The 57,671-nt window shown below is 54.9% G+C and carries 49 protein-coding genes, 1 pseudogene and 1 riboswitch (1 of these 51 running past the window's edge); of the genes and pseudogenes, 21 read left to right on the top strand and 29 right to left on the bottom strand.

What is annotated here, in order from left to right; all coding sequences use genetic code 11:
- The 3 genes from EKN38_RS10725 to EKN38_RS10715 form a co-directional block, all read right to left on the bottom strand.
- Positions 1-215, bottom strand: the 5' portion of a protein-coding gene (locus tag EKN38_RS10725; RefSeq protein WP_014831686.1) for an efflux RND transporter periplasmic adaptor subunit. The gene continues 934 nt to the left of window position 1, outside the view; the window shows 215 of its 1,149 coding nt (coding positions 1-215); it begins with the start codon at positions 213-215; its stop codon lies off the left edge, out of view.
- A gap of 78 nt (positions 216-293) precedes the next feature.
- Complete coding sequence (locus EKN38_RS10720) at positions 294-1,490, bottom strand: sensor histidine kinase (protein ID WP_014831687.1); 1,197 nt, start codon at positions 1,488-1,490, stop codon at positions 294-296.
- Entirely contained in the window at positions 1,487-2,182 is a 696-nt protein-coding gene (locus EKN38_RS10715; RefSeq protein ID WP_014831688.1) for a response regulator, read from the bottom strand. Before EKN38_RS10715 ends, EKN38_RS10720 begins: the two co-directional genes overlap by 4 nt.
- Before the next feature lie 90 nt (positions 2,183-2,272).
- Between EKN38_RS10715 and EKN38_RS10710 the strand changes: the two genes are divergently transcribed.
- A complete protein-coding gene (locus EKN38_RS10710) occupies positions 2,273-3,061 on the top strand; it encodes a MipA/OmpV family protein (protein WP_126522062.1) in 789 nt (262 codons plus the stop codon).
- Positions 3,062-3,207: 146 nt separating this feature from the next.
- Here the strand turns inward: EKN38_RS10710 and yajD are convergent, their stop codons facing one another.
- The gene (yajD, locus tag EKN38_RS10705; protein ID WP_014169845.1) at positions 3,208-3,555 is read right to left on the bottom strand and encodes an HNH nuclease YajD; all 348 of its coding nucleotides are present in this window, start codon (positions 3,553-3,555) and stop codon (positions 3,208-3,210) included.
- Between the two features lie 178 nt (positions 3,556-3,733).
- Here yajD and EKN38_RS10700 point away from each other — a divergent pair, with 178 nt between their 5' ends.
- Positions 3,734-4,759: an LLM class flavin-dependent oxidoreductase gene (locus tag EKN38_RS10700; protein WP_014831690.1), complete on the top strand. Its 1,026-nt coding sequence runs from the start codon at positions 3,734-3,736 to the stop codon at positions 4,757-4,759.
- A 17-nt stretch (positions 4,760-4,776) separates the two neighbouring features.
- On the opposite strand, the gene EKN38_RS10695 is transcribed toward EKN38_RS10700, so the two are convergent.
- On the bottom strand, positions 4,777-5,814 hold the full coding sequence (locus EKN38_RS10695; protein ID WP_014831691.1) for an AI-2E family transporter: 1,038 nt from the start codon (positions 5,812-5,814) through the stop codon (positions 4,777-4,779).
- 419 nt (positions 5,815-6,233) lie between these two features.
- Here EKN38_RS10695 and mdtJ point away from each other — a divergent pair, with 419 nt between their 5' ends.
- From mdtJ to EKN38_RS10680, 3 genes are all read left to right on the top strand, one after another.
- Entirely contained in the window at positions 6,234-6,596 is a 363-nt protein-coding gene (gene mdtJ, locus EKN38_RS10690; protein ID WP_014831692.1) for a multidrug/spermidine efflux SMR transporter subunit MdtJ, read from the top strand.
- Positions 6,583-6,912, top strand: coding sequence for a multidrug/spermidine efflux SMR transporter subunit MdtI (mdtI, locus tag EKN38_RS10685; RefSeq protein WP_014831693.1), 330 nt, complete (start codon positions 6,583-6,585; stop codon positions 6,910-6,912). Before mdtJ ends, mdtI begins: the two co-directional genes overlap by 14 nt.
- 81 nt (positions 6,913-6,993) lie before the next feature.
- Positions 6,994-9,156 (top strand): bifunctional diguanylate cyclase/phosphodiesterase, encoded by a 2,163-nt coding sequence (locus EKN38_RS10680; RefSeq protein WP_014831694.1) that lies wholly within the window; start codon positions 6,994-6,996, stop codon positions 9,154-9,156.
- Between the two features lies 1 nt (position 9,157).
- Here EKN38_RS10680 and EKN38_RS10675 read toward each other — a convergent pair whose 3' ends face one another.
- The 8 genes from EKN38_RS10675 to puuD all read right to left on the bottom strand — a co-directional run bounded on the left by EKN38_RS10675 (position 9,158) and on the right by puuD (position 18,008).
- Positions 9,158-9,979, bottom strand: a complete 822-nt coding sequence (locus tag EKN38_RS10675) for a trypsin-like serine peptidase (RefSeq protein WP_014831695.1) — start codon at positions 9,977-9,979, stop codon at positions 9,158-9,160.
- A 276-nt stretch (positions 9,980-10,255) separates the two neighbouring features.
- Positions 10,256-10,648, bottom strand: a complete 393-nt coding sequence (gene asr, locus EKN38_RS10670; protein WP_014831696.1) for an acid resistance repetitive basic protein Asr — start codon at positions 10,646-10,648, stop codon at positions 10,256-10,258.
- A gap of 149 nt (positions 10,649-10,797) precedes the next feature.
- Positions 10,798-12,285, bottom strand: a complete 1,488-nt coding sequence (locus tag EKN38_RS10665; RefSeq protein ID WP_014831697.1) for a carboxypeptidase M32 — start codon at positions 12,283-12,285, stop codon at positions 10,798-10,800.
- 150 nt (positions 12,286-12,435) lie between these two features.
- A complete protein-coding gene (gene puuE, locus EKN38_RS10660; RefSeq protein WP_014831698.1) occupies positions 12,436-13,707 on the bottom strand; it encodes a 4-aminobutyrate transaminase in 1,272 nt (423 codons plus the stop codon).
- 25 nt (positions 13,708-13,732) lie between these two features.
- Positions 13,733-15,013, bottom strand: a complete 1,281-nt coding sequence (locus tag EKN38_RS10655) for an NAD(P)/FAD-dependent oxidoreductase (RefSeq protein ID WP_013096837.1) — start codon at positions 15,011-15,013, stop codon at positions 13,733-13,735.
- A complete protein-coding gene (gene puuC / locus EKN38_RS10650; protein WP_126522060.1) occupies positions 15,010-16,503 on the bottom strand; it encodes an aldehyde dehydrogenase PuuC in 1,494 nt (497 codons plus the stop codon). Before puuC ends, EKN38_RS10655 begins: the two co-directional genes overlap by 4 nt.
- A 157-nt stretch (positions 16,504-16,660) precedes the next feature.
- A complete protein-coding gene (gene puuR, locus EKN38_RS10645; protein ID WP_013096835.1) occupies positions 16,661-17,218 on the bottom strand; it encodes an HTH-type transcriptional regulator PuuR in 558 nt (185 codons plus the stop codon).
- A 25-nt stretch (positions 17,219-17,243) separates the two neighbouring features.
- Positions 17,244-18,008, bottom strand: coding sequence for a gamma-glutamyl-gamma-aminobutyrate hydrolase (puuD, locus tag EKN38_RS10640; protein ID WP_014831700.1), 765 nt, complete (start codon positions 18,006-18,008; stop codon positions 17,244-17,246).
- A 214-nt stretch (positions 18,009-18,222) separates the two neighbouring features.
- Between puuD and EKN38_RS10635 the strand changes: the two genes are divergently transcribed.
- Both EKN38_RS10635 and EKN38_RS10625 read left to right on the top strand, forming a co-directional pair.
- Positions 18,223-19,641: a glutamine synthetase family protein gene (locus tag EKN38_RS10635; RefSeq protein WP_014831701.1), complete on the top strand. Its 1,419-nt coding sequence runs from the start codon at positions 18,223-18,225 to the stop codon at positions 19,639-19,641.
- 356 nt (positions 19,642-19,997) lie between these two features.
- Positions 19,998-21,389, top strand: coding sequence for an APC family permease (locus EKN38_RS10625; protein WP_013096830.1), 1,392 nt, complete (start codon positions 19,998-20,000; stop codon positions 21,387-21,389).
- A 76-nt stretch (positions 21,390-21,465) separates the two neighbouring features.
- On the opposite strand, the gene EKN38_RS10620 is transcribed toward EKN38_RS10625, so the two are convergent.
- Positions 21,466-22,719, bottom strand: a complete 1,254-nt coding sequence (locus EKN38_RS10620; protein WP_014831702.1) for an MFS transporter — start codon at positions 22,717-22,719, stop codon at positions 21,466-21,468.
- Between the two features lie 121 nt (positions 22,720-22,840).
- Here EKN38_RS10620 and EKN38_RS10615 point away from each other — a divergent pair, with 121 nt between their 5' ends.
- From EKN38_RS10615 to bioD, 3 genes are all read left to right on the top strand, one after another.
- Positions 22,841-23,746 carry a LysR family transcriptional regulator gene (locus tag EKN38_RS10615; protein ID WP_014831703.1) on the top strand — a complete coding sequence of 302 codons (906 nt, stop codon included), beginning with the start codon at positions 22,841-22,843 and terminating at the stop codon, positions 23,744-23,746.
- A 121-nt stretch (positions 23,747-23,867) separates the two neighbouring features.
- The gene (mlc, locus tag EKN38_RS10610) at positions 23,868-25,088 is read left to right on the top strand and encodes a sugar metabolism global transcriptional regulator Mlc (RefSeq protein ID WP_014831704.1); all 1,221 of its coding nucleotides are present in this window, start codon (positions 23,868-23,870) and stop codon (positions 25,086-25,088) included.
- Positions 25,089-25,218: 130 nt separating this feature from the next.
- Positions 25,219-25,914, top strand: a complete 696-nt coding sequence (gene bioD, locus EKN38_RS10605; protein WP_013096826.1) for a dethiobiotin synthase — start codon at positions 25,219-25,221, stop codon at positions 25,912-25,914.
- On the opposite strand, the gene clcB is transcribed toward bioD, so the two are convergent.
- Positions 25,849-27,159 carry a voltage-gated ClC-type chloride channel ClcB gene (gene clcB / locus EKN38_RS10600; protein WP_043951619.1) on the bottom strand — a complete coding sequence of 437 codons (1,311 nt, stop codon included), beginning with the start codon at positions 27,157-27,159 and terminating at the stop codon, positions 25,849-25,851. The genes bioD and clcB overlap by 66 nt on opposite strands.
- Positions 27,160-27,413: 254 nt before the next feature.
- Here clcB and EKN38_RS10595 point away from each other — a divergent pair, with 254 nt between their 5' ends.
- Positions 27,414-29,111: an S-type pyocin domain-containing protein gene (locus EKN38_RS10595; RefSeq protein WP_126522058.1), complete on the top strand. Its 1,698-nt coding sequence runs from the start codon at positions 27,414-27,416 to the stop codon at positions 29,109-29,111.
- Entirely contained in the window at positions 29,108-29,575 is a 468-nt protein-coding gene (locus EKN38_RS10590) for a DUF6392 family protein (protein WP_014831707.1), read from the top strand. Before EKN38_RS10595 ends, EKN38_RS10590 begins: the two co-directional genes overlap by 4 nt.
- A 271-nt stretch (positions 29,576-29,846) precedes the next feature.
- On the opposite strand, the gene osmV is transcribed toward EKN38_RS10590, so the two are convergent.
- The 6 genes from osmV to EKN38_RS10560 all read right to left on the bottom strand — a co-directional run bounded on the left by osmV (position 29,847) and on the right by EKN38_RS10560 (position 35,072).
- Positions 29,847-30,995 (bottom strand): osmoprotectant ABC transporter ATP-binding protein OsmV, encoded by a 1,149-nt coding sequence (gene osmV, locus EKN38_RS10585; RefSeq protein ID WP_014831708.1) that lies wholly within the window; start codon positions 30,993-30,995, stop codon positions 29,847-29,849.
- Positions 30,995-31,642 carry an osmoprotectant ABC transporter permease OsmW gene (gene osmW / locus EKN38_RS10580; RefSeq protein ID WP_006808875.1) on the bottom strand — a complete coding sequence of 216 codons (648 nt, stop codon included), beginning with the start codon at positions 31,640-31,642 and terminating at the stop codon, positions 30,995-30,997. The genes osmV and osmW overlap by 1 nt, the downstream gene beginning before the upstream one ends.
- Before the next feature lie 8 nt (positions 31,643-31,650).
- Positions 31,651-32,550, bottom strand: a complete 900-nt coding sequence (gene osmX / locus EKN38_RS10575) for an osmoprotectant ABC transporter substrate-binding protein OsmX (RefSeq protein ID WP_014831709.1) — start codon at positions 32,548-32,550, stop codon at positions 31,651-31,653.
- A gap of 18 nt (positions 32,551-32,568) precedes the next feature.
- Positions 32,569-33,279 carry an osmoprotectant ABC transporter permease OsmY gene (osmY, locus tag EKN38_RS10570; protein WP_014831710.1) on the bottom strand — a complete coding sequence of 237 codons (711 nt, stop codon included), beginning with the start codon at positions 33,277-33,279 and terminating at the stop codon, positions 32,569-32,571.
- 269 nt (positions 33,280-33,548) lie between these two features.
- On the bottom strand, positions 33,549-34,292 hold the full coding sequence (locus EKN38_RS10565) for a YoaK family protein (RefSeq protein ID WP_014831711.1): 744 nt from the start codon (positions 34,290-34,292) through the stop codon (positions 33,549-33,551).
- Between the two features lie 156 nt (positions 34,293-34,448).
- Entirely contained in the window at positions 34,449-35,072 is a 624-nt protein-coding gene (locus tag EKN38_RS10560) for a glutathione S-transferase family protein (protein WP_014831712.1), read from the bottom strand.
- Between the two features lie 430 nt (positions 35,073-35,502).
- On the opposite strand from EKN38_RS10560, the gene EKN38_RS10555 reads away from it, so the two are divergent.
- The gene (locus tag EKN38_RS10555) at positions 35,503-35,958 is read left to right on the top strand and encodes a hypothetical protein (protein WP_014831713.1); all 456 of its coding nucleotides are present in this window, start codon (positions 35,503-35,505) and stop codon (positions 35,956-35,958) included.
- A gap of 457 nt (positions 35,959-36,415) precedes the next feature.
- Here the strand turns inward: EKN38_RS10555 and EKN38_RS25985 are convergent, their stop codons facing one another.
- The 3 genes and pseudogenes from EKN38_RS25985 to EKN38_RS10545 all read right to left on the bottom strand — a co-directional run.
- The gene (locus EKN38_RS25985; protein WP_260480550.1) at positions 36,416-39,241 is read right to left on the bottom strand and encodes a hypothetical protein; all 2,826 of its coding nucleotides are present in this window, start codon (positions 39,239-39,241) and stop codon (positions 36,416-36,418) included.
- Between the two features lie 30 nt (positions 39,242-39,271).
- Positions 39,272-41,527: a hypothetical protein gene (locus EKN38_RS25980; RefSeq protein ID WP_260480549.1), complete on the bottom strand. Its 2,256-nt coding sequence runs from the start codon at positions 41,525-41,527 to the stop codon at positions 39,272-39,274.
- 1 nt (position 41,528) lies between these two features.
- A pseudogene (locus EKN38_RS10545) lies at positions 41,529-41,856 on the bottom strand (protein kinase); the annotation flags it as partial.
- 385 nt (positions 41,857-42,241) lie between these two features.
- Here EKN38_RS10545 and EKN38_RS10535 point away from each other — a divergent pair.
- Positions 42,242-43,048 (top strand): DUF4225 domain-containing protein, encoded by an 807-nt coding sequence (locus EKN38_RS10535; RefSeq protein ID WP_043951758.1) that lies wholly within the window; start codon positions 42,242-42,244, stop codon positions 43,046-43,048.
- Here the strand turns inward: EKN38_RS10535 and EKN38_RS10530 are convergent.
- Together EKN38_RS10530 and EKN38_RS10525 are read right to left on the bottom strand one after the other, a co-directional pair.
- A complete protein-coding gene (locus EKN38_RS10530) occupies positions 43,045-43,359 on the bottom strand; it encodes a hypothetical protein (RefSeq protein ID WP_014831717.1) in 315 nt (104 codons plus the stop codon). The genes EKN38_RS10535 and EKN38_RS10530 overlap by 4 nt on opposite strands.
- Before the next feature lie 376 nt (positions 43,360-43,735).
- Positions 43,736-45,694, bottom strand: coding sequence for an SIR2 family protein (locus EKN38_RS10525; RefSeq protein ID WP_014831718.1), 1,959 nt, complete (start codon positions 45,692-45,694; stop codon positions 43,736-43,738).
- Positions 45,695-45,920: 226 nt separating this feature from the next.
- Positions 45,921-46,019, top strand: a riboswitch (guanidine-I (ykkC/yxkD leader).
- Positions 46,020-46,077: 58 nt separating this feature from the next.
- On the opposite strand from EKN38_RS10525, the gene EKN38_RS10520 reads away from it, so the two are divergent.
- From EKN38_RS10520 to atzF, 7 genes are all read left to right on the top strand, one after another.
- Positions 46,078-47,136, top strand: coding sequence for a putative urea ABC transporter substrate-binding protein (locus tag EKN38_RS10520; RefSeq protein WP_126522056.1), 1,059 nt, complete (start codon positions 46,078-46,080; stop codon positions 47,134-47,136).
- Between the two features lie 17 nt (positions 47,137-47,153).
- Complete coding sequence (locus EKN38_RS10515; RefSeq protein WP_014831720.1) at positions 47,154-47,969, top strand: ABC transporter permease; 816 nt, start codon at positions 47,154-47,156, stop codon at positions 47,967-47,969.
- On the top strand, positions 47,966-48,742 hold the full coding sequence (locus EKN38_RS10510) for an ABC transporter ATP-binding protein (RefSeq protein WP_014831721.1): 777 nt from the start codon (positions 47,966-47,968) through the stop codon (positions 48,740-48,742). Before EKN38_RS10515 ends, EKN38_RS10510 begins: the two co-directional genes overlap by 4 nt.
- Positions 48,743-48,753: 11 nt before the next feature.
- Positions 48,754-49,461 (top strand): urea amidolyase associated protein UAAP1, encoded by a 708-nt coding sequence (locus EKN38_RS10505; RefSeq protein ID WP_043951759.1) that lies wholly within the window; start codon positions 48,754-48,756, stop codon positions 49,459-49,461.
- A 10-nt stretch (positions 49,462-49,471) separates the two neighbouring features.
- The gene (locus EKN38_RS10500; RefSeq protein ID WP_014831723.1) at positions 49,472-50,104 is read left to right on the top strand and encodes an urea amidolyase associated protein UAAP2; all 633 of its coding nucleotides are present in this window, start codon (positions 49,472-49,474) and stop codon (positions 50,102-50,104) included.
- Positions 50,105-50,255: 151 nt separating this feature from the next.
- Entirely contained in the window at positions 50,256-53,858 is a 3,603-nt protein-coding gene (uca, locus tag EKN38_RS10495) for an urea carboxylase (RefSeq protein WP_014831724.1), read from the top strand.
- Positions 53,855-55,654 carry an allophanate hydrolase gene (atzF, locus tag EKN38_RS10490; RefSeq protein ID WP_014831725.1) on the top strand — a complete coding sequence of 600 codons (1,800 nt, stop codon included), beginning with the start codon at positions 53,855-53,857 and terminating at the stop codon, positions 55,652-55,654. The genes uca and atzF overlap by 4 nt, the downstream gene beginning before the upstream one ends.
- Positions 55,655-55,668: 14 nt before the next feature.
- On the opposite strand, the gene dmsD is transcribed toward atzF, so the two are convergent.
- From dmsD to EKN38_RS10475, 3 genes are all read right to left on the bottom strand, one after another.
- Positions 55,669-56,283, bottom strand: a complete 615-nt coding sequence (gene dmsD / locus EKN38_RS10485; RefSeq protein ID WP_014831726.1) for a Tat proofreading chaperone DmsD — start codon at positions 56,281-56,283, stop codon at positions 55,669-55,671.
- Positions 56,284-56,325: 42 nt separating this feature from the next.
- Positions 56,326-57,180, bottom strand: a complete 855-nt coding sequence (locus EKN38_RS10480; RefSeq protein ID WP_014831727.1) for a dimethyl sulfoxide reductase anchor subunit family protein — start codon at positions 57,178-57,180, stop codon at positions 56,326-56,328.
- A 1-nt stretch (position 57,181) separates the two neighbouring features.
- Positions 57,182-57,671: 4Fe-4S dicluster domain-containing protein (locus tag EKN38_RS10475; RefSeq protein ID WP_126522054.1), on the bottom strand; the 490-nt coding region annotated here is incomplete at its 5' end.

Below are 57,671 nucleotides of genomic sequence, written 5' to 3'. Positions count from 1 at the left end.
AGTGCCGGCAGCGTTTTCGCTGAACCCACCACACTGTAGCGTACCGCCCGCACGGGGGGCGGCGTGTTTTCGTGTTTATCGCCGCAGCCGGTTAGCGGGAAAATAACCAGAGCAAGTATCACCAGGGGAATAAAGTGCAGCCAGGAAAGGGTGCGCGCCACGCTGTATACATGATGCAGACTGTGGCGGAGGGAGAGAATGAATTCGTCTGACATAACGCCGCTCCAGAAAAGGGATGGCGTTATTTAATCGGCTGTTCATCGAGAAAGATTCGATGTTGTGTCAAGGGTTTATCAAGAACGGGAATTTTCCTCGTCATAAGCGCGCCAGGGCAACTGGATGCGCACCACAAGTCCTCCGGTATCCGGCAATGACGCGTGAATACTTCCCCCATGCGCCTGGCAAATCGCCTGGGCAATAGATAAACCGAGGCCGCTGCCGCCGGAGTGGCGGGCGCGAGACTGTTCCTCGCGGCTAAATCGCTTAAACATGTCCGGTAAAAAGTGCTTTGATACACCCGGACCGTCATCGGCGAATTCGAGGGTGTAATGCCCCCTGGCATAATGCAGGGACACCTCCAGATGGCCTCCCTCGCGTCCGTAGCGGAGTGAATTTTCCATGAGGATCGTAAACACCTGTCCCATACGGAACGCATCGCCTCTGAAAGGGCAGGCGCGCGGGTTACGCAACGTTATCGTAAAATTATGCGCATCGGCCTGCGGGGTGATCCAGTCTGCCCGCTCCTGAATCAGCTCATCCAGACGCAATGGCCGTTCTTCAAGTACAAGATTTCCCGCATCAGCCAAAGAGAGAAGGTGCAATTCATCGGTCAGCCGGTTGAGGTGCTGGAGCTGTTTCATCACCATCCCCAGTTGCTCCGGGCTGGCGTCAAACACACCGTCCATCATACCCTGCAGACGTCCAATGGCTGCCGTCAGGGGAGAGCGCAGCTCATGTGCCATGGCAACGTGCGAGGCGCGCAGCTCCTTTTCATAGCGAGCCAGTTGTCCGGTCATGGTATTAAAGTCAGCTGCAAAGCTGATCATTTCTGCAGGCGCATCTTTCACCAGCTCGGCCTGTCGGCCAAACTGTCCATCGGCCACATCTTTGGCCGCATCCCGAAGACAGCTGAACTGCAGCGCCAGAGGACGTGCGTGCTTAAGCCCCATCACCACGATGAAGGGGATCATCACCAGCACCAGCAGAGCCACGGTGACCCAGTCAGCCGAGGCGATGGACGGAGTGGAGTAACTGAGCCCCCACCAGCTGTCTACAATATCGTGAAAGCGGGCCGGGTTTGACTGCGGATTCTGGCTGAGCGTGAGAAACTCCTGCCGGACCGCTGCGGGCATTTTGCCCATTATCCAGTAGTTCTGCACGGCGTAACGCAGCCACATGCAGGCTGCAATAACGATCACACTGCCAATCGCCAGCGCCAGGATGCGCGCGCAAATCCAGCGCCAGAGGGAGGAATGACGGGTCTTTATCATGGCTGTCTGAACCTGTAACCCACGCCGCGAACGTTAACCAGCACGCCGGAAATACCCGCGGCTTCGAGTTTTTTACGCAGGTTATAAATATGGGTATCCACCACCCGCTCCAGGGCCTCGCTTTCCGGCAAACAGTGCTCCAGTAAATATTGACGGGAAAAAGGACGCGAAGGTGAACGCATTAGCGTGGTCAGTAGCGAGAATTCCGTTGGGGTCAGATCCAGTACCCGTGGCGTGTTGTCATCGTTGACGATACTCGCCACGATGGCCGTGACATCCACCTCCAGCGTCTGCCAGCGAAGGATCTCTTCTTCGCGCGTGTTTTTGTTACTCCGGCGCAGCACCGCCTGCACCCGTGCCACAACTTCACCTGGATGATAGGGTTTAACGACATAGTCATCAGCCCCGTATCTCAACGCGCCGATGCGATCGGGCGTATCGCCCATAGCCGTCACCATGATAACGGGCACGTCGCTTTTGCGACGCAGGCTGGCCAGCACCTCCGTTCCGTTGAGTCCAGGAAGCATGACATCCAGCAAGACAAGATCGGGTTTCCAGCGTTGCGCCATCTCCAGTCCGGCCAGCCCGTCCCCCGTGACGGTCACATCGTAATTTTCACGGCGTAAATAGGCTTCAAGTACGCCAGCCGCATCGGCATCATCTTCAATAATCAGCACTCTTCTGGACAACATCTGTTCACCTTGACCGTTTCTTAACACTATCCCGACTATTCATTGATTTAGCCAAATCATACTGCGCACAACGTAGAAGTGGAGACCAGTATGATAGCGAGAAAAAAAGCCCTGTATATGACCGTTACGTTTCTGATGACGGCAGCATCCGGCGTACACGCCGATGAGGCACAAACGTCTTCCGACTATTTGACGATTGGGGCAGGAGGACGCTATGCGCCTCGTTATTCAGGCTCTGACAAGCAGGTATGGCAAGGGGTTCCTGTTTTACAGGGGCGCAAAGGCGCATTCTTTATGGATGCGCAGAAAGGCATTGGATATGACCTGCAAAATGACAGCGGCGTGTACCTTGAACATACGCTGGGTTACGACCTGGGCAGGGCGGACGAAAACGCCAGCTGGCGCGAGGGAGCGAATAATCTGAAAGGGATGGGGGAGATCGATACCAGCCTGAATACCGGGCTGGCGGTCGGCTGGCAAATCACTTCCTGGCTCAGCGTGGAAGGCAAAGCGACCCTGCCCGTAACGGACAGTCAGGGGGTAAACTACCAGGCCTCTGTCACGCTGATCCCTCTGCAAAACAGTCAGGACACGATTGTTTTTCAGTCTGCGTCCCTGTTTGGCGACAGCCGTTACATGAATACCTGGTATGGCGTCAGTCAGCAGCAGAGTCTGCGCGCCGGCTATAGCCGTTATTCAGCGCCCGGTGGATTCTACGGTATAGACAACAGCCTGACATGGAGCCATCAGCTCGATGCCCACTGGGGCACGCTGCTGAGCGCTGACTACACCTGGCTTGGGGAGCATGCGAATAACAGCCCAATCGTATCGCGACGTCAGGAAGGCGCTGTCACCGCCGCCATCACCTGGACATTCTAGCGTGGAGGTGAAAGATGCGGTCTTCCTCGGCGTCGCCGGGGCAATGATAACGGCCATCTATGTCATTACCTGGTACGTCTATGTATACGGGTGAACAGAGCTGGCCGGAGGGGGAGAAGCGGCGAGACAAGAAAAAACCAGGAAGATTATTTCTTCTTGTTCATCATCGCTTTCAAATCAGCAAACGGATTAAAGGTGGCGACACCCATATCTTTTTGCGCGTCTTCTCCCGCGACAACGGTGGTGCCGTACTGGTCTGCTTCGGTGTACTTCGAGTGTTCATGATCGTGGCAAAACAGACATAACAGCTCCCAGTTACTGCCATCTTCCGGGTTGTTAGTATGGTCGTGATCGATATGGTGGACCGTGAGTTCACGGAGGTTGGAATAGACAAATTCCCGTGAGCAGCGCCCACAGACCCATGGGTAAATTTTTAACGCTTTTTCACGATAGCCGCTTTCCAGCCGTGCGTAGTTTTTAGGGATCAGAGCCATTGCCGGTTTTACCTGCGAGGAAAAGAGTGAGCGAAATTATATCCCATTATGGAACGTCATGGCGATCTGCGCAGTTCAGTCAATTTATTTGAAGCATTCCGTTAAATAAACGGCATTTATTGTTGCCCGGTAATGCGTAAAGTAGAGGAAACGCATCACATTCTCAGGATTACCTGTTATGAAAAAGATCGGATTTTTATCATTTGGTCACTGGACGCCGTCGCCGCAGTCCGGTACCCGAACCGCAGCGGACACGCTGCTGCAGTCCATCGATCTGGCCGTAGCGGCTGAAGAGCTGGGCGCAGATGGCGCGTATTTCCGCGTACACCACTTTGCTCGCCAGCTGAGCTCGCCGTTCCCCTTGCTGGCAGCGATAGGCGCAAAAACCAAAACCATCGAAATCGGTACCGGCGTGATTGACATGCGGTATGAAAACCCGATGTACATGGCGGAGGACGCCGGGGCGGCGGATCTGATCTCCGGCGGGCGTTTGCAGCTGGGCATTAGCCGCGGCTCGCCGGAGCAGGTGATTGATGGCTGGCGTCACTTTGGCTATGTCCCGCAGGAAGGGGAAAACGAAGCGGATATGGCGCGTCGTCATACTGAGGTGCTGCTTGAGGTGCTGCGCGGAGAAGGGTTTGCGAAACCAAACCCGCAACCGATGTTCCCGAACCCGCCGGGTCTGCTGCGCCTGGAGCCACATTCTGAAGGTTTACGCGACCGCATCTGGTGGGGGGCGGGTTCAAATGCAACGGCGGTCTGGGCCGCAAAACTGGGCATGAACCTGCAAAGCTCAACGCTGAAAGACGATGAAACCGGTGAGCCGTTCCATATTCAGCAGGCAAAACAGATCCGCGCGTATCGTCAGGCCTGGGCAGAGGCGGGCCATACCCGTCAGCCGCGCGTGTCGGTTAGCCGCAGTATCTTCGCCCTGATGGACGATCGTGACCGGATGTATTTCGGGGCCAGCCGCAACGACAGCGATAGCGTGGGTTATCTGGATGAAAAAACGCGGGCGATTTTCGGACGCAGCTATGCGGCGGAGCCCGATAAGCTGGTTGAACAGCTGAAGCAGGATGAAGCGATCGCCGAAGCGGATACCCTGTTACTGACCGTGCCGAATCAGCTTGGCGTGGACTACAACGCGCATGTGATTGAGTCGATCCTCAAACATGTGGCGCCAGCGATGGGCTGGCGCGAATAGTTGAAGTAACGGGTTGCTCAGCCTCTGTGGCTCATATCGCTCAGCAGTACGGCGATACTTTGTCCGCCCGCCGTCTGCTCAAGCGCAATCTTGACGATGATGGTCAGCGGAACGGAGAGCAGCATGCCGACGGGGCCGAGCAGCCAACCCCAGAATATCAGGGATAAAAACACCACCAGCGTGGAAAGCCCGAGCCCGCGCCCCATCATGCGCGGCTCAAGAATGTTTCCGAAGACCAGGTTAATCACCAGATAACCGGCCAGCAGAACCAGTGCATCATACAAGCCACTGAAAACCAGCACCTGCAGAATAGGCGGGATGGCCGCCAGCACGGAACCGATGTTGGGAATATAGTTGAGCGCAAAGGCGAGCAGCCCCCAGACGAAGGCAAACCGTACATCCAGCGCAACCAGCATCCCCCAGACAACAAACCCGGTGACGAGGCTGATCGCCGTTTTCAGCACCAGATAGCGGGAGACGCTGTCCAGCGCGCGCTGAATGGCTCCCATTCCTTCCACCGGCCGAACCATGATCTGCTGCAGTTTGGCAGGCAGTTGCGGCACCTCCAGCAGCATAAACACCACGGTTAAAAACAGCAGGAAAATAGAGGTCATGGCGTTAGAGAGTTGCGCCAGCAGGCTGGTGACCAGGGTCATGGCCGCGTTGGGATCGATATACTTCAGCAACTCCTCAACGGAGACCTCAATGCCCGCGCGCTGCAGCCAGGGCTCAATCTGCAACAGCGGTATCACCAGCGACGAGCGGTATTTCGGCAACGTGCGCGCCAGCTCATTGAGGGACGTGCCCAGATAAGCGACCAGCAGCACCATGGCGATAATGATGATGCTGATAAGCAGGGTGATCGCCAGCACGCGCGGTATGCGTAGCCGCACCATGCGCTGAACCAGCGGGTTAAGGATCACCGCAATAAACAGCGCCAGAATAAAAGGCACGATAATATCGGCGGCAAAACGAACGCCCGTCAGGATGATCACCAGCATGCCAAGCATGATGACAATCTTAAGGCCGTTCAGGGTAATGATGGGTTTAGCCATGGCGGTTCCTGAATATTTTTTATTAATGATAAATGCGAATGGCATTTAAATAAACTAACCAAAATCAAACGAGCTCAGTAAAGAATTGAAAAGACTTTGAGTAAAATCCTGACTTATGGTACAAATTCAGCGTGTTCAACTACCGAGGACAATTTTGATCCGCAAAGACGAGAAGCAACACCGCGGATAATTGTAATTTTATGGACAATTTGTTCAGGACGTATTCTTCAAACCACACTGCTGTATTTTCCACCTCTTTCTGCCTTCTGTCTGCTGAGCAACACTGGCGCAACGCGCTATAGTCACGTCTTCTGCCTGAGCTGGCGCTACGCGCTTAGCTATCTGATTTAATTTCTTTTTTTCTGGTTTGCTGTTCGCAGCGAGCCGCGATGGATTATATTCTCAAGCAGGAGAAAAACATGTTTTACTGGATTTTATTAGCCCTGGCTATTCTCGCTGAAATTACCGGCACGCTGTCTATGAAATGGGCAAGCGTCAGCGATGGCAACACCGGTTTTATTTTAATGCTGGTGATGATTTCACTTTCCTATATTTTCCTCTCGTTTGCGGTGAAGAAAATCGCGCTGGGGGTAGCCTATGCCCTCTGGGAAGGTATCGGTATTTTGTTGATTACGCTGTTCAGCGTTTTGTTATTTGACGAAACATTATCAACAATGAAAATTGCCGGATTGACGACGCTGGTTGTCGGGATTGTGCTGATTAAATCGGGTACACGTAAACCGACAAAACAGCAGAAGGAGCAGACCCATGCAACAGTTTGAATGGATCCACGCGGCCTGGCTGGGGTTCGCCATTGTTCTGGAAATTCTGGCGAACGTCTTTCTGAAATTCTCTGATGGTTTCCGCCGTAAAATTTACGGCCTGATGTCGATTGCTGCCGTACTGGGTGCGTTTAGCGCCCTGTCGCAGGCGGTAAAAGGTATCGATCTGTCAGTAGCGTACGCATTATGGGGCGGTTTTGGTATAGCCGCGACCCTGGCAGCAGGTTGGATACTCTTCGGCCAACGATTAAATAATAAAGGCTGGATCGGTCTGGCACTGCTGCTGGCCGGCATGATTATGATAAAACTCGCCTGATAAAATAGAGCCATCATCTTCAGGCGGCGAAATTCGCCGCCTGTATTACGCTTAGAAAAGCAAACATGAAGAGGATGGCTGATGTATCGCACATTAAGCTGGCGCAATATTCCCACCGCGAGAACGTTGTTTGCCATGATCTTCATGGCGGGGATCGGCTTAATCATCTCCATCGTCGCGCTGCTCTACCTTTCCCTGCATCTTATCAGCACCAAAACCAACGAGATTGATGAACACCGCTCGGCACTTTCCGTAAAGGGGGCGATTCAGACCTCAGTTAACCGGGTCTCCTCGCTGGTCATTGATAACGCGGTCTGGGACGACGCGGTTCGCGAGGCCTACCGCCCAACGCTCAATACCGAATGGTTGTATAACACCTGGGGCGCCGGCTTTAAGATCGACAACCTTTATGATGGCACCTTCGTGCTGGATGAACACTTCCACGTTATCTGGGGCTCGTTTCAGAGCCAGCCCTTCACCGAGACGACGCTCGACTTTTTTGGCCAGGGCCTGAAAGCGCTGATTGACCAGCACCGGCGTGCGTTATCCAGCGATAAAAATATCTACGCCGGGATCACTCAGACACGCCACGGTGTGGCGTTTATCGGCATTGGGCTGATTCGCCCGATGGTCGGGCGATTACAGGTTCACGATGGCACGCGCCGCTATCTGGTGATTACTCGCCACCTTAACGGCAAAATATTATCCGATCTGGGAACGACCTTTCAGATTGATAACCTCAACTATAGCCCTGACAAAATTAGCGCTCTGAGCCTGCCGCTGCGCAGTTCAGCAGGAGAGTTACTGGGGTATATCAACTGGCAGGCACGCCTGCCGGGCGCGGAGGCTGCCCGGGCGGCCTCATCCGATATCACGCAGATTGTGGTGTTAGCGTCGGGGTTGATCCTGCTGTTCATTCTGGTGAGCAGCATCGGCCTGTACAAACTGGCACGGGGCGAGAGCCAGGCGCGACTGGTGGCGAGAACGGACTGGTTAAGCCATTTGCCGAACCGACGCGCGTTAATCGAGGCGCTGGAACAGGTGAGTTTACGCGGTGATATTGATGTAAAAAGCGTGGTGTTTGTCGATCTGGATGGTTTTAAGGATGTGAACGATATCTACGGTCACGACGTGGGGGACGATTTGATCGTGGCGATTGCGAAGGCGCTGAGAGCCCGCGTTCCGCCAGGGGGAATGCTGGCGCGAATGGGGGGCGATGAATTTGCCATGACCGTGGGGGGCGACCATGCGGAAACCCTTGCCACCGCGTTTGCCAATGCCGTGCTGGACTTCCTCAACGCCCCCATACGGCTGGGCGATCGCACCATTCATATTGGTGCGAGCATCGGTATTGCCAGCGGCACCCTGATTGAATGCAGCAGTTCTGAACTGTTTCGCCGTGCGGATATCGCCATGTATCACGCCAAAGTGACCGGAAAAGGGCGTATTACCCACTACGACGCGGAGCTGAACAGCGCCCGTGAACGTCAGCTGGCGATTGAAAATGAGATCCGTAACGGGCTGGAGCAGGACGAGTTTGAGGTCTGGTACCAGCCGATCATCGACGCGCGTAGCCAGAAAATGAGCGGTGTTGAAGCGCTGGTGCGCTGGCCGCGTCGTCCGGGCGGCGAGATTGGCCCGGACACTTTTATCTCCATCGCCGAGACCAGCGGCCTGATTTACAAACTGGGTCAGTTTGTTTTGCATCGGGCCTGTCGGGACATGGCGCCTTTCAGTGAGTTAAAACTCTCCGTTAACATCTCGCCCGCGCAGTTTCGCGATCCTGAATTCGAAGACAAGGTCGCCCAGGTGCTGGAGACCACCCGTTTCCCGGCCAATCGACTGCAGCTTGAGGTCACGGAAACCTATGTGCTGGAAAATCCGGAGCGCGCCCGCATGGCCATCGCCAACCTGAAAGCACTGGGAACGGCGGTAGCGCTGGATGACTTTGGCACAGGCTATTCGAGCATTGGCTATTTGCGGCGTTTTAATTTTGACACCATCAAGATCGACAAATCTCTTGCCGGGCTGGTGGATGACGATGAACAGGCCGCCGCACTGGTGAGTGGAACAGTGCGCATCGCCAATGCCCTGGGCATGGCAGTGGTCGCGGAAGGGGTGGAAAACGAAAAACAGATGAAATTGCTGCGGCTGGCTGGCTGCGATCAATTGCAGGGCTTCTGGTTTAGCCAGCCAATGCCGATTGAGTCAATTGTGGCGTTACGTCAGGTCAAACAGTGCTGATTTACTGTTGCGCCAGCGCATCCAGCTTGTCACGAAAACCGGTCACAGAGAGAGCACGGTTATCTGCGCGCCATCGATCTTTGGCCGCCGGGGCCGAGCTCTGCACGCCAATCAGCTGCCAGCCGTTTTCCGTTTTCAACATCAGCGGTGAGCCGCTGTCGCCCGGTAACGTATCACACTGGTGCGAGAGCACGCTGTTTTGCGCCCAGCCGGTCACAATGCAGTCGGTATGGGTGTAGAGCGTATCCAGATGATCAACCGGGTAACCGGATTGCGTCACCTTGCGATCGACGGCTTTCAGCGCGGCGGTCAGTGCGGCTTTATCCCCGTCAAAGAGCGGGAGCGGGGTAATACCTGAAGGCGGGTAGCGCAAAATGATGAGACCGAAATCCCAGGAGGCCGCAGCGGGCGGGACTATCCAGCCGTCGCCGTCCGGTTTCAGGCGCTTACCCAGCGAAGGGTCAACCCGGCCTTCAATCCCGTGAATTTCATAGCGCCACATCCCTTTCTGAGACACAAATCGCAGTACCACGGCTTTGTCGGGTTTGCCGTCCGGCGGCGTCAACAGGCAATGGCCTGCGGTCAGGGCAAGCTGAGGGGTAATCAACGTGGCGGTGCATAAGTTACCGCTGGCGGTTTCCAGTTGCCCGATGGCATCCCACGGGGCCTGGGTAGGATCGGCGACACGCGTACGATCATCATGACCGAAAAACAGCGTTTTAAGCTCTTTCGCGCTAATGGTGTCATCATCGCCATCATCCGCATGCGCGAACCCAGAAAAAAGAGCAAACGTTCCCAGTAATAACACAACAGATTTACGCATATCACACTCTGGTGGGGGTAATTATGATTATTAAAAGTGAACCCTATGAAAATACTATAGACGGGACAGCGCTAAAGTGGGAGTAAAATCAGCGTGCTACGATCAGGAAAGATAAAACTGGCTTGCGATGAGCGCGCATAAAATAAGCAGGATAAGGATCAACTCAAACCGATAGCGTCGCAGCATACGCCCTCCGGATAAAAAAACGGCGCTGTATTGAAAGGTTCAGCGCCGGTTTACCAACGTGCCCCGAAGGGCACGGTTTAGCTTGTACTCTTACGCAGCTGGCTGAGCAGCTGGTTTAGCAGCTTCGTGTTTTACTGCTTTTTTGTGATGCTTTTTAGCGGCCTGAGCTTTCTGCTCTACAGCGGGTTTAGTCGCTTTTTTGTGGTGCTTTTTCGCGGCCTGTGCTTTCTGCTCAACAGCCGGTTTAGCGGCGTCTTGTTTTACGGCTTTTTTGTGGTGCTTTTTAGCCGCCTGCGCTTTTTGCTCTGCAGCAGGTTTAGCGGCTTTGTGATGTTTCTTGTGGTGTACCGCTTTTGCCGGAGCAGTGGTGGTGGTTGCAGCTGGTGCAGCGGCAGCTGGAGCAGTTGCAGTAGTCTCAGCAGCGAACGCAGCAGAAGACAGACCCATAGCAGCGGCAACAACCAGAGCTAATACTTTATTCATGTTCATACCCTCGAATTTGGTTTTTCATTTAACCCCACTGCGGGGCCGTTGAAATAACTATATCCCTGTAAATTCGGGGTTTCCGTGAGTGATTGGTATCGGCGTGTAACCGTTTGTACAACGCCGGGGGCGTTCCCCGGCGTGGGTCATTACAGGTAACGCGAGGTCAGGTGTTCACGGAAGTAGCGGATATTCAGATCTTCTCCCGTCGCCTGGGTGATCAGCTGTGACGTGGTAAACCGGCTGCCGTGTTGCCAGACGTTCTGGCGCAGCCAGTCAAACAGGGCCGACAGATCCCCTTCAGCGATAGACGCCTGCAGACCCGGCAGCGCCGTTTTCGCAGCGTTGAACAGCTGCGCGGCGTACATCGCCCCCAGCGTATAAGACGGGAAGTAGCCGAATCCGCCGTCGGTCCAGTGGATGTCCTGCATACAGCCGTTGCGGTAGTTGTCTTTGGTGGATAACCCGAGCCAGGCCTGCATTTTCTCATCCCACAGGGCCGGAATGTCGTCCACCTCAATGTCGCCGTTGATCAACGCGCGTTCAATTTCATAGCGCAGCACCACGTGTGCCGGGTAGCTCACTTCGTCTGCATCGACGCGGATATAGCCCGGCTTCACGCGCTGGTTCCAGGCGATAAAGTTCTCTTCGCTAAACGCCGCCTGGCTACCAAAACGGGCATGAACGGCAGGGAGGAGATGTTTCAGGAACGCCTCGCTGCGGCCAAGCTGCATCTCAAAGAACAGACTCTGGGATTCGTGGATTGCCGTTGAACGTGCCAGGGCAACGGGCTGACCGGCCCACGCGCGCGGCAGGTTCTGTTCGTAGCGCGCGTGTCCGGTTTCGTGGATCACACCAAACAGGGCGCTGAGGAGTTCATCTTCGTCATAACGTGTGGTAATGCGCACATCTTCCGGCACGCCGCCGCAGAACGGGTGTGCGCTCACGTCCAGACGACCACCGTTAAAATCGAAGCCGAGCATCTTCATGGCTTCCAGCCCCAGCTCACGCTGCGTTGCCGTCGGGAAAGGTCCCTGCGGCGGGACGAACGACTGCTTTGCCTGTTTTTCGACCACATTTGCCAGCAGATCCGGCAGCCAGGACTTCATATCAGCAAAGAGCACGTCCAGGCGCGCGCTGGTCATGTCCGGCTCAAAAATATCGAGCAGCGCGTCGTAAGGGGAGCAACCTTTGGCATCCGCGCGCAGACGCGCCTCTTCGCGGCTCAGTTTGACCACCTCTTTCAGGTTGGCGGAAAAACCCTGCCAGTCGTTGGCCGGACGCTGGGTACGCCAGGCGTGTTCACACTTGTTGCCCGCCAGCGATTTGGCTTCCACCAGCGATTCCGGCAGCAGCGAGGCCTGTTGATATTGACGCGTCATTTCGCGCAGGTTGGCCTGTTCGACATCGTTCAGATCTTCACCTGCCGCCGCAGCCAGCAGGTCGCCCACTTTTTTGTCGGTCAGGATCTGATGTTGCAGGACGCTCATCTCCGCCAGCGCCTCACCGCGCGCGGCGCTGCCGCCGGGCGGCATCATGGTGAACATGTCCCAGCTGGCGATGGAGGAGAGGTGTGAGAAGCGGGAGAGACGCTGGAAAGTTTTCACAAGTGACTGATAGGCGGATATTTTTTGCAATTCTTATTTCCTCTTGCCAGGGATGTGTTTCAGGGAGCATACAATGAAACAGACCAAATTCCCCAACATTTCCCACCCGGAGGAAATCTGTGCCGATCTCCTGCGTTGAAACCGTCGCCGGCATGCCGGCAGACGGTTTTCGGTGGGCGCTTAGGCCTTATCACGCATAACCTGCTGCAGGATCGCCAGCGCCTGGGTGAACTGAGCATCCGGAATGGTCAGCGGATAAAGGAAGCGGATCACGTTGCCGTACTGGCCGCAGATCAACAGCAGCAGGCCCTGGGCGAGCGCCTTTTGCTGGATCGCCTGCGCGATGGCGGCCGACGGTTGACGGCTCTCGGGATCAAAAAACTCCGCCGCAATCATCGATCCTCTTCCCCTTATCGCCACGAGCGCAGGGAAGGTGCCCTGAATCTCTTCCAGGGTGGCTTTCAGTCGATCGCCCAGATGCCGGGCGCGGGCGCACAGTGACTCGTTGTCGATAATATTCAGCACCGCGTGCGCGGCGGCCACCGCCAGCGGGTTGCCTGCATAGGTCCCCCCCAGACCGCCGGGCGCCGGCGCGTCCATGATTTCGGCGCGGCCCACCACGCCGGACAGCGGCATTCCGCCTGCCAGGCTTTTCGCCATCGTCATCAGGTCGGGCTTGTCCGCGTAGTGTTCCATGGCAAACAGTTTACCCGTACGGGCGAAGCCGCTCTGCACTTCGTCGGCAATCATCACGATCCCGTGTTCATCACAGATACGGCGGATGGCGGCCACCAGCTCTGGCGGGGCGACGTTGAATCCGCCTTCACCCTGGATGGGTTCAAAAATAATCGCCGCCACCTGTGTCGCCTCAATATCTGCTTTGAACAGGCGTTCTATCGCCGTGATGGCATCCTGCGTCGTGATGCCGTGCAGCTCCGAGGGATACGGCACGTGATACACCGACCCCGGGAAGGGGCCAAATCCCAGCTTATAAGGCGCGACCTTGCCGGTTAACGCCATGGTCATATAGGTTCTGCCGTGAAAGCCTCCCCCGAAGGCAATCACGCCCGGTCTGCCGGTGTGGGCCCGGGCGATTTTAATGGCATTTTCCACCGCTTCCGCGCCCGTTGTGAAGAATGCCGTTTTGGCCGGACTCTGCACCGGGGCCAGCTCGTTAAGTTTTTCGGCTAATGAAACGTAGCTTTCATACGGTACAATCTGGTAGGCCGTGTGGGTGAACTGGTGAAGCTGTTTTTCCACTGCAGCCACCAGTTCAGGATGACGATGGCCGGTATTCAGTACCGCGATCCCGGCGGCGAAATCAATATAGTCGTTGCCTTCCACGTCGGTAAGCGTGGCATTCTCCGCCGTGCGGGCAAAGAAATTACACATTACGCCTACGCCGCGCGGGGTGGCAGAAAGTCTGCGCTGATGAAATTCCTGGTTACTCATGTCAGATACCCTTTTGTCGAAACGCTCATACGCCAAGACGATCGCGCAGGCTGTAATACGCCGCGCCCATCGCCGTGAATGGAATCCGCAGGCTGCGACCGCCCGGGAAGGGATAGTGCGGGAGGTTGGCAAACGCATCAAAGCGCTCAGCGTCACCGCGCAACAGTTCCGAGATCAGCCGTCCGGCCAGGTGGGTGCAGGTCACGCCGTGGCCGCTGTAGCCCTGCATGTAATAGATGTTTTTATCCAGACGACCAAACTGCGGCATGCGGGACAGGGTCAGCAGGAAGTTGCCCGTCCAGCGGTAGTCGATTTTGACGCCTGCCAGCTGAGGGAAGGTTTTCAGCAGCTTTGGCATCACCAGGCGCTCGACATCGTCCGGATCGCGCGCGCCATAGACGACGCCACCGCCGTACAGCAGGCGGTTGTCGGCGGTAAGACGGTAGTAATCCAGCAGGTAGTTACAATCTTCCACGCAGTAGTTATTGGGGATCAGCGTGCGGACGACCGCTTCCGGCAGCGGGGCGGTGGTCACAACCTGAGTGCCGCAGGGCATGCTGCGTTTTGCCAGTTCCGGTTCTATCTTATCGCCCAGATAGGCATTCCCGGCGACGATCACGTAGCGGGCCGTCACCTGGCCATGCTGCGTGCTCACTACGGCCGGGCTGGTGTGCTGAATGGCGGTCACCGGGGACTGTTCATACACCCGCCCGCCGTTCAGGCGAATGGCGTCCGCTTCGCCGATTGCCAGGTTCAGCGGATGAATGTGCCCCCCGCTGCGGTCCAGCAGCGCGCCGGTATAGCGTTCGCTGTCGACTTCCCGGCGGATGGCGCTGGCGTCCAGCAACTCCAGCTGCGTGTTGCCGTAGCGTTCCCAGTTGGCTTTTTGCTCCTCCAGCGTCTCGAGTTGCTTATGGTTTAGCGCCACAAACAGCCCGCCGGGACGATAGTCGCACTGGATCTGATAGCGCTGGATACGCTCCCGGATGATTTCCCCGCCTTCAAACATCATGCTCCCGAGAACTCTGGCGGCATCGGGTCCGTAGTTTTTCTCAATCACGTCGATATCGCGGCTGTAGGAGTTAACCAGCTGGCCGCCGTTGCGTCCACTGGCACCAAAGCCGATGCGTGCCCCTTCAAGGAGCACCACGTCGTAGCCCATTTCGGCGAGATGCAGCGCGGAGGAGAGGCCGGTATAGCCGCCGCCCACCACGCACACGTCACAGCTGATCGACTCGTTAAGCGTCGGGAAAGGTTCGTAAGCGTTCGCGCTGGCCGCGTAGTAGCTGGTGGTATGTTCGGTCATGATTGAGACTCCAGGGCAATCCAGATGGTTTTCAGTTCGGTAAATTTTTCCAGCGCGTGCAGGGACTTATCGCGGCCGTTGCCGCTCTGTTTATAGCCGCCAAAGGGTACGGTCATATCGCCGTCGTTATAGTTATTGACGAAGACCGAGCCTGCTTTCAGGCGGCGGCTCATGCGGTGCGCGCGGGAGAGGTCGCGGGTCCATACCGCCGCGCCAAGCCCATATTCACTGTCGTTGGCCAGCGTTAAGGCTTCTTCTTCGGTTTTGAAACGGGTCACGACCAGCACCGGCCCGAAAATCTCTTCCCGGCACAGCGGGGAAGCAGGGTCGATGTTGACAAAAATGGTGGGACCGACTGCGGAGGGCCATGCTTGTTCCCGCCCGTCCAGCAGCAGCGTCCCTTTCCGGGTTCCCTCGCGAATAAACGTGTGGACGGTATCGGCATGCGCAGCGTCGATGAGCATGCCCATCGTGCTGTCAGGGTCGAGCGGATCGCCCGGCTGCCAGTGACGGGCCTGCGCTTTCAGCTTTGCCAGGACGTCATCGGCGATGCTGTCTTCGAGCAGCAGGCGGGTTCCGGCGATACAGACTTGCCCCTGGTTATAAAAAATCCCGGCGGCGGTCGCGCTCACGGCTTTGTCCAGGTCCGGACAGTCGGCAAAGATAATGTTGGCGCTCTTGCCGCCTGCCTCCAGCCAGACGCGCTTCATGTTGCTTTCTCCCGCGTCCTTCAACAGCTGCTTGCCGGTACGGGTAGAGCCGGTAAACGTCAGCACTTCGACTTCAGGATGCAGTGCCAGCGCCTTGCCCGCTTCGTGTCCGTAACCGCTTATCACATTCAGCACGCCGTCCGGCAGGCCCGCCTCTTTCGCCAGCCCGGCCAGCCGCAGGGCGGTGAGCGGCGATTTCTCCGACGGTTTTAATACCACGCTGTTGCCCGCGACCAGTGCCGGGCCCAGCTTCCAGCAGGCCAGCAGCAGCGGGAAGTTCCAGGGAACGATGGCCGCGACCACCCCGATCGGCTCGCGCACGATCATCGCCAGTTCGCCCGGCCCCGTAGGCGCCACTTCGCCGTAGACTTTATCCGCCGCTTCGGCGTACCAGCGAATAGCGCGCGCCGCGCCGGGAATATCGTCGCGCAGGCTGTGGCGGATGGGTTTACCGGTGTCCAGTGTTTCCAGTAAGGCCAGCTCTTCGCCGTGGCGTTCCATTAAATCGGCGAGCTTATTGAGCACGGCCTTGCGCTGCGCCGGAGAGGCCTGCGACCAGTCACCGCGCTCAAATACCTCTCGCGCCGCCTGAACCGCGCGGTCCACGTCCGCCTGCTTGCCCCGGGCCACGTTCGCCAGCGTCTGTTGGGTCGCGGGATTGACGGTTTCAAACGTGGCATTATCGGCGGCGTCACAATAGGCACCGTTAATAAATAACCGGGTCTCAATGGCGCTGTTTTTTGCTTTATCCTGCCAGTAAGTCAGGTGCTGAAAATGCATATTCACTCCTTTCTTTCGCAATCAGATAAATAAGGTCATGGCCGTTTCAGGCAATACGAAGCCGTGAGGCATCCCGGGAATTAACCCGTTGAATGTCGACATTGATCGTTTTTATTTGTCCCGGCGTAAGCGCACTTACGCCGGGACTGAGTGGTAATTAGAACGTGGTGGGGGTGTGGGCACTGATAATGCGGCAGATGCCTGCCGAGGTGTTGCTGAAGCTGTGCGGTATGCCGGTATTAATGGCATAGCTTTGCCCCGCAACCAGGTGATAAGGCTGGCCATTAATGGTCAGCACTATTTCACCTTCCAGTATCGTACCGATCTCCTCACCCTGGTGTTTGATCCTCTCTCCGGTCGTGGTTCCTGGCTGGTAAGTTTCAAAAATCATCGCCAGCGTACGGTTCGGATTTCCGTTATGAACCAGCTTCATCGAAACCCCCTGACTGCCTATTTCGATAAGGTCTTCCTGATTAATAACCACCTGCGGTTCATCAGGTTTTTCCGGTTCCGAAAAGAATTCCGAGAGCGACAGCCCATAAACTTTCAGCAGCTTTTGCAGCGTACTGATGGCAGGACTGACTTTGTCCTGCTCAATGGTGCTGATGGCACTGTGTGTTAACCCAGACAGTTCGGCGGCACGCCGCTGCGAGAGACCCAATTGCTGGCGGATCTCAGACAGACGTTTCCCTGGCGCCAGTCCGTCATCGCTCATAGTTGCATTTCCTTTACGGTAGTGGTCAAAGCCGTTGCTTCTCGGCAATGTGGCTTTGACAGGCGGTGATAAAACCTTCAAACAACATGCGTGACAGGGCGTACTCGCTGCTGTTCCATTCGGGGTGCCATTGCACACCGAGGGCAAAAGGGTGGTCATGAACGCTGACCGCTTCGACCAGCCCGTCCGTCGAGCGGGCCTCCACGCGGAGCCGTGGTCCTAACGTTCGTGCACCTTGCCCGTGTAACGAGTTTACCCAAAATGTGTTACAGCCTGGTATTAATTGAGACAGCAGTCCTCCCTCCTGAACCTGAACTTCATGAGACGGGGCGTATTGTAGCTCAACCGGCAGTTCAGGATCTTCCCGGTGCTCAAGCAGGTCGTTCTGCTCGAACAGGCGGCGATACAGCGTCCCTCCCGTGGCAACAACCATTTCCTGCAGCCCCCGGCAGATGGCGAAAATGGGGATGCGCCTTTCGAGCGCGGCAGCAATCAGCGCCATACTCAGAAGATCTCGCCCGGGATCGGCGTCAGGCTCATCGCCGTTTTCACCATAAAGGTGCGGCTGCACGTTACTTGGGCTGCCCGGCAGGTAAATTCCGTCCAGGGTTGGCAGCAGAGCGGTAATAAGCTCTGGCTCTGCCAGCGCATGCGGTAAGGCAACAGGTAAGCCCCCCGCGTTAATAATGGCATTCAGGTACTTTTCTTGCAGGGTCTGGGTCTCATGACCCTTAAGCCTGTTTCTGCACATCACCACGCCAATAACTGGCTTGTTCATTATATTTTCCATGATCGCCCTCACAAAGTGGACTAAATTTAGGCCATTCTCGCCTATGAAACGGCCTTTTCGTTCAATATTTTCTCAATCTAGCAACGGGATCTGCCTTTTGCAAACTTAATTTAACATTTGACAAACATTTTGTTTGCATACAGATTCGATAGGGTGGACATTATATTTGACAGTCCAGAGCAGCGAACACAAATCCCAAAAACGGTGGTAAATCATGGAAACCAATATCGTAGAAGTTGAGAACTTTGTGCAGCACACGGATGAGAGGCGGGGCAGCGCCTTTACGCAGGAAGTGAAGCGCTATTTAGAAAAGTATCCTGACACCCAGTTTATTGATGTCCTCCTGACCGATCTGAACGGCTGTTTTCGCGGCAAACGCATCCCGGTTGCCGGACTGAGCAAACTTGAAAAAGGCTGCTATTTCCCGGCATCGGTTTTCGCCATGGATATTTTGGGTAACGTTGTGGAAGAGGCAGGGCTGGGCCAGGAACTCGGCGAGCCCGACTGTATCTGCGTGCCGGTGCCGGGCACCCTGACTCCCTCCGCCGCCGACCCGGAATACATTGGTCAGGTGCAGCTCACCATGGTCGATGAAGATGGCGCTCCCTTTGACGTTGAGCCGCGGAACGTACTCAACCGACTCTGGCAGCAGCTGCGCCAGCGCGGTCTGTTCCCCGTGGTAGCGGTAGAGCTGGAGTTCTATTTGCTTGACCGTAAACGCGATGCCGACGGCTATCTGCAGCCACCCTGCGCGCCGGGCACCGACGTGCGTAACACGCAGAGTCAGGTCTACTCGGTTGATAATCTCAACCACTTTGCTGACGTGCTGAATGACATTGACGAACTGGCGCAGTTGCAGTTGATCCCCGCCGACGGGGCAGTGGCTGAAGCCTCCCCGGGCCAGTTTGAGATCAACCTGCACCATACGGAAAACGTGCTGGATGCCTGCGATGATGCGCTGGCGCTAAAACGTCTCGTCAGGCAGATGGCGGAAAAACACAAGATGCACGCCACGTTTATGGCAAAGCCGTATGAAGAACATGCGGGCAGCGGGATGCATATCCACATCAGCATGCAAAACAACAGAGGCGAAAACGTGTTCGCAGACGCCAGCGGCGAGGATTCCGCGCTGCTGAAACGTGCGCTGGCCGGGATGATCGATCTGATGCCAGCGTCCATGGCGCTGCTGGCGCCGAACGTCAACTCCTACCGCCGTTTCCAGCCGGGAATGTACGTGCCGACCCAGGCGTCATGGGGACACAATAATCGCACGGTTGCCCTGCGTATCCCCTGCGGCGATCGCCATAACCATCGGGTCGAATACCGGGTGGCGGGAGCAGACGCGAATCCGTATCTGGTGATGGCGGCGATTTTTGCCGGCATTTTACATGGGCTGGATAACGATTTACCCCTGCAGGAAGAAGTGGAAGGCAATGGTCTGGAGCAGGACGGACTGCCGTTCCCGATTCGACAGAGCGATGCGCTGTGGGAGTTTATGCAAAACGATCACCTTCGCGAGCGACTGGGCGAACGTTTCTGCCACGTCTATCACGCCTGCAAACATGATGAATTGCTGCAGTTCGAACGCCTGATTACCGAAACTGAAATAGAGTGGATGCTGAAAAACGCCTGATGACGTGCCCCGGTTAGGGGCCGCTTTGTTTCATCGCATACGTATCACCAAACGGCCTGCGCGGAGCCTGGCCGAACTGTTCGCTGGCATGCCAGCTATCTCCCGGGAGTCGCGTTATGGAGCGCAGGCGGCACAGGGACTTTCTTAACGACACTGTGTGACGAGGTAGGAAATGATGCAGATGTTCAACTATCCGCAGGGCGAAGGGGGCCAGTCAGGCGCCTGCTGTGAGTGCGAGCGAGAGACGCTGCGCTGGTACGATCGCGTATGTTCTTTACAACTTCCCCCTTTGCTAAGCAGGTTTGCGTTAAGGTCAACGCGATTGCAAACCACGGTAAGCATGGGGGGGATGGTCTATGGCGACTAACACATCTCTTGATTCGCCGGGCATGGCCGGAAGAACCCGGCTTCGCAGTTCCCTCAAGCTCTGGCAGGTGGTGATGATGGGGCTGGCTTACCTCACCCCCATGACCGTGTTTGATACCTTCGGCATTGTGTCCGGTATCAGCAATGGCCACGTGCCCGCCTCGTATCTCCTGGCGCTGGCGGGTGTCATGTTTACCGCCATCAGCTACGGCAAACTGGTACGACAGTTCCCGGAGGCGGGCTCTGCGTACACCTACACGCAGAAATCGATCGGACCCCATCTGGGGTTTATGGTCGGCTGGTCATCGCTGCTGGACTATCTCTTCCTGCCGATGATCAACGTGCTGCTGGCGAAGATCTACCTTTCCGCGTTGTTCCCGGAAGTCCCGCCGTGGGTCTGGGTAGTGGGGTTTGTGACCATCCTGACGCTGGCGAACCTGAAGAGTGTTAATTTGGTCGCCAACTTTAACACCCTTTTTGTGCTGGTGCAGATCGCCATCATGGTGGTGTTTGTCATACTCGTGGTACATGGTTTGCACAAGGGGGAGGGCGTTGGCACCGTCTGGTCGCTGCAGCCGTTTATCAGCGAGAACGCACATCTGATCCCGATTATTACCGGCGCGACTATCGTCTGCTTCTCTTTCCTCGGCTTTGACGCGGTCACCACGCTGTCGGAAGAGACGCCAAACGCGGCGAGGGTGATTCCCAAAGCCATTTTCCTGACCGCACTGTATGGCGGGCTGATATTCATTGTTGCCTCGTTTTTCATGCAGCTCTTCTTCCCGACGATCGCGCGCTTCAAGAACCCGGACGCCGCGCTGCCGGAAATTGCGCTGTACGTGGGCGGCAAGCTCTTCCAGTCGGTGTTTCTGTGTACCACGTTTGTGAATACGCTCGCTTCAGGCTTGGCCTCACATGCCAGCGTCTCACGCTTATTGTATGTAATGGGGCGTGACAACGTCTTTCCGGAGCGGGTGTTTGGCTACGTGCATCCGAAATGGCGTACTCCGGCCCTGAACGTCATTATGGTAGGGATAGTGGCGCTGTCGGCCCTGTACTTTGACCTCGTGACCGCGACGGCGCTGATCAACTTTGGGGCGCTGGTGGCGTTTACGTTTGTTAATCTCTCGGTGTACAACCATTTCTGGCGGCGTAAGGGGCTGAACAAAACGTGGAAAGATCGGTTCCACTATCTCCTGTTGCCACTCATTGGTGCCGTCACGGTTGGCGTGCTGTGGATAAACCTCGAGGCGACATCCCTGACGCTTGGCCTCATCTGGGCGGCACTGGGGGTCCTTTACCTGACATGGCTGACGCGCCGTTTCCGCAAACCGCCTCCGCAGTTTGAAGCCGCTAAGATAGAGCAGGCCTGGGATTCCTGAATGTAAAAACGGCACCAGTACGCTGGTGCCGTTTATCTGGATCGCTCGTCTTACCGGACATCAGCCCGCAGGCTTGTTATCTCAGACGTTTATGAAGACTGGCGCCCACCAGCAGCGCCCCACACAGCATCAGCGCGATAAACCCGCCCACGCCATTCCAGCCGTAGTTGTGCCAGAACACGCCGCCCAGTGTCCCGGCGAAGCTGGAGCCAAGATAGTAGCTAAACAGATACAAAGAGGATGCCTGGCCTTTGGCACGACGGGCGCGCGGGCCAATCCAGCTGCTGGCAACGGAATGTGCGGCGAAGAAACCGGCAGAGAAGAGCAGCATACCGGTGAAAATCAGCCACAGGGACGAGAAGAGCGTCAGCAACAGGCCGAGCAACATCACGGCGGTTGAGACCAGCATCACCGGCCCACGGCCATAGCGGGCGGTCATCGCCCCGGCTTTTGGCGAACTCCAGGTCCCGGTCAGATACGCCACGGAGAGCAGGCCGACTACCGCCTGGCTCAGATGCCACGGCGAGAGCATCAGCCGATAGCCAATATAGTTAAACAGCGTGACGAATGACCCCATCAGCAGGAAGCCGGTCAGGAACAGTCGCGGCAGCCCTTTATCCCGCCAGTGCAGGCGGAAGTTGATAAACAGCGTTTTGGGACGCAGAGAGGTGGGGCGGAAATGACGTGATTCCGGCAGAATTTTCCAGAACATCAGCGCAGAGGCCAGCGCAAAGCAGCCAATCACCGCCAGCGCGATGCGCCAGTTAAAGAAGTCTGTAAACACGCCGCTCAGCAGGCGTCCGCTCATGCCGCCGATGGAGTTCCCGCTGATGTACAGCCCCATGGAGAACGCGACAAAGCTCGGGTGGATCTCTTCGCTGAGAAAGGTCATCCCGACCGCCGCCACGCCGCTCAGGGATAACCCGATGAGCGCGCGCATCATCAGGATCCCGTGCCAGCTGGTCATCATGGTGGAGAGCAGCGTACAAACCGACGCCAGCATCAGCGCGGTCACCATCACCTGTTTACGGCCAATGGCATCGGAGAGGGGGCCGGTAAAGAGCAGGCCGACAGCCAGCATCCCGGTTGAAATAGAGAGTGAAATACTGCTGCTGGCCGGTGAGACGCCAAACTCATGTGACAGTACGGGAAGGATAGGCTGAACGCAGTAGAGCAGGGCAAAGGTTGCCAGACCGGCTGAGAACAGCGCCAGCGTGACGCGCATAAATTGGGAGGTACCACGTTTAATAAACTGCGCCGGCTGAGAGACTGCGGGTAAATCATCGATATCGCGTGCCGGTTCGATATCAACGGTAGATGTACGACTCACACATGTTCCTTGCTTAAACATCCCCGTGGTTTCTGGTGACGGGTATGACCACCTCTTCAGGGTAGGAAAATGTAAATATTCTGTCTAATATATTAATAATCTCAAATGATACTTATAAAATATGAATATCGAACTGCGTCATTTACGCTACTTTGTCGCGGTGGCAGAAGAACTCCATTTTGGCCGCGCCGCCGCGCGCCTGAACATTTCGCAGCCGCCGCTCAGCCAGCAAATTCAGATCCTGGAGCAGCAGATTGGCGCGCGTCTTCTCGCCCGCACCAACCGTAGCGTGAGCCTGACGGCGGCAGGCAGGCAGTTTCTGGCTGACAGCCGGCAAATTCTGAGCATGGTTGACGACGCTGCCGCCCGCGCAGAGCGGCTCTATCTGGGGGAGACCGGTGAATTGCGCATCGGGTTTACCTCGTCTGCCCCGTTTATCAGCGCCGTCTCGCAAACCCTGTCGTCGTTTCGCCGTGACTTCCCGGACGTGCATATTCAGACGCGCGAAATTAATACCCGGGAACAAATTGCTCCGCTGAATGAAGGGGCGCTGGATTTAGGGCTAATGCGCAACACCCAACTGCCGGACTCGCTGGCGTGGCAGGTGATCCTGCGCGAGCCGCTGATGGCAATGATCCCCCGCGATCATCCTTTAGCCTTACAGCCTGCCGTCACGCTGGCAGAGCTGGCGAAAGAGCCGTTTGTCTTTTTCGACCCGCAGGTGGGGACCGGTCTGTATGACGATATTCTGGGCCTGATGCGCCGCTACGATCTCGCCCCGCTGATTACCCAGGAAGTGGGAGAGGCGATGACGATCATTGGTCTGGTCGCCGCCGGGCTGGGGGTCTCTATTCTCCCGGCCTCCTTTAAACGGGTACAATTGCGTGAAATGCGCTGGGTGCCGCTCGCCGAAGACGATGCGGTATCGGAGATGTGGCTGGTGTGGTCCCGGCATCATGAGCAGAGCCACGCGGCACAGCGTTTTAAAAAGCAGCTGATCACCGCCTCTGCCGGGCGCTATTTATAGGGAAAAACGGGCAAAAATGTGCAGTAAATCACATGGCTAAGTAAATATTTGACGACGGCCATGCAAGTGCTTCACCATAGCCCAAAGTTTATTTCGAAGCTCGAAAATAAGGGAGTACGAGGTGGTTGCTGATAGTCAGCCAGGGCATATCGATCAAATTAAGCAGACCAACGCTGGCGCCGTGTATCGCCTGATTGATCAGCTTGGTCCGGTTTCGCGTATCGATTTGTCGCGCCTGGCCCAACTGGCTCCCGCCAGTATTACCAAGATTGTTCGCGAAATGCTGGAAGCCCACCTGGTTCAGGAGACGGAGATTCAGGAGCCGGGTAGCCGGGGCCGTCCGGCGGTCGGTCTGGTGGTGGAGACGGAAGCGTGGCATTACCTGTCGCTGCGCATCAGCCGGGGTGAGATCTTTCTTGCGCTGCGCGATCTCAGCAGCAAGCTGGTGGTGGAAGACCGCCTGGAGCTGCCGCTTAACGCCGAACAACCGCTTCTCGACGCGATTGTCACGCATATCGATCACTTCTTTATTCGTCACCAGCAGAAGCTTGAACGCTTAACGGCCATTGCCATCACCATGCCGGGCATTATTGATACCGAGAACGGCATCGTGCACCGCATGCCGTTTTATGAAGACGTCAAAGAGATGCCGCTGGGTGAGGTCCTGGAAAACCATACCGGCGTGCCGGTCTACATTCAGCATGACATCAGCGCCTGGACCATGGCGGAGGCGCTGTTTGGCGCGTCACGCGGGGCGCGGGATGTCATTCAGGTGGTGATCGACCATAACGTCGGGGCGGGCGTCATCACCGACGGACGCCTGCTGCATGCGGGCAGCAGTAGTCTGGTGGAGATTGGCCACACGCAGGTCGATCCCTACGGGAAACGCTGCTACTGTGGCAACCATGGCTGTCTGGAGACCATTGCCAGTGTGGAAAGCGTGCTGGAGCTGGCGCAGGTGAGGCTCAGCCAGTCCATGAGCTCCTCGCTGCACGGGCAACCCCTGACGGTGGATTCCCTGTGCGCTGCGGCGCGGCAGGGCGATCTGCTGGCTAAGGACATCATTACCGGCGTAGGGAATAACGTCGGGCGCATTCTCGCCATTATGGTGAATCTGTTTAACCCACAAAAAATTCTGATTGGCTCGCCGCTCAGCCAGGCGGCGGACATCCTCTTTCCGGCGATCTCGGCCTGCATTAATCAGCAGGCGCTTCCCGCCTACAGCAAAAACATTGTGGTGGAAAGCACGCAGTTTTCGAACCAGGGCACCATGGCCGGCGCCGCGCTGGTCAAAGATGCGATGTATAACGGTTCCTTACTGATCCGCCTGCTGCAGGGCTAACTCTTTTCCACAGATGTAAGAAAAATTGCGCTATCTCAAGCCGGGTAGCGCACGCTTCCCGTAGACTTCCCCCACTGAATTATTTACCTGGTTTATATTTTCGAAGCATACCCAAGAGGTGGAATGAGTCATGCTTAAGCGTTTCTTTGTTACTGGTACAGATACCTCTGTCGGCAAGACTGTTGTATCGCGCGCGTTGCTACAGGCGCTGGCAGCAAGCGGTAAACGTGTTGCCGGGTACAAACCGGTTGCAAAAGGCAGTAAAGAGACGCCTGAGGGGCTGCGCAATAAAGATGCCCTGGTTTTACAAAGCGTCTCATCCCTGGAGCTGCCTTATGACGCAGTCAATCCTATTGCCCTGAGCGAAGAGGAGAGCAGCGTGGCGCACAGCGGGCTGATCAATTACACCCTGCTGTCGGATGGGCTGGCGAACCTGAGCGAGAAGGTTGATCACGTTGTGGTTGAAGGCACGGGCGGCTGGCGCAGCCTGATGAACGATTTGCGTCCGCTTTCCGAGTGGGTGGTGCAGGAACAACTGCCGGTGGTGATGGTGGTGGGCATTCAGGAAGGGTGTATCAACCACGCGCTGCTCACGGCGCAGGCGATCGCCAATGACGGCCTGCCGTTAGTGGGCTGGGTGGCAAACCGCATCAATCCGGGCCTTGCGCACTATGCAGAAATCATCGACGTGCTGAGCAAAAAACTGCCCGGCCCGCTGGTGGGCGAACTGCCTTATCTGCCGCGCGCTGAGCAGCGCGAACTAGCGCAGTACATCGATCTCTCTGCTCTCGGCAGTGTGCTGGCCGTAGATCGAGTCGTGGCGTAACGTTCGCGAGAGCACGGACGCAACAACGCAGGCAATCAGCAGACCGGGTAGCAGAAAATACTGCCCGGTCATTTCACACACCATCAGCGCCGACATAATAGGCGCATGTGTCGTGGCAGCGAGCAACGTCGCCATCCCCGCCAGTCCCAGCAAAATCGCCGTTTCAGAACCCGGTAGCCACAGCGCAAAAAGCTGCGCAAACAGCATTCCTGTCGCCAGCCCGACAAACAGGGTTGGCGTGAAGACCCCGCCTGGCGCACCCGAACCGCTGCTTGCCAGTACCGCCAGCAGTTTACAGATAAACACGCCCGCAATAACGGACAGCAGCGGCGGTGAGAGCAGAAAGGCCTGCACCACGCTATAGCCGTTACCCCACACTTTGGGCGTCAGAAGCGACAACAGCCCGACGATCAGCCCCCCGAGCGCCAGCTGCCACGGCGGTGAGAGTTTGAGACGCAGAAACAGCGCATGGCTAACCGTCATCAGCCACATCAGCAGCGGACCGCAGACGCCCGCCAGCAGACCGATTCCGACCATCAACCCATAATCACCCACTGTGAGCGTTTCGCTGAGATGCACATCATACAGCGTGGTGGCACCCGGACTTAACAGACGCGTCGTCAGCAGCGCCACCACGGCCGCAATCACCACCGGGCCAAGCGAGGCCAGCATCAGCGTGCCAAACAGAATTTCGGCAATAAACAGGCTTCCGGCTAACGGTGCGTGGTAGGCGCTGGCCATTCCCGCCGCCGCCCCGCAGGCGATCCATAATTTCCATTCGGACTTTGGTGTAAAGCGCTGAGCAAACAAGGAGGCGGCGAGGGCAGCGAGGAGGATCATCGCCCCTTCACGTCCGATGGCGCTTCCGCTGGAAACCACCAGCAGAGACGCGAGGGATTTGACCAGGCTGGCACCGTAATCGAACTGCCCGTCACCCGTTTCCAGCGCTTCCATATAATCCGTTGGCGCATGCGGGCGTTGCGCCGTCAGCCGCTGCCACCCCCACAGCAACAATCCGGCTGCCAGGCCGCCAAGAGCAGGCGTGAGCATGCGACGCCAGGGGGACAACGCCGCCGCGGCGTTCACCAGGCTGCCGCTGTCGTTACTGAGAAACAGCCACTCCAGCAGATACATGCTGTGGCGAAACACGGCAACGGCCAGCGCGGCCAGTACGCCCGTGACGGTGGCAATCAGGAGCCGGCGAAACATCGCGCGGATATCGGGGTAAGTATGAAGACGTTGCATGGGTCGCGAGTAAACGGGGTCGATGCAATATTGTGGCGGGAACTCAACCAGTATGCAAATGAGCTTTTATATGGTTTCTAAATATTTAAATTATTTATTTATGTTGATGATTTATTTAACTGTTAAATATTAACCAAAAGTGCTGAATAAATCTGATTAACTCGTATTCATAGTAAAATTGCTTTTTTTATTAACGAAAAGGAAAAGGGAATTCTTTATGAGTAATCAATTCACTAATTACCGGAGCGTAACGCGTGGGTTACCGTACCGATAATTTTGGCCGGGGACAGGCGCTTGAGAATGATAAAACGACCACCGGTGCCAGGTGTATTGCGTCTATTACGGACAGCACCGAATTTGGACGCAGAATTCTCAGGGTAGGTGATAAAACCACTCCCTGTCCTAAATGTGGCAGGAAAGGCGTGATTGTATCAGGTGAGGAACGGGTGACATTTCACGGCGTACCGGTCGCCGTTCACGGTTCAAAAGTACATTGTGATTGCCCACCAGGTTCAAATCGGGTAATTGCTCCCGCAGGTCAGTGGCTGGGACGTGGCCGAGACCCGGTTGATGTTGCCAGGGAAGAACACGCCGCCAGGCTGGCAGCAGAAAAGCAGGCTGAAGAAAACCGCAGAGAGGAGGAAAGGGAGCGCAACCGTGTATTTGCAAAATCCTGCCTGCGGGGGGATGGCTGCAATGATGCCGGTGACCAGCGCGAACCCCACACTAATTTTGCCGATATGGCATTTTTCCTGGCCATGCCGACCAGCGACCCGGCAACCGATTCAGACACCCCGCAGCACGCACAGACCGCCAGAAAGAAAAAGCCAGAGGATATCCCCAGACCGAAAAATCGCAGCGCCCTTTATCGCTGGTGGAACGGCAACCATGAGGAGATGGAATATCAGGCGGCCGTTGCAGCTGCTGCAGCTGCTGCGCGGGTGCAGACGGCCACCGCAGGCGCAAGCGTGCTGGAACTCATAAGCGGCAGGGCGCTGACCTACGGCACATGGGCAGTGCGTGGTGCCGTCGGGCTGGGTGAGATAGCCACCGCGGGAGCAGGGGCTCCTGTGGCCGGGCTCCTGGTGGGAATGATGCCCGGCAGGCTGAACGACGGCGAACAGGATTTTATCGACCGTATGCGCCTCGCGCAGATGCGTGAAGCCCCAAGCCGTGTTCGCTATACGTGGGAGAACGACAGCAGGGGGAACCCGGTGCCGCATGGCTGGCACACGCCGCCTGGCCGGGACAGTGTGCGCGTCAGAAAAATGGAGTACGACAGCAGGGTGCAGGCGTATACGTTCACTACGGAAGAAGAACCGCGCATCACCATCGTGTGGACGCCTGACCGGACAGACGATAAAAAGCCGTGGAATACCGGCAACCAGGCGCGGCCAGTGCTGCCGAACCCGGTCGTTGTTGACCCGCTGCCCGTTAACACTGGCATAACGGCGACCACTAGCCCGGCACAGGGAGAAAAGCGTTTCGCGGATTACATTCTGATCCTGCCGTTCCCTGACCTGCCGCCGATTTATATCTACCTGAGCAAACCGCCGGTGGAGTTTCTGGAAGTCGAGCTATACAGTGACTTTAAACGCCGTTCGCGGCAGGGAATTTACGAGGCGGATCACATGCCGTCAAGGGCGGCAGTTGAAGCATATTTAACGGCGCTCTATCCTGATGTTGATCCAAGAGATATCTGCAAATTAGCTGATGATGTTGCAGCAATAGTGATTCCCAAAGAAGTGCATCAAAAAATAAGTGAAACGTATGGGGGCCGTAATACTCTGGCACAAATCGAACTTGATTCAAGAAATCTGCGCGCGGCACTTGATCGCAATTTGGATGCTATCAAACCAGCGCTAAAAGCACATGGTGCAACAGAAAGCCAGATTGAGGTGGCGAGGGCGAAAATGCACAGACTTAACAGTGAGCAGGGATTATACAAATGACTATAAACGTTAATGCGCTGATTGAGAATTTAGGGAAAAGCTACAAAGAACTGATTGGTTCTGAATTAATCTTGTACAAGTCGCCTCCAAAAGGTGCGTCCGGGTCTCCTGTTTTAAGTTTGGATATGGCCAAAGAAGGCGTGTTTTTATCTTTTTGGCGAGAAGGGAGGATTCTTAAGGCACTTACTTTAACCATTCAGGAAGATGGCAACGCCGATTGGGTGTTTCCAAACGCTTTGCCTAAGCCTTTAACTAAAAAGATGAACCGGAAATGGGTACATAAAAATATAGGTGAGCCATTAAGAAGCACTCCCCCTAAAGTGATTATGAAACGTTCTTTTGGATGGACGGATCTTTATGAGGCAAAAGGGTACGTAAATCCTACGAGCATGCAGATTAACTATGACGTAGCGGATAGGGTGAGGTCTGTAACCTTCATGCCAACGTCAGAGCTTCGCTGGTAATGCTTATCAGAAGCCCCGGAAGGGGCTTTTTTGTGCTCACATGCAATAAAGCCAGCATTAAAAATACATAGTGCAACGTAAAGCCAGATAGAAGCTGCCACGGTTAAAATTCACGAATTGAATCGTAACGTGGGGTTATACGAATGACAGCAAATTACGATCTTGACGATATGGTGAAAGATGTCGCTTTTATTCTCACTTCTGAAATTCGCTGGTGAGGCCAACATAAGCCCCGAAAGGGGCTTTTCTGGTCTGTATTAAAATATAATTCTCAGCTCTCACTGTGAATATTCAGCGCCCGGCGCGTACGCCCGGAACTGAGGTACTCCGCAATATAGTCCTGCGAAATCTCACCGTTATAGCGACCCTCTTCATCCACAATCGGCATCCAGCTGGTGTTGCTTTCATACAGGCGGGAGAGCACCACGCGCAGGTTATCTTCCGCTTTGCCGGTCATGCGGAACGGATGCAGGATGTCGCCGCAGGTGCCGCTGGCGTTGCGCGCTTCCCGGCGTTTCACAAAGCCCAGCGGTTTACCATGTTCGTCCACCACGGTGATGGCGCGGATATCGTTATCATCCATGGTGGCAAAGGCCTCTGGAAGCGGGGTAGAGCCACGTACCGTGATAGTAGGCTGCTGGTCGGTGACGTCGCCCGCCGATACAAGCAGCAGGCGCTTCAGGGTGCGGTCCTGACCGACAAACGAGCCGACAAACTCGTTCGCCGGCTTCGCCAGCAGCTCGTCCGGGCTGGCGCACTGGACAATTTTCCCCTGACGGAAAACGGCGATACGGTCGCCCAGCTTCAGGGCTTCATCGATATCGTGGCTGACCAGCATCACGGTTTTCTTCAGCTTGCGCTGCATCTCCAGAAACTGGTTCTGGATCACTTCACGGTTGATGGGGTCCACAGCGCCGAAGGGCTCATCCATCAGCAGCACCGGCGGATCAGCCGCCAGCGCGCGGATCACGCCGATACGCTGCTGCTGGCCGCCGGACATCTCGCGCGGATAGCGGTTGAGAAACTTACGCGGATCCAGCGCCACCATGTCCATCAGCTCTTCGGCACGGGTTTTACACCGGGCTTTATCCCACCCCAGCATGCGCGGCACCACGGTAATGTTCTCTTCGATGGTCATGTTCGGGAACAGGCCAATCTGCTGGATCACATAGCCGATGTTGCGGCGCAGCGTCACCGTATCCATCCCGCTGGTGTCTTCGCCGTTAATCAGGATCGTGCCGCTGCTCGGTGTAATCAGGCGGTTGATCATCTTCAGGGTGGTGGTTTTCCCGCAGCCGGACGGACCGAGCAGGACGCACATTTCCCCTTCGGGCACGTTCAGGTTGACGTTGTCCACGGCCTTAACGGTCTGGCCGTGCTTCTGTGAAAAGTGTTTGCTGAGGTTTTCCAGTTTTATCATTATCGAATCCCCTTCGGAGTCAGTACCACCTGCAGACGGTGCAGCAGCCAGTCGAGCACAATCGCTAAAAGACAAATCATCAGCGCCCCCGCAATCAGCATGCGGATATCGCTCCCGCCAATACCGTTAAGCAGCAGCAGGCCCAGGCCGCCCGCGCCAATCACGGCGGCAATCGCCATTACGCCGATATTCATTACCACGGCGGTACGGATGCCACCGAAAATCACCGGCAGCGCCATGGGGATTTCAACCCAGCGCAGCCGCTGCCAGAAAGTCATGCCGATGCCGCGTCCGGCCTCACGCAGACCCGGTGGCAGGCTGTCCAGCGCGGTATGGGTGTTGCGTACAATCGGCAGCAGCGAGTAGAGAAACACCGCGGTAATGGCGGGCAGGGCGCCAATGCCCTGACCGATCAGCGAAAACAGCGGGATCATCAGGCCAAACAGAGCGATGGACGGAATGGTCAGCACGATGGTCGCAATCCCCAGCACCGGTGTCGCCAGCCATTTGTGACGGACAATTAAAATGCCGAGCGGAACGCCGATAATGATGGCCAGGCCAACTGCCAGCGCCACCAGCCACAGATGCTGCAGCGTCAGGGTTAACAGGTAATCCCAGTTATCAAGAATGTAGTGAATCGTCTCCATAGCGCCTCCTACAACAGCTTTTTGCTACGCAGGAAATCACGGGCGACCTGCTGCGGTGACTGATGATCGATATCCACCTTCTTGTTCAGCTCGGTGATAACGTCGTTGTTGAGCTGGGCGGAGAGGGTGTTTAGCGCCTCTTCCAGCCCCGGGTTCGCCTCCAGCGTGTCTTTACGTACCACCGGGGTGACGGCATAGCTCGGGAAGAAACCTTTATCATCTTCCAGCACTTTGAGGTCGAAACCTTTCACGCGGCCGTCGGTGGTGTAGATCAGCCCGGCATCAACAAAACCGTCGCGCACCGCGTTATACACCAGGCCGGGATCCATCTGACGGATCTGCGGACGGTCCAGCGCCATGTTGTAGGCCTTCTGTAGCGGCTTCATCCCATCGCTGCGCCCGGCAAACTCAAGATCCAGTCCCAGGAGCCAGTTCTTGTCCGGGTTGGTTTCACGAACCTGCTCAATCTTCGCCACCATCTCAGACATGGTGTTGATATGTTCCGCTTCAGCGCGTTTACGCTGCATGGCGAAGGCATAGGTGTTGTTCATATCGGCCGGTTTGAGCCAGACCAGACCATGCTTCGCGTCCAGACGCTTAACCGTCTCGTAAGATTCCTGCGGCGACATGCGCTTGTTGATGTGATTAAAGATGATCAACGACGTACCGGTGTACTCCCAGGTCATATCAATCTGTTTGTTGATCATCGCGTTACGGGAGATAACGGTCGCAATATTGGTTTGCGGCTGCACCTGGAACCCTTTCTTTTGCAGGTACTGCACGGTCATGGCCGAGAGAATATGCTGCTCGGTAAAACTCTTGGTCGCCAGAATCAGCGGGGCGGCTATCGCCTGGCTGGTGAAGAGCGCCGCGGCACACAGCGCCGTCAGGCCGGATATTAGTCTCATGAAAGCTCCTTGTTATTGTTATCGAGCGAGATGGGGACTCATCACGCGACCCAGCGCAGCCAGCAGGGTGTCGAGGATCAGGGCAAACAGCGCGGTGGCCGCCGCGCCCAGGATCAGCGTCGGGAAGTCGTTCAGGTAGATGCCGGGGAAAATCAGCTCGCCGTAACTGCTGGCGCCAATCAGGAAGGCCAGCGGAGCTGTACCCACATTAATGGCGGTGGCAATGCGGATGCCCGAGAGCATCACCGGCCAGGCGTTAGGTAACTCCACCTGGCACAGACGCTGCCATTTGGTCATCCCAATCCCGTTCGCCGCTTCCAGTAATGACGACGGCACCGAGCACAGCCCGGCGTAGGTATTGCGCACAATCGGCAGCAGCGAGGCAAGAAACAGGGCGATGATGGCTGGCGTATCGCCAATGCCAATCACCACCATCGCCAGCGCCAGAACCGCCAGCGGCGGCAGGGTGTTGCCGACGTTGAAGATTTGCATCACGTATTCGGCTACCCCACGCGCCGCCGGGCGGCTGAGCAGGATACCCGCCGGAATGCCAACCAGCAGGGCGAAGAACATCGAGGAAAATACGAGGATTAAATGCTGTTGCCCGAGGTAGATCAGGTCAACCTGACGCGCCTTGATCGTCTCCAGCCCAATGCCCCAGGTGAGGAGGGCCAGAACCACGATAATGGCGCCGACAAACAGCAGCGAGCGTTTGAGTAATGGATGCATTGCGGTGTGTCTCCCTGTGCGCATGCGTTATCGCAACCAGCGGTTGCCTGTTGTTATGCCATGTTTCGGCAGGGGTAGTTGACCTATAGCAAGCGTTTGGGAAGGGTTCCAGCGAAGGGGGAAAATCAGTAACCCTATGAAACTAGTGACAACCTTGATTAAGCCTTATGAGGTAAGGGCTGGCTGTGAGAGGGCAGAATAGTCCTAAAGCGACGTCATGAAAGTGACGGTGTCACAACTGTCGCGAAATTCTGCCCTCTGCGTTTTGACTATCGGCCGAGGGCTGCGCGAACTTTGCGCACGCGCACCGCGATGGTAATCATGGAACAAACGGATACCAGCGCCAGTATTACACCCAGCGCCAGCATGGCATTAAAGCCTATCCACCGGAACAGGAGTAACCCCGCGATACCGCCGGTAATAAACGAGAACAGGGTGGTTAAGTGGGTTTTAAGCTGGCTTTTCTGCGCCGCCGTGTCTTTGGAGTAGTCCCGGCGCAGCATCGCCACCACCACCGAGGCCAGCGATATCCCCGCGTCCGTCAGCGTGCCGGTGATGTGTGTCGATCTCACCCGGCCGCTGGAGAGCTGGGTGGAGGTGGAATTATGGATCCCCATCAGACCACAGAGAAAGATAATAATTGTGCGGTTGCTGGTGAGGGCATGGAAATACATTTCGTATACCGAAATACCGGTCAGTAATAACCCCTCGACAAACAGGATCTGACAAAAAACCAGGCGGATATTATGGATAATGCCCCAGATAACAATAATGCGCGCAAGAATGGCACCCGTGACAAACGCCAGAATAATAGAGCCAAAGAAAATAATATCGTTCAGATCGGTGGAAGAGACTTCGCTGGATAATTGTGAGGTATTGCCGGTCATGTGAGAGGGGAAAAAGCCAAATGCCCCAAGGGCGATGGCGTTGAGCAAGCCAGCGGATGTCGCCAGCCAGAGGGCTAACCGGCGATCCTCCTGATGCGTTCGTTCTTTTTTGAGTTTAATCAGCAAGAATACCTCCGGGGGTGAGCTTTGCCTGAAACGTCAGGCTAGCAAAGCGCTGCAACGGACAGTCCAGGATATGGCTTAATTATTATTCCCTCTGACGATATGCAGGGTTTTGTAATTAAATAAAATATCCTTGCTGAATATAGGGCCGTGGGGAATTCAGACCATGCCGTTATTTCCGTGTCGCAAAAATGCCGGGCGCTGATTAAGACGTTCAAACCAGGCATCAATGGCAGGCACCGCGGGTTTGTCAAAAGGCGTCATCTTCCAGCGGTTCACCGACAGCCCCAGCACCACATCTGCAAGCGTAAACGTTTCGCCCGCAGTAAAGGCGCCGGTGCGCTGCAACTGCTGCTCCAGAATGCCGATACAGTGGTTCCACTCTTTTATCCCGGCGGCAATCCGCGCGGGATCGTTATAGTCCGGGTTATTGCGCCCCAGCGCCGGAAAGACATAGCGCCAGGCGTTGTTGAATTCGGTTGCCTGCCAGTCCATCCAGCGCTCGACGTTAGCGCAGGCCTGCGGCTGCGACGGCAGCAGGTCATCGCGTCCGGCTTTGCGCACCAGGTAGCGGCAGATTGAATTCGATTCCCACAGCACAAAATCGCCGTCGATCAGCACCGGCACCATGGCGTTGGGGTTCAGGGCGCGGAAGGCGTCCGTTTCCGTCGGGGCAAATCCGCTGCCGTAATCTTCCTGCTGGTACGTAATTCCGGCTTCTTCGCAGGTCCAGAGGACTTTACGCACGTTGATGGAGGTGGTTTTGCCGAGGATGGTGATCATGGGTCAGGTGTCCTGCACTGGAATGAATGGTTTAAAAACAATACATCAGTTTTGTGAAAGAGGTCGGGGCAAAATTAGGTGGTGAGTGCGCTGGATTGGGGGAGTGATACCGTCTTTCTGGAAGGAGCCTCGCAAACCTAAAAGTAACCCGGTGAAAATGAGGGTTAATGCTTTTATTCCGGTTATCGGGGTCGTAAAGTGACGGCGTTGCGGCACATCCGCAATCGGGTGTAGGAACCCGTATTCCATATAGCGATATTTAGTATGTCGTGGCAGCGTTTATCCCGTTACAATCTCGGTGGCGCTGGCGGAGCAGCCGTAAGGCTGGCCGTTTTCTATGTGGGCGGTATTCCTACCTCCGTCAGTGCTACCCCCGAGCGTAGGAACTCACAAGGTAGTGAATAAAATTACATGTAGAGGATGCCTTAATATGGCGACTATCCAGACCCTGATTTTCCCGCAATCTGACGAAAACATTATTCAGCAGCTTATTACCCGGCCCCTTCCGGTTGACGCCGACCTCTTTGACGTCGCGGACAACTGCGCCGCGCTGGTGACCGTGCTGGTCGAAAGCGATGATAACGTCATTCGCTCTGCGCTCTGCGAGCGTCTGCTGCAAGCGCTTCATCGACTGCGTGAACTCTGCGATACCGATCTCCCGCCGAACCTTATTGAACAATTGATTGTGGGAGAGAAAATGACCTCCTGCGTGCCGGACTGCTGGCACGATACGGCTACCCAGATAGACTATGCGCTGGCACTTACCCAGGCCGTTAAAGGGGGGACATTGCCCGCGAACGTTGCGAAAGAGCTTACGGGCCTGCTGCACGATATGATCTGGCTGCTGGCAGAGTTTGTGAAGGAGCCGCGAATTGTGGCGCATTGAGTGCGGGCTGGCTTTGTTAGCTGCTTAGAGGGTGGTGTGAGAAAGGGGCTATGGTGAGCCCCTTTGAGGTTGTTGAGGGTGTGTGGATATTGCTTTCGCGATAGTAGGGCGGGTAAATGACTGCTATGAGCGAGGAGCGGACATTGCTAACAGCGTTCTAGGTGAACCCGCGAGGCACAGATTACGCAATGCCGGTTGGCCTACCATCAAACCGAAGGTCAGAATTTCGCTCATCACCTTAATCTCGATACAGTTTGGTGGTTATTGAGATACCATTGGGCATTGATGTGATGGACTAGCCTCTTTTCCAGTGCAAATCCATCAAAGCTCAATGAACCTATCTGTCTGAGCATACTGAACTTTTGATCTAGTCATTGACTAATAAAAGATCGAAGAATCGCTTCTTTATACTCAGCTGAGCCATCACCATTTTTTTAAAAATTGTCACTGTTACCCTCTAGGCTGAAATCTTTCGAGAACGAATCAATTCTTCACGTAAGTAATAAGCTCTAGCAGAGCCAGTTTCTACAATTCCTGTTAAGAGAAGCAGGCATATATCGTACATTTTTCTATTGAGAGTTCCGCGATTTTCTATCTGCAAAAATCTTCCAACAACCATTTCTATATAAAATGCTGTATTGACTTGCTTCCCGATAATATGTCGATTGGCACTATAATGCTCAGCTAAAATCAGAATGCCTTCTTCGAAGAATACGTTGTAGAAGTTATAAATCAATGAAGACAAGGCTTCAAACACATGGCTATTATGTGCAGATTGCCTAGCAAAATCGAGCAAATATTTAGCACCTCGCTTCATATCTTTCTCTTCATTCTCATGTCCTTGCCAAGGGCAATCCGCATACATCATTCCACGCAGGAGCTGATTTAGGTCATTCTGTAAACCGATATAACGATCATTAACATCATTCAAAGCTATCTTGTGTGCTTCTGGTGCTAACAGGCACCAAAGTGCCCATATAGCATCATAATCACCTTCTTTTTCTACAGCGACATGATAGGAGAGTGTTAAAGAATAAATGAAGCCGGGAGCTTTTGTACACCCTAACACCAATAGATCTTTAAAGGGCATGAAGTTATTTTTTCTTGAAGAAACAACATGTTCAGAGAGACAGTCTTGAATCTGCTTTTTAATTTCATGATTTATTTTTTCATCATCACTCGAACGATGGTTTTGATACTCCGTATCAAATACAAAACTCATTAACCTATTGACCAACTGAATTTGTATCTCATCCTTAGTACAGTAAGGAACCATTAGCATTGGTAAATGAATAAACCACGAACAGTGGCTTTCCAAAGATATATCGTTAACCGAAAGCTTAAACTTTCCCTCAATCAAGTCGTTACGAAAAGTTGTTAAAAGATCATTCCATTTTTCGAGTGCGGCTTGCAATTCAGCACCTTGTAAATGATAAAACCTTCGTACCTCACTATCTTCCCTTCGTAATCTGGCATACTCAACTATTCCACCTATACAACGGGATGCTAATTCAGCGTCTCTAGACCAAAGAAACTCTCTTACTCCCTTAGCAGCACAAGCACTAACGTTCAGGTTCTCATGCGTTAATGCTGTAGCTAACGCAAACTTCAAATATTCTATTTGTTCTGAATCTAGATCTAAATCAAATAACTTAGGTAAGACAAATGCGCATGCTCCAGAGCCATAATAATCAGTCTTATCATGTGCAGCTGTCCCATTCATATTGTCTGCGTGCATGAATATTGATTCTAGGATGATTTCTAAGCACCACTTTTTATCTTCATAGCTCAATTCTAAAAGAACATCACGAACACAAACCGCTGCAACAGTTGTGATTGTGCCAACCGCCATATCAGCAAAGTTGTGTACTTCACCTTTTTGGAGGGCGCTGAGCAATCCCTTAGTAGCTATTAATGCATCCTGATATGAAGAGAAGTATTTTTCTTCTAGTAATTGCTCATCGAATAGTTTTTTACCCCATAAGTTTAAACTAGTTACGGTGTTATCCATTGCGTGCTTTTCATTAAATTCTTGTTGATCCAGCTTTAAATCTTCCGGAAGCTCTGATGAGCTTTGAAACAATACTCTGTCATTTTCTTTGTCTTCAACTACTTTCCAAGTCCTTGTATCGACTCTGTGCACCATATACCTAAGGCTTTTTTCATTACTTGCAGTAGCTTCATTTTTCAGTTCATCAACAATTTTTAAAATATCATCCCTTAACTCATTTACGAACTGAAGCCTTGTTAATAAGGTTTCTAATGACTCTTTTCTCCATGGTCGAAGTGCTGCTTCTCTTCTCTCTTCTAGGTATATTTTCGACAATGCATCCCTATTAAGACCAAAGAAATGCATCTCATTTCCACCCATTTCTTGTGTCATTCGAATCAAATCTAAATGGTATAAATCAGCAGTTTTAAGCAAAGGAAAGGCTGCTTTACCTACTTTATTAGGGAAGCCTGTGGCCACAGAAGATAAAACAGATGTAGGCATTACTGAATTACTAGAGCGAAGAACATAATCAAAAATCCAATCTATTTCATTATTCTTACCACAATTTTCAACGTACTCAACTAACCAGTTCTCCAATGCCATAAGAGCACTCTGTAATAAGTAGGGCAACGTAGACTGTCCTCTATATCCCTTCCAGAGGTGGGGAGATGCATACTGTTTAACTACTGTGCCATCATTCAGGGTTATATCGACTTGTTTAGCTACTGTTTCGAAGGCGTAAATAGTGTCTTCTTCATTGTCTTGAGTTTTAGAAAAATCCGATTCTGAGTATTTTTGTGCTGTCAAATTGCACAATCTAATAATGAAATCCAAGCCTAGCCTTGGCTTGAATTGAAGAAGATATTTGAAAGGGCCTTTGGCACCGCTTGCAGGGAAAAAATCTCGTTCTGTATCTAGCCCAAATGATTCCTCTACCTCTACTCGATATGACCCGTAGCCATAATCGTTCTCTTCGGATTCTTCCAACAGCCACTCATGCATTGAAAGTTTAACTACGAAGTCAGGATAAAACTTACACAACATAGGAACATTGAAGCCTATAAGTGCCAAACTACTCAGTTCATCAACATAACTTAATCGTCTAGGCTTTATCTTTGAGGTGAAAACGTCCTGTTTCATCAATTCATCAAAATCATCTTTAATAGCCGTTGAAACTTTTAATAAAGCATTTAATATTTTTTTTCTTTGCCCCTCACCACGATATGAATCTTTAACCTTTTCAAGGAGCCATAAACTTAAAAAACCAACCTTTTCAGACGCTTTTGGCAACTCATCATGTATATTAATGAGACCAGTCCATTAATCTATTAATTCAATAACTTGAGTGCGCACAGGACTACTCAAATTATCTCTTTCCTCATAAATAAAATGGAATAGTGCTTCCCAACCTTCTCCATATGGTTTCAGGAAAAGGGATTTGAGCAATCCCGATTTTTTATCTTTTATCAATAGTCCGTTGTGTAGAGATATTGGTCTTTGACACGTTATTCTGAGAATAAAACAAAACCGTGTCAAAAGAGCACAATCATCTTTAAGAAGTTGGCGCTTGAGTGAATTAAGAAATATCCCGGGAGAGTCATGCTGCATGATTGCAGAAATTGCCTCGTCCTTCCAATAACTCTCTATCTCGTCCGAAGATAATAAACCTTCTACGAATTCATTAGTTGTATCATCAAATTTTAGCTTCCTATACAGCCATAACCTGAATGCCCTACTTATCGCAGGTTCATTTCCTATATTTAACAAAAAGCTTGCAACATTATGAGAATTATCAAAATGCTCTCTATCGATGAACTCCTCTAAAGCCCAATCTTCCAAAACATCATGCATAGGACTTACACAAGATGATTTTTGATCTCTGTAGATCAAATTGTCTTCTTCCAACTTTGCGATTACTTCCGGGTCAAAACCGCTTGCTCTGACACCAAAAAGCATCTTTTTAGCTCTCTCTATTGCTATTTTAATAAAGGTTGCTCTTCTTCTATCTGGCATCCCTGACTTTCTATCAACTTCTTTTGCAACGACAGTCCGCCACACTGTATCCCTAAAGTCTTCTTCAGTATCTCCAATCCCAAATTGAGCGCCATTTTTTATAGCTCTTACAGCAATCTCAATAAAAAATGGTATTCTTAGTAGTTCTACTAATGAGTTATTAGATACTAAAGATTTTAGCTCTGGAATATGCTCGCAAACTTGCTCGACTTGACTATCTTCAAGCCCTTCAATATTCATGCTGCTAAAATTTATAGAGCAAGGCTGTAGGAAATTAAATAACAATTGTTGATAAGCATAGTCCCGGCCAGTTGCAATGATAGTCCAACCAGACTGTTTTCTAATGTATTGCAATAACTCAACAAAAGTATTTGGATAATTTAGCTCTAAAACTTTTTCTAGGGACTCTATTACGAGTACTTTTTCGTGAAGCAATGAGAAATGACTTTCAATTTCTCCCAAAGAAGATGTAATTCCCATGGAAGTGAAAACTTCATTTAAGTTACTTTTATCTAAATCTTCAGCTCTTAAGTAGAAGACTGGAATATCTAAATTTTTTGTTGTGATAAAATCTTTAACAACGCCTGACTTTCCAGCCCCTCTTGCACCGGTAACAAATACAAACTCACTATCTCTATAGCAGTTAGATAGTGCTGCTAGTTGTTCTGTCCTATCAACATGGAGTCCATTTATAGTTGTAGAAATACCTTCAAAAATATGCTTACTGCGCTCATAAAGCTTTATCAAGTCATTCTCGAAATATAAGTGGCTTGATTTATTAAATAATCCTTTAACGTCTTCTGGTATATTATTTTGAGTTAAAACCCCCGCATTCTGGTTGAAACTTTGAACGCAGGAAACAAGTCTAGCTAAGACTAGAGAAGGTAATACGTCTGAGTAACACTGAATCAATGAGCAAAGTAAGTTTGCTACGATTGAATGTTCTGCATCTAAGTCAAAAGGTAAAATCTGAAACGATTTTAAGAAAGACCACAATTCTTCTTCTGAGATAGCTACCCCGTTATTCGCATGAGTAAGCTGATCTCTAAATATCCCTAATCTTTCGAGCTTTGCTTCACTGGTAAATCCTTGGGTTTGAGATTTCTTTATAAAATCTTCTGAGTTCGATGAAAACTTAGCCCATTCAAGTAACGGCAAAGTATTATTTATGTCAGTTTTTGGTAAATTACCTGTTATTAACGCGATAGAATCTCTTTCTGACTTAAAGCCCACACTTTTAAAGTCCGCCCAAGCACTATTTATAACTTCTGCAAATACTGAGTTTGATGAGCCACTAATAGTTATTTCATGTTTAATCTGAGCAAAGATCTTACTTTCATTATTTGAGTTGTCTGTGGCAGTCAATACAAAATCATCAGTATTTACACCATCATATTTGTTCTGGAATTTTAACTCTTTAGCCCTCATGTAGTTACTCAAACAAGGAACACAAGATTTAGTCAATAAGGATAGTGCGAAAGCTGCTTGAACTCTTGTTTCAAAATTAACTCCCCCACCGCCAGTAGAAAACGGGTTACTTTGTTTTTTTATTTCTAGACTCATTTTATATTCTCCCTGAAGGTGGAATTTCTTTATCAAAAGGCCGGTGTGTCTGCGCGGTTTCAGTATTATAAGGCAGCTCAGCCCTTTGAGTAGAGGTTTTATCCACACTAGCCATCTGTATGCCTTTCTGCCGCACATGAAAGGCGATTTGCTGCCAGCGGCGTAGCCATTGTTCTTCCTTTCTCTTGTAGGCCTCTAGCTCGGCCTTGAGGCGATCTACCTCCACCTGAAGCTTTTCGCGCCTCTTTGTTCGTCTGTTCTTTGATTTTCACCAGTCCGCCCGACAGTGCTCGTTTGGCGTTGTCATAAGCGCTTTTGATCTCAGATTGCGGATGATGTGGCTGCAGGAAGGCTTGTTGTTGCGTTTCCACAGTACAAACTTAAGGCTGAGCCAGGATACGATTTAGTCTACCGTTCAGTATTTAAAATAAGCATTCTAAGGCAATGGCTCTCTGAAGAATTGAGCTCTCTGAAAGATTGAATGACAGTCTAAAAAGGTCCGCTTCTGGCACGAAGCGGACAAGTGCCTGACATAGCTGGTCCGTCAGGAGCGAAGATCTACCATCACGCATGATAAAGCCGACACTGAGTGCATGTGGCTTCACCCTCTACCCAGATTCACTCGGGTAAAATCAGATTCTGACAAGGCTTTTACTATTGCTCCTGATCATCCTGCACGTAAAATAATCAGACACTTATGGAAAGGGATGCATGATGGATATTGCTCTGCTTAACAGGGGCTGGAACAGAACATGTTCAGATACGATTGTGAATCTGGAAGCCCGAAAGCTGGTCGAAACAGCAAATCGGTTGTCAGCATTTTACTTGCATGATGGTCTGACGCGTATAAAGTTTGTCGAGGAGATAAAACAGGTCGTAGAAAAGGGATTTGCAGCAGCACGGCGGGCCAAAACGGATGAAGATTGTATTTTATGCATCAAAAATCTGCGTGCCGAAACTCATAATCTGCAAGAACAAGAACGCCTGTTGAGAACCAGAACTGCACAACTTTATGCAAAGATTGAGTTTGTTAAAGAAAATAACAAAATTGTCGGATATGTGATTTCAGTCATTCACATAGTGGTTTCTGGAATGGCTATTGCTGGTGGTGCCTTAATGTTGTCGACGATGACGCCAATAGGAATGCTGGCAGGGGCTATCCTTGTCATGGACGGCATCAACGGTCTCTCAAAAGAAATCATTCCTGGTATTTACGGTAAAGAATCGAAAACTGAAGGGTTTGTTGCTGATGGCGCGATGAATGTGGCTCACTTTATGGGATTCAGGCCTGAAACAGGACTTGCGATTTATAATGCTGTTACGTTAAGCGCCAGTGTTTATAGCATCTTCGGATTAGCAAGAAAACCCGAAGCATGGAGGCTGTTTAAATGGATGCCTCGGGATTTTTATCGCAAGGTGGATACGATGAGCCGTCCAAAACTCACCATGAAAATTGTAGGTTATGGACTTAAGGCCAAAGTTATTTTTGATCTGCTTTCCACTGAAGCATCCAACCATTAACCCCTGTATTTTCTCCAGAACCGCCAGGATTTGTAAGACAGGACTGGCGGCTGAATAAATACAACGATGATGATAGCGATGAGTATTGATATTCCACCACCCACAACGGTTTCTTTCGCAGCAAACAACATAAGAAGGATTAAAACCATCAGGCAAGATGATGTTATCCATAAAACAACCCTGAATAGATTAGCCAGATCCTGGATCACTTCCCCTAATGTTCCACCATAGCTTTCGATATTGTTCTTAATCTTCTGCAAGTCAGATCGCGTAAAGCCAGCGCTCAACAAAGCCTCTTCAGTAACATCCATATTGTCCTCTCAGCAAATCTTAACTGGCGATGCTGCCCGCAATCATACTGATGAACTTAAGTGCATTCCAGCCAGTATGAACGGTTTCTGTGATTCTGAAGCAAACCACCGTTTTCCGAAACGCCTTGCAAATCTTGCGGTGGATATCATTAACGCCCTGATCATCAGCCCTGTTTTGTAACGGATGAAGGTATTTCCCTTAAGCACTTAAACATGTTTCGCCGATTTAGCATCGTTTCCGATGCATGTTGTTGGTTACACTGCGCGATCGTGCTTGAGGAAACGGGGCAGGCCACCATCAACATGCTTTACCGCAAAAACAAATGTCACGGCAAAGCAACAGGCATAATGACAGCCTCAGATTTAGACGACCTCTTTATGTCGTCAGCGAACGCGGACTGCCGAGATAAAGCCGCTGCTGTTTCCAGTATTCGATACCGCCTAAAATACTGTCCGCCCTGATCCAGGCTCTGGCAATCAGGATGTGTAAATGCGGTGCATTCAAAGCGCTAACCATCTGTGAGCTGTCGTTTAACAATTGCACGATATACGTCACCGCATAGTCTCCTGAATCAACATATCCATCCCTTCGCTGTCTTTCCTTAAATACACTTTCGCTGCCCTTAGGCCAACGACGCCGCAGAGCGGAAAGGAGGGTATTGACGTAATTAATATTCGCCAGCACCAGGTCGGCAATGCGATCTTCTTCACGCGCAGTGCTGCGTTCAATCAGATAAAAACCTGGGATTGCAGGGCCGTAAGGGGTAAAAAAACTCGGTGGACTGCTCTCGCGATAGAGTAAATTCCAGACATCGCCAAAGGAAAAAGCCTCTTCATCGTAAAACAGCGTGCCCAGGCGAATGGACTGCATTTGCATCCTTCCATGCAGATACAGCGGCAATTTATTGTTCTCAAGCTTCATGAAATACCGACGGAATACGCTACATCCCTTTTCGCCCAGACGTCGAAGCGGTTTACTTTGCCAGAGTCGCCATTGTTGCCTCCGCTCGTGGATATCAAGCAGGCAGGCAAACGCGTCTATTTGCTCATCAAGTGAGAGTCTGCGTGAGCTTTTTAACCACCGCGCAAGATAAAACAGAAGCGCTTTTGCAGGTTTTCCTTCAGCACGGATCAGGGCGGTGCCGTTCACTTTTCTGTTTTTTTCGTGCGATGATTTTAGATAGTTTTGTAACCATAACGCCCCGGCAATAAACCCACGGGAGTAGTAAATCTCTGCTTCGAAAGGCACCAACATATCGTCGTCTTCCAGTTGGCGTTTCAAATAACGGAGCTGTTCCTCGGCTAGTTGGCCAAGACCGATAGAGCTGGCCAGACGAGTGCCGGTAAGGTACTTTTCTTTCTTGGTAGGGGAGTAATAATCTGCCAGGGCCGTACGCCACCAGTCGCCATTCTCTTCGGTATCTTTAACCGTTTCACGAGGGATCCCCAGCAGGGATGACAGTAATGCTAACGTGGGTCCGTGCTGAATCTTCATGCCGCCGAAAGCGCCTTGCCAGTAGACTCTCGGCTCGCGATTTTCATGTTCTTTGAGTCGCCAGAACTCTTCTTCAACGCTGGGGCGGTGGTCAATCCAGACTAATCGCGTCGAGCGCTTCCCATTCCAGCGATCGCGGATCCAGTGATTAATGTCGAAATGGTCGGTACCACTGTAGCCTGCGACAACCATTAAATCGGCCTGATTTGTTACCTGTTCGAGAAGTTTTTTGAAGGCTTCGGGTAGCCCGTGCTCCAGGTCGGCAAGTGTTGCGCCAAGTCCTGAACAGCCGTGTTCAATTGTGCCGTGCACTTTGATGATACCCCAATCTTCACCGTATTCCCGGTGCAGGATGTCCAGAGTTTTGGTTGCAGGGTCAATCACATGCACAGGGATCTGATGACAACCAGCCTGCTCGATACAGTCATCAAAATTAGTGGTGATACACCAGCCACGGTGCTTAATCAGGTAATCGGCAATCAGATGATGATTCGCATTTGGGGGACGTTGGGAAAAGATACGCAGCAGTTCCCGGGCGGCACCGCTACGCTCGACGCCTTCAATGGTTGAAGGTTCAAACGCTTTATCAAGAACATGCTCCAGACGTGGCAGGCTTCGCCCCATCCACTGCTCACATTGACCAAATACCGTTTTAATTTCGTCAGCCGCGTTGCTGTCAAGCAAGTGGTCAAGCAGGGCTTCCGTGAGTTCGTATCCTCCCGGGAGTCGCGAAGGGGAATCAATGGAGATCCCCGCGCCAACCATCAACACAACTTTGCCAGGACAGGGGCGTTCGGGAGTGAACCCCTTCCAGCCAAACCACCAGTCGTCCATCTCCATTGTTTTTCCTTCGTCCACGCAGAAATATTATTAATGCATTAATTTATCCGGCAATTCAAATCGCCGCCCCAAAACGCCCCACCGCAGTGCACATCCCCCAAACCCGCTCCCCAAAACAGTGAAACCCAACCCACAGCCATCCCCAACCTCCTAAAAAACAAAGCAAAACCATCCTGGCACACCCCTTGCTTAATTAACCGTGAAAGGGCAGCACACCACAATTTGAACAATAGCTGGCTAGGGTTCCGGTTCACCACGGTGAATGGCTGGTCCAAGAGCTGGCGACCTCTGAGAGGTTACACGGCGGGACAAAAGCCCGGGAGACAGCAGCACCAGACGGTGTAGCGCTGCCCCCCTAATTTTGTGCCACTCAGAGGTCAAGCATGAAAAAAACGCCATTACTCCACTCTCTTGTACTGTCGCTGGCAATGCTGGTCAGTCTCCCCACGTTCGCTGCTGTGAAAAAAGAGTTCAACGTCTGCTGGACCATCTACGCCGGGTGGATGCCCTGGGGCACCATCAGCAGTAGCAAAATCATCGATAAATGGGCCAGCAAATACGGCATCAAAATCAATGTCGTGCAGCTCAACGACTATATCGAATCCATCAACCAGTACACCGCAGGGCAGTTTGACGGCTGCACCATGACCAACATGGATGCGCTGACCATACCGGCCGCAGGCGGGGTGGACACCACGGCGCTGATCCTCGGTAGCTACTCGGAAGGCAACGACGGAGTAGTGATGAAAGGTAAGGGCAAAACCCTGAAAGATCTGAAAGGGATGAAGGTCTACCTGCCTGAGCTCTCCGTGTCCCACTATCTGCTGGTGCGCGGTCTGGAAAAAGCCGGGCTCGCAGAGAAAGACGTCACCGTGGTGAATACCTCGGACGCAGATATCGTCTCTGCGTTCGGGACCGCCAGTGTGCAGGCTGCGGTGGCGTGGAACCCGCAGCTTTCCGTCATCAAAGGCACGCCAAACACCACCGAAGTGTTCAGATCCTCGCAGGTACCGGGTGAGCTTATCGACATGATGGTGGTCAACACCGGGACCCTGAAAGATAACCCGGCGCTGGGCAAAGCGCTCACTGGCGCATGGTACGAGATGATGGGGCTGATGAAAGCGCAGGATGCCAGCGCCCTGAATGCGATGGCCGCCGCCTCCGGGACCGATCTCGCCGGGTATCAGGCGCAGCTCAAAACCACCCATCTGTTCTACACCCCGCAGGACAACATGGCATTTGTCATGTCGCCGGATCTGGCGAAAACCATGCAGCGCGTGGCGTCGTTCTCCTTCGACAAAGGGCTGCTGGGCGAGGGCGCGCAGAGCGCCGATTTTATCGGTATGCGCTTCCCGGGCAATGTCACGGTGGGCGATGCCAGCAACGTGAAACTGCGCTTTGACGACAGCTTCGTGAAAATGGCCGCTGCCGGCACGCTGTGATAACGGACGGAGTCTCCATGCGACACATTAATCGCCATCCCACTCCCGGCATGCGGCTGATGCTCGTGATGCTGCCTTTTGTCCTGCTGCTGGCCGCCTACTTTTTTGGCTCGGCGGTCAGGCTGGAGGCCAACCCGCAGGACAAGCTGCTGCCCGGCCTGCAGCAAATGCTGGACGCGCTATCCCGGATGGCGTTGACCCCGGATAAACGCAGCGGTGAATACCTGTTCTGGGTCGATACCCTGGTGAGCCTCGCGCGTCTGCTGGCAGGGCTGGCGATCGCCTCGCTGATCGGCCTGTGCGTTGGCGTTACCTCGGGCGTGTTCCCGCTGTGGCGTGCGTCGCTCTCGCCGCTGATGACGGTGCTGTCGATGATCCCGCCGCTGGCAATACTCCCGGTGCTGTTTATCGTTTTCGGGCTGGATGAGCTGTCGAAGGTGATGCTGATTGTCATCGGCATCACCCCGATGCTGGCGCGCGATCTGGAGCACCGCGCCTGTGAAATCCCACCGGAGATCCTCATCAAAGCCCAGACGCTGGGGGCCAGTAGCTGGACGCTGGTGCTGCGCGTGGTGCTTCCACAATTACTCTCCAGGCTGCTGACCTCGCTGCGTCTGCTGCTCGGGTCGGCATGGCTGTTTCTTATCTCGGCGGAGGCTATCTCCTCTACCGCCGGGCTGGGATACCGCATTTTCCTCGTACGGCGCTACATGGCGATGGATGTGATTATCCCGTACGTCCTGTGGATCACCCTGCTGGCGTGGCTGATGGATCTCGCTCTGCGTCAGCTGCATAAAACCTGTTTTCCCTGGGCGGAAGGAGGGAAGGCATGAGCTTTATCACCATCAACAATATCTGGCAGGAGTACGGCGACCATGTGGTGCTGGAACGCCTGAACCTGCAGGTGAAAGAGGGCGAGTTCTGCTCGATGGTGGGGGCGTCCGGCTGCGGAAAATCTACCTTCCTGCGCCTGCTGCTTGGTCAGGAAGCACCCAGCCGGGGCGAGATCACCCTCGATGGCAAACCGCTGCGCGCCGAGCCGGACAGCAGCCGCGGGGTGGTGTTTCAGCGCTACTCCGTTTTCCCGCACCTCAGCGTGCTGGATAACGTCGCCATCGGTCTTGAACTGCCGCAATCGCCGCTGTTCGGGCGGCTGTTTGGGGCAAAAAAGCGCGCCGTGCGTGAACGGTCGGCGGAGATGCTGGAAAAAGTCGGCCTCGGGCACGCGCTGGATAAATATCCCGCCCAGCTCTCCGGCGGCATGCAGCAGCGCCTGGCCATTGCTCAGGCATTCATCATGCAGCCGCGCGTGCTGCTGCTCGATGAGCCGTTTGGCGCGCTGGATCCGGGGATTCGAAAAGACATGCACGCCCTGTTGCTGCAGCTGTGGGGCGAAACCCGCATGACCGTCTTTATGGTCACCCACGATCTGTCTGAAGGCTTCAACCTCGGCACCCGGCTGCTGGTGTTCGACAAAGTGCGCCTCGACCCGCAGGCACCGAATGCCTACGGCGCGCGCATCACCTACGACATTCCGCTCAACGAGACGCGGCTCTCCGCCCTGAGCGGAACCACGCCCGACAACGTTTATGCCTTAAGGGGGTAACAGTGAATACCATGACGATTTTACGTGAAGAGACGCTTCCCGGCGGGGGACACCTCTCGTTTGTCCTCAAGCGCGGGCAGATCCTGCGCATGACAGATACGCAAGGCGGTGCCAACGTCAGCCTGCTGATGCTCAACCCGCACGAGAAAAGCGAGCGGCTGAACCTGCCCGACACGCTGAAAGGCCAGCACACCGCGCGCCTGACCGCCGGACACTGCTTTTACTCCGACATGGGCCGCGTGCTGGTGGGCATTACCGCCGACACCTGCGGCTGGCACGACCCGTTTGGCGGCGTGCTGAATGCCGCCGAAGTGGCGGAAAAATACGGTCAGGGGCGTTATCAGGAGCTGCGCAACGGTTTCTACCGTAACGGTACGGACAACCTGCTGGTGGAGATGGGCAAGTGGGATCTCAACCTGGAAGATCTGCTGATGGTGGTCAATTTCTTCAGCAAGGTCACCGTGGAGGACAACGGCCAGTTCCGCTTCCACAGCGGACATTCGCAGCCGGGCAGCTACGTTGAGCTGTTCGCGCCGATGGACACGCTGATTGTCATGACCGCGCTACCGCACCCGATGGATCCCTCCCGGGAGTACGCCCCGCGCCCGGTACAGCTGAGCTGGCGGCAGGCGGAGGATGAAGAGGGGGCGATTAACGCCCTCCTGACGCGCCCGGAAAACGAACGCGCCATCACTAACACTCAACGTTTCGCCCTGTAAGGAGCCGTGTATGACCGTTGCCAGCGAAAAACATCCCCAGCACGCCAGCTTCCGCTACGTTATCCCGGCGGGGGAACCGTATCTGTTTGAAGTGAAAAAAGGCCAGACGCTCCGCCTGCTCGACCTGGAGGGCAACCAGGCGGTGGACACCCTGTTTTACAATGCGGACAACCCGCGTGAGCGCTACGACGCACAGCGCACCCTGCGCCGCCAGAACAACGCTTATCTCACCCACGGCAGCGTGCTGTACTCCAACCTCGGTAACCCGCTGCTGACCATCGTGGCTGATACCTGCGGGCGTCACGATACCCTCGGTGGCGCCTGCGCGCAGGAGAGCAACACCGTGCGTTATGCTCTCGATAAACGCCATATGCACAGCTGCCGGGATAACTTTCTCTGCGCCTGCCTGCACGATGGCCGCCTGCAAAAGCGCGATATTGCCGCCAATATTAACTTCTTCATGAACGTGCCGGTGACTCCGCAGGGCGGGCTGACCTTTGAGGACGGGATCTCCGCGCCGGGGAAATATGTCGAGCTGCGCGCCGAGTGCAACGTCATCGTGCTGATCTCCAACTGTCCGCAGCTTAACAACCCGTGCAACGGCTGGAACCCGACGCCAGCAGAGGTGCTGGTATGGAACTGACGCCCACCCGCTGGCAGCGCCTGCGCCAGGCCATTTATCGCCTGTTTGCAGTCCGCGCCGGACGCATTCTGCCGTAACCGCTTTTTCCCCATGGACGACCATGGGTGAGCCGATTTTCGGCGGGACGACCCGCCACGATTGAGTCTGACCTATGTTGACGACACTCCTGATTGCAAATCGCGGGGCGATTGCCTGCCGCATTCTGCGCACCCTGCGCGCCATGAACATCCGCGGCGTGGCGGTCTATTCCGAAGCCGATCTCAGCAGCCTGCATATCCGGGAAGCGGATGAGGCGCTGAGCCTGGGCGAGGGCCCGGCGGCGAACACCTATCTGGTGAGCGAAAAGATCATCGCGGCCGCCAGAGCCAGCGGTGCGCAGGCCATTCATCCGGGCTACGGTTTTCTGTCGGAAAACGCCGCGTTCGCCGAAGCCTGCGAAGCCGCAGGCATTGCGTTTGTCGGCCCCACGCCGGAACAACTGCGCCTCTTTGGCCTGAAACATACCGCCCGCGCGCTGGCGAAAGCGCACGGCGTGCCGATGCTCGAAGGCACCGGACTGCTGGCTAACGTCGATGAGGCCGTTCACGCTGCGGCGGTAGTGGGCTACCCGGTAATGCTGAAAAGCACCGCGGGCGGGGGCGGGATCGGCATGCGCGTCTGTTATCACGCGGAAGAGCTGCGCGACGCCTTCGATGCCGTGGTGCGCCTGGGCAAGAATAACTTTAGCGACGCGGGCGTGTTTATCGAAAAATACATTGAGCGGGCGCGTCACCTGGAAGTCCAGCTGTTTGGTGACGGCAAAGGCGAGGTGATTGCCCTCGGCGTGCGCGACTGCTCGGTACAGCGGCGTAACCAGAAGGTGCTGGAAGAGACGCCCGCGCCTAACCTGCCGGACGGCATGGAGGCCGCGCTGTGCGAGGCGGCGATCAAACTCGGCCAGGCGGTCAACTACCGCAGCGCGGGTACCGTGGAGTTTGTCTACGACAGCGACGCGGCCCGCTTTTACTTCCTTGAAGTGAACACCCGTCTACAGGTAGAGCACGGCGTCACCGAGCAGGTGTGGGGTGTTGATCTGGTTCGCTGGATGATTGACCTGGCGGCCGGAACGCTGCCGCCGCTGGCGGAGCTGCGCGCCAGCCTGCAACCACAAGGACACGCCATTCAGGCGCGGGTCTACGCCGAAGATCCGGGCCGTCAGTTCCAGCCGTCGCCGGGGCTACTCACCGACGTGGTGTTCCCGGGAAACGACCGTCGCACATTGCGCATCGACAGCTGGGTGGAGTCCGGCTGCGACGTACCGCCGTTTTTTGACCCGATGCTGGCCAAAATCATCGCCTGGCAGCCCACGCGCGAGGCGGCGATCCGCGTCCTGCACACCGCACTGGGCGAGACGCGTCTCTACGGCGTGGAAACCAACCGCAGCTATTTGCAGCAGATTTTAACCTTCCCGCCGTTCGCCCACGGCGAGCCGTGGACCCGCTGTTTAGAGACGCTGGAGTATCAGGCTTTCACCCTTGAGGTGCTCAGCGCCGGGACGCAAACCACGGTTCAGGATTATCCGGGGCGGACGGGCTACTGGGCTGTCGGGGTGCCGCCCTCCGGGCCGATGGACAGCCTGGCGCTGCGTCTCGGCAACCGCCTGCTGGGCAATGAGGAGGGGGCCGCCGCGCTGGAGATCACCCTCAGCGGCCCGACGCTGAAATTCAACTGCGACGCGCAGCTGGCGGTGACCGGCGCAACCATTGCGCTGACGCTGGACGGCGAGCCGCTGGCAAACAACCGCGTTTTCCGCGTCCGGGCGGGAAGTACGCTGCGTATGGGCGATATTCAGGGTGACGGCGTGCGCAGCTATCTCTGCCTGCGCGGCGGGTTTGAGGTACCGGACTATCTGGGCAGCAAAAGCACATTTACCCTCGGCCAGTTTGGCGGTCACGCCGGAAGGGCACTGCGCACGGGTGACGTGCTGCATCTGTCCCCATTGACCGAACCTGTTGCGGACGGCGAGCTGCCGCAGGCCCTGCGCACCAGCCTGGATGCGGTGCGTGAGCTGCGGGTGATTTACGGTCCGCATGGCGCGCCGGAGTATTTTACGCCGGGCTATATGGCGACCTTTTTTGCCACCGAGTGGGAGGTACATTTTAACTCCAGCCGCACGGGCGTGCGCCTGATTGGCCCGAAACCGGAATGGGTACGCGACAGCGGCGGCGAAGCGGGGCTGCACCCGTCGAACATTCACGACAACCCGTACGCCATTGGCGCGGTGGATTTCACCGGCGATATGCCGGTGATCCTCGGCCCCGACGGCCCAAGCCTGGGGGGATTTGTCTGCCCGGTCACCGTCATCGAGGCGGATCTCCACGCGGTTGGCCAGCTGAAAGCGGGCGATAAGGTGCGCTTTATGCCGGTGGACGTTTCCACCGCCCGACGGTTGGCGCAGGGGCAGGCGGCGCAAATCGCCAGCCTGACGGCGCAGGTCATGCCGTGGCAACCTGTCGGGCTGAGCTCGCCGGTGGTGCTGGAGGTGGGGGAGGACGATAAACGGCTGGTGGCGAGGTTATCCGGCGATACCCATCTGCTGCTGGAGATTGGCGACCCCGAACTGGATCTGGTGTTGCGTTTTCGCGCCCACGCGCTGATGCAGGCGCTGGAAACTCGCGCCCTGACGGGGATTATCGACCTCACGCCGGGGATCCGCTCCCTGCAGGTTCACTATCAGCCGGAAACGCTGAGTCTGGAAGCGCTGCTGGAGACGGTGGCCGGGCTGTGGCGGGACGTATGCGGGCAGGCGTCGCTGGATGTGCCGTCGCGGGTGGTCTGGCTGCCGTTGTCCTGGGACGATCCGGCGTGCCAGAAGGCCATCGACAAATACATGACCACCGTGCGCCGGGATGCGCCATGGTGTCCGAGCAACCTGGAGTTTATCCGTCGTATCAACGATCTGGCGAATATCGACGAGGTCTATAAAACGGTGTTCGACGCCCGCTATCTGGTGATGGGGCTGGGGGATGTCTACCTGGGTGCGCCGGTTGCGACACCGCTCGATCCGCGTCATCGTCTGGTGACCACCAAATACAACCCGGCTCGCACCTGGACGGCGGAAAACTCGGTGGGCATTGGTGGGGCCTACCTCTGCGTCTACGGCATGGAGGGGCCGGGTGGCTATCAGTTTGTCGGACGGACGCTGCAGATGTGGAATCGCTATCACGCCGTGGAGGACTTTGACGGTAAGCCGTGGCTGCTGCGCTTCTTCGACCAGATCCGCTTTTATCCGGTCTCGGCGGAAGAGTTGCTCACCATCCGCCGGGATTTTCCGCTGGGACGTTATCCGCTGCGCATCGAACACACCACGCTGAAGCTGGCGGAGTATCAGCAATTCCTGGCCGACGAGGCGCCGGAGATTGAGGCGTTCCGCGCGCATCAGCAGGCCGCGTTTGACGCCGAGCGTGAGCGCTGGGCCGCCAACGGTCAGGCCCATTTTGACAGCAGCGAGGTGCTGGTAACAGATGGCGAAGACGCGCCGCTGGTACCCGGACAGGCCGGGATTGACAGCCCGGTATCAGGCAACCTGTGGCAGGTGAACGTTGAAGTCGGCAACACCGTGCGCGAAGGCGATGTGCTGGTGGTGCTGGAGTCCATGAAGATGGAGATCCCGCTGGTCGCAACCCAGGATGGGGTGGTCAGCCAGGTGCGCGTGCAGCCGGGTTCATCGGTGCGCGCGGGTCAGTGTGTGGTGGTCCTGGAGAAAACAGCATGAAGCACCTTTTTGATTTACGCCTTGATGTTCTGGCGCAGGCATACCGTTCCGGTCAGCTTAATCCGCGCGCGGTGCTTCTCGCCCTGCGCGAGCGCGCGCTGGCGCTGAACCCGGAATTTAACGCCTTTATTTATCTTCTCACGCCCGACGAGCTGGAGCCGTATCTGGCCGCGCTGGACGGCGTGGATCCGGCATCGTTGCCGCTCTATGGCGTGCCGTTTGCCATTAAGGACAATATCGATCTGGCGGGTATCGAGACCACCGCCGCCTGTCCGGCCTTTGCGTACCGGGCAGAGCAGGATGCGACAATAGTGTCGCAGCTGATTGCGCTGGGGGCGATACCGCTGGGGAAAACCAATCTCGATCAGTTCGCGACCGGCTTAAACGGCACGCGCTCACCGTATGGGGCGTGTCGCAACAGCGTTCATCCGGAGTATCCGTCCGGTGGCTCAAGCGCGGGCTCGTCGCTGGCCGTGGCGCTGGGGCTGGCGAGCTTTGCCCTGGGCACCGATACCGCCGGGAGCGGGCGCGTACCGGCCTCTCTCAATAATCTTGTCGGGCTGAAGGCGACAAAAGGGCTGATCTCGACAGCGGGCGTGGTGCCCGCCTGCCGCACGCTGGACTGCGTAACGTTCTTCACCAGCACGGCAGCGGAGGCCAGCCAGCTGCTGGCGCTGACGGCGGTGAAAGACGCGCGCGATGACTACAGCCGTACTAACCCGTCCTGGAACGGAGCGCTGGCATTTGGCGTACCGGCAGCCAGTTTTCGCTTTGGCGTGCCAGACACGCTGGCGTTTCTCGGCTGCGCAGAGAGCGAGGCGCTGTATCACACCGCAAAGGAGAGGCTGATCGCCCTTGGCGGCGAGCCGGTGACCATCGACTTTTCGCCGTTCCTGGCGGCAGCAAAACTGCTCTATGACGGCCCGTGGGTGGCCGAGCGCTACCACGTGGCGGGCGCGTTGATTGAGCAACAGCCGGACGCGGTGCTGCCGGTGATCCGCAATGTGCTGCAAAAAGCACCTGCCATGAGTGCGGTAGCGGCGTTTGAAGCGCAGTACCAGCTTCAGCGCTATAAAAGCGAGTGCGATGCCATACTGGCAGGGCTTGAGTGCGTGTTAACCCCCACGTATCCGCGCCCGGTGAGTCTGGCCGAGCTGGCGGAGGAACCGGTCAAACGCAACTCTGAGCTTGGGCTTTACACCAACTTTATGAACCTGCTTGATTACGCTGCCGTGGCGGTTCCGGCAGGGTTTATGGCCAACGGCTTGCCTTCCGGCATAACGCTGTTTGGCCGCGCGTTTACTGACCAGTATCTGCTCAGTCTGGCCGATGCGTTACAACGTCACCAAAAGTTAACTCTGCCCGGCGGGCGCGAGATGCAAGGGGATGCACCTGTTTCGACCGCCACCGATGACCGCCTGCATCTGGTGGTGTGCGGGGCGCATCTGGACGGGCTGGCGCTGAATCATCAGCTGCGCCAGCGCGGGGCGACGTATGTAGAAGCCACCATCAGCGCCCCGCATTATCGGCTCTTTGCCCTGGCAGACGGCAAGCGACCGGGCATGGTGCGGGCGACGGAACAGGGGGCAGCGATAGCCGTCGAAGTTTGGGCACTTCCGCACGGCGAAGTGGGATCGTTTCTGGCCGGGATCCCCGCACCGCTGGGGCTGGGAAAAGTCGAACTCCAGGACGGGCGCTGGCTGACCGGGTTTATCTGCGAGGAGGCTGGATTAGAGGGAGCACAGGAGATAACGCGATTCGGTGGCTGGCGAGCCTGGCTTGCTCAGCATCCGTGAGCAAGCCAGCGCGGTTAACGGTAGAGCGGTTTTTCCGCGACCGGGATCAGTAAGGTAGATTGCCAGTCCGCAAGCGTCAGCTGCGCGAGTTTCCCCAGCGCGATATAGAACGGGTGCCCGGCGTTTTCAACAAACACGGAGAGAAAGCGGGTGCTCCACGGCAGCAGGTGCCATGCCAGAAGCTGGTCGCGGTCCGTCTCGCGTCCGTTCTCAGTGAGCCACGCGGCCAGCAGCAGCAGCGTACCGAAATGATCTTCCGGTTCGTTCTGCTGCATCTCAAAGGCAATCTGGTTTTCCCGCATCCACTGGCGCAGTGCGAGGGTTGAATCCCCAAACAGCACGGATTCACGATCCAGCCATACGGAACCCCACGGCGGTGCGGGCAGCGCATAGGGGCCAATAAACAGCCGTTGCCAGGCGTCGGTGACGGGCTCATCGGCAGGTACCGTAAAGGTGTCGGCGATGGGCTGCAGCACCGCCTGCGGCAGCGGCCAGTCCGCAACCCACTCGCCAGCGGTCAGGGCGTTGACCAGCGGCGCAACATGCTCGCTGTCGGGTGAATAATAAAACAATGCGCCCAGTACCCGGGCGCTGAACGCGAACGCTTCACGCTGTGAGACATCTTTCATTACAACCTTCCTTGCTCGCGCGGGCGAACCCGCGCGCCTGTGTTAACCGGCAATTGCCATACCTACCGTCATGTGCAGACCATAGAACAGACCGCGGCCGATCAGTTCCCCCACGACAACCAGCACCAGCCCTGCAAAGAGCGCGAGGGCTTTCGGCTCCTGGCGCCGGATGAGCGGGCACAGCCAGCAGCCTAATCCGGCGGCGACCAGTATGATACGGCCAACTTGCCATGCGCCGTAGTCCGGCAGCAGGGCGCTGGCCTGTTGTACGGAGCTGTGTAGCGTCGCCAGTTCGTTACTCTGCAGCACAATCACCGCCACGCTCAGCAGCAGCGCCAGTACGCTCACCGATGCGGCAAACGTGCCTTTGATGGCGGTGCCAGCGACGCGAAGCAGCAGGGCGGCAAACAGCGGGCCGCCCAGCACCATCGTCAGGAAAAAGGCCAGCGTGGTGTAACCGGTGTACCAGGTCGGAACCGTATCGATCTGATACACGCGAGTCATGGCCCAGACAAATACAATCCCCAGGATCTGGCTCACCACCATCCATACTTTACCCAACGCGGGCGGCATTTTACCGATAACCGACACGAGCCACCAGAAGCCACCGACGGCAAAGAAGACCGAGCCTGCCGCGATCTCGTTGCTGAGCGCCGACGCGCCAACACGGTTCAGGGAGTTAAACGCCCTGAGCGGGGAGCCCAGGTGCATCACCGATGCGATAAAGCCAACGCCCATGACCAGCCATAAAAAGAACATGCTGCGCACGATGCGGGTTCGGACCGCCTCGTCACTCTCCCTCATCCATGCCAGACCGCTGACGAGCAACGCCCCTGCCACGCACTGCCCAAAAATGGTGAAGATCACCAGCGGCCATTCATGCCATCCACTTCCCATCTCACACCTCCTTCGGGTTTGCCAGGTAGCCGGTGGTATCTCCCGTCGGGCGGCTGTTGGCGTTAGGTTTTATTACAATGCTCGGCTTCGTGAAGTGCGCGGACGGCAGCGGCGCGACGGCCGCAAGCTGGCCGTGTTTTTTACGCAGCTCGTCAATCGGACCGAAGTCCAGCGCCCGCAGCGGACAGGACTCCACGCAAATCGGCTTTTTGCCGTCGGCGACGCGGGTGTGGCAGCCGTCGCACTTGGTCATGTGACCTTTGGCGGCGTTGTACTGTGGCGCACCGTACGGACAGGCCATATGGCAGTAGCGGCAGCCGATGCAGACATCCTCATCCACCACCACAAACCCGTCGTCACGCTTGTGCATTGCCCCGCTCGGGCACACTTTGGTGCAGGCCGGATCTTCACAGTGGTTACAGGCAATCGACAGGTAATAGGCAAAGACGTTCTGATGCCAGACGCCGTTATCCTCCTGCCAGTCGCCGCCC

This window comes from Enterobacter sp. WCHEn045836 (genome assembly GCF_003965585.1).
Classification (GTDB): domain Bacteria; phylum Pseudomonadota; class Gammaproteobacteria; order Enterobacterales; family Enterobacteriaceae; genus Enterobacter; species Enterobacter dissolvens.
This window is presented reverse-complemented; position numbering and strand designations above follow the sequence as displayed.

What these genes read in the sequence shown, in the direction of transcription:
- EKN38_RS10720 (WP_014831687.1), bottom strand. Translation starts at nt 1,490, where the DNA reads ATGATAAAGACCCGTCATTCCTCCCTCTGGCGCTGGATTTGCGCGCGC.
- EKN38_RS10715 (WP_014831688.1), bottom strand. Translation starts at nt 2,182, where the DNA reads ATGTTGTCCAGAAGAGTGCTGATTATTGAAGATGATGCCGATGCGGCT.
- EKN38_RS10710 (WP_126522062.1), top strand. Translation starts at nt 2,273, where the DNA reads ATGATAGCGAGAAAAAAAGCCCTGTATATGACCGTTACGTTTCTGATG.
- yajD (WP_014169845.1), bottom strand. Translation starts at nt 3,555, where the DNA reads ATGGCTCTGATCCCTAAAAACTACGCACGGCTGGAAAGCGGCTATCGT.
- EKN38_RS10700 (WP_014831690.1), top strand. Translation starts at nt 3,734, where the DNA reads ATGAAAAAGATCGGATTTTTATCATTTGGTCACTGGACGCCGTCGCCG.
- EKN38_RS10695 (WP_014831691.1), bottom strand. Translation starts at nt 5,814, where the DNA reads ATGGCTAAACCCATCATTACCCTGAACGGCCTTAAGATTGTCATCATG.
- mdtJ (WP_014831692.1), top strand. Translation starts at nt 6,234, where the DNA reads ATGTTTTACTGGATTTTATTAGCCCTGGCTATTCTCGCTGAAATTACC.
- mdtI (WP_014831693.1), top strand. Translation starts at nt 6,583, where the DNA reads ATGCAACAGTTTGAATGGATCCACGCGGCCTGGCTGGGGTTCGCCATT.
- EKN38_RS10680 (WP_014831694.1), top strand. Translation starts at nt 6,994, where the DNA reads ATGTATCGCACATTAAGCTGGCGCAATATTCCCACCGCGAGAACGTTG.
- EKN38_RS10675 (WP_014831695.1), bottom strand. Translation starts at nt 9,979, where the DNA reads ATGCGTAAATCTGTTGTGTTATTACTGGGAACGTTTGCTCTTTTTTCT.
- asr (WP_014831696.1), bottom strand. Translation starts at nt 10,648, where the DNA reads ATGAATAAAGTATTAGCTCTGGTTGTTGCCGCTGCTATGGGTCTGTCT.
- puuE (WP_014831698.1), bottom strand. Translation starts at nt 13,707, where the DNA reads ATGAGTAACCAGGAATTTCATCAGCGCAGACTTTCTGCCACCCCGCGC.
- EKN38_RS10655 (WP_013096837.1), bottom strand. Translation starts at nt 15,013, where the DNA reads ATGACCGAACATACCACCAGCTACTACGCGGCCAGCGCGAACGCTTAC.
- puuC (WP_126522060.1), bottom strand. Translation starts at nt 16,503, where the DNA reads ATGCATTTTCAGCACCTGACTTACTGGCAGGATAAAGCAAAAAACAGC.
- puuR (WP_013096835.1), bottom strand. Translation starts at nt 17,218, where the DNA reads ATGAGCGATGACGGACTGGCGCCAGGGAAACGTCTGTCTGAGATCCGC.
- puuD (WP_014831700.1), bottom strand. Translation starts at nt 18,008, where the DNA reads ATGGAAAATATAATGAACAAGCCAGTTATTGGCGTGGTGATGTGCAGA.
- EKN38_RS10635 (WP_014831701.1), top strand. Translation starts at nt 18,223, where the DNA reads ATGGAAACCAATATCGTAGAAGTTGAGAACTTTGTGCAGCACACGGAT.
- EKN38_RS10625 (WP_013096830.1), top strand. Translation starts at nt 19,998, where the DNA reads ATGGCGACTAACACATCTCTTGATTCGCCGGGCATGGCCGGAAGAACC.
- EKN38_RS10615 (WP_014831703.1), top strand. Translation starts at nt 22,841, where the DNA reads ATGAATATCGAACTGCGTCATTTACGCTACTTTGTCGCGGTGGCAGAA.
- bioD (WP_013096826.1), top strand. Translation starts at nt 25,219, where the DNA reads ATGCTTAAGCGTTTCTTTGTTACTGGTACAGATACCTCTGTCGGCAAG.
- clcB (WP_043951619.1), bottom strand. Translation starts at nt 27,159, where the DNA reads ATGCAACGTCTTCATACTTACCCCGATATCCGCGCGATGTTTCGCCGG.
- EKN38_RS10590 (WP_014831707.1), top strand. Translation starts at nt 29,108, where the DNA reads ATGACTATAAACGTTAATGCGCTGATTGAGAATTTAGGGAAAAGCTAC.
- osmV (WP_014831708.1), bottom strand. Translation starts at nt 30,995, where the DNA reads ATGATAAAACTGGAAAACCTCAGCAAACACTTTTCACAGAAGCACGGC.
- osmW (WP_006808875.1), bottom strand. Translation starts at nt 31,642, where the DNA reads ATGGAGACGATTCACTACATTCTTGATAACTGGGATTACCTGTTAACC.
- osmX (WP_014831709.1), bottom strand. Translation starts at nt 32,550, where the DNA reads ATGAGACTAATATCCGGCCTGACGGCGCTGTGTGCCGCGGCGCTCTTC.
- osmY (WP_014831710.1), bottom strand. Translation starts at nt 33,279, where the DNA reads ATGCATCCATTACTCAAACGCTCGCTGCTGTTTGTCGGCGCCATTATC.
- EKN38_RS10560 (WP_014831712.1), bottom strand. Translation starts at nt 35,072, where the DNA reads ATGATCACCATCCTCGGCAAAACCACCTCCATCAACGTGCGTAAAGTC.
- EKN38_RS10555 (WP_014831713.1), top strand. Translation starts at nt 35,503, where the DNA reads ATGGCGACTATCCAGACCCTGATTTTCCCGCAATCTGACGAAAACATT.
- EKN38_RS25980 (WP_260480549.1), bottom strand. Translation starts at nt 41,527, where the DNA reads ATGAGTCTAGAAATAAAAAAACAAAGTAACCCGTTTTCTACTGGCGGT.
- EKN38_RS10535 (WP_043951758.1), top strand. Translation starts at nt 42,242, where the DNA reads ATGGATATTGCTCTGCTTAACAGGGGCTGGAACAGAACATGTTCAGAT.
- EKN38_RS10530 (WP_014831717.1), bottom strand. Translation starts at nt 43,359, where the DNA reads ATGGATGTTACTGAAGAGGCTTTGTTGAGCGCTGGCTTTACGCGATCT.
- EKN38_RS10525 (WP_014831718.1), bottom strand. Translation starts at nt 45,694, where the DNA reads ATGGAGATGGACGACTGGTGGTTTGGCTGGAAGGGGTTCACTCCCGAA.
- EKN38_RS10520 (WP_126522056.1), top strand. Translation starts at nt 46,078, where the DNA reads ATGAAAAAAACGCCATTACTCCACTCTCTTGTACTGTCGCTGGCAATG.
- EKN38_RS10515 (WP_014831720.1), top strand. Translation starts at nt 47,154, where the DNA reads ATGCGACACATTAATCGCCATCCCACTCCCGGCATGCGGCTGATGCTC.
- EKN38_RS10510 (WP_014831721.1), top strand. Translation starts at nt 47,966, where the DNA reads ATGAGCTTTATCACCATCAACAATATCTGGCAGGAGTACGGCGACCAT.
- EKN38_RS10505 (WP_043951759.1), top strand. Translation starts at nt 48,754, where the DNA reads ATGACGATTTTACGTGAAGAGACGCTTCCCGGCGGGGGACACCTCTCG.
- EKN38_RS10500 (WP_014831723.1), top strand. Translation starts at nt 49,472, where the DNA reads ATGACCGTTGCCAGCGAAAAACATCCCCAGCACGCCAGCTTCCGCTAC.
- uca (WP_014831724.1), top strand. Translation starts at nt 50,256, where the DNA reads ATGTTGACGACACTCCTGATTGCAAATCGCGGGGCGATTGCCTGCCGC.
- atzF (WP_014831725.1), top strand. Translation starts at nt 53,855, where the DNA reads ATGAAGCACCTTTTTGATTTACGCCTTGATGTTCTGGCGCAGGCATAC.
- dmsD (WP_014831726.1), bottom strand. Translation starts at nt 56,283, where the DNA reads ATGAAAGATGTCTCACAGCGTGAAGCGTTCGCGTTCAGCGCCCGGGTA.
- EKN38_RS10480 (WP_014831727.1), bottom strand. Translation starts at nt 57,180, where the DNA reads ATGGGAAGTGGATGGCATGAATGGCCGCTGGTGATCTTCACCATTTTT.